General features: G+C 59.0%; 32 protein-coding genes, 1 tRNA gene and 3 pseudogenes. 10 read left to right on the top strand and 26 right to left on the bottom strand.

Annotation, left to right across the window (positions count from 1 at the left end):
• Window positions 1-70: 70 nt before the first annotated feature.
• Window positions 71-1,592 (bottom strand): annotated as a pseudogene (locus tag OU26_RS09490) (C69 family dipeptidase).
• A 55-nt stretch (window positions 1,593-1,647) separates the two neighbouring features.
• Here OU26_RS09490 and OU26_RS06405 point away from each other — a divergent pair.
• A tRNA-Lys gene (locus OU26_RS06405) sits at window positions 1,648-1,720 on the top strand.
• Window positions 1,721-2,999: 1,279 nt separating this feature from the next.
• Window positions 3,000-3,236, top strand: coding sequence for a glutaredoxin family protein (locus OU26_RS06410; protein ID WP_026646613.1), 237 nt, complete (start codon window positions 3,000-3,002; stop codon window positions 3,234-3,236).
• A 165-nt stretch (window positions 3,237-3,401) separates the two neighbouring features.
• Here the strand turns inward: OU26_RS06410 and OU26_RS06415 are convergent, their stop codons facing one another.
• From OU26_RS06415 to OU26_RS06425, 3 genes are all read right to left on the bottom strand, one after another.
• On the bottom strand, window positions 3,402-4,682 hold the full coding sequence (locus OU26_RS06415) for a putative ABC transporter permease (RefSeq protein ID WP_026646614.1): 1,281 nt from the start codon (window positions 4,680-4,682) through the stop codon (window positions 3,402-3,404).
• 361 nt (window positions 4,683-5,043) lie between these two features.
• Window positions 5,044-5,661, bottom strand: coding sequence for a hypothetical protein (locus OU26_RS06420; RefSeq protein WP_051592935.1), 618 nt, complete (start codon window positions 5,659-5,661; stop codon window positions 5,044-5,046).
• A 98-nt stretch (window positions 5,662-5,759) separates the two neighbouring features.
• Window positions 5,760-7,337, bottom strand: coding sequence for a hypothetical protein (locus tag OU26_RS06425; protein WP_026646615.1), 1,578 nt, complete (start codon window positions 7,335-7,337; stop codon window positions 5,760-5,762).
• 309 nt (window positions 7,338-7,646) lie between these two features.
• Here OU26_RS06425 and OU26_RS06430 point away from each other — a divergent pair, with 309 nt between their 5' ends.
• The 3 genes from OU26_RS06430 to OU26_RS06440 are packed head-to-tail and all read left to right on the top strand — an operon-like array spanning window position 7,647 to window position 13,385.
• A complete protein-coding gene (locus tag OU26_RS06430; protein WP_026646616.1) occupies window positions 7,647-10,442 on the top strand; it encodes a YhgE/Pip domain-containing protein in 2,796 nt (931 codons plus the stop codon).
• Complete coding sequence (locus OU26_RS06435; RefSeq protein WP_026646617.1) at window positions 10,439-12,637, top strand: YhgE/Pip domain-containing protein; 2,199 nt, start codon at window positions 10,439-10,441, stop codon at window positions 12,635-12,637. The genes OU26_RS06430 and OU26_RS06435 overlap by 4 nt, the downstream gene beginning before the upstream one ends.
• 1 nt (window position 12,638) lies before the next feature.
• Window positions 12,639-13,385: a TetR/AcrR family transcriptional regulator gene (locus tag OU26_RS06440; RefSeq protein WP_420312509.1), complete on the top strand. Its 747-nt coding sequence runs from the start codon at window positions 12,639-12,641 to the stop codon at window positions 13,383-13,385.
• A 23-nt stretch (window positions 13,386-13,408) separates the two neighbouring features.
• Here OU26_RS06440 and OU26_RS06445 read toward each other — a convergent pair whose 3' ends face one another.
• The 7 genes from OU26_RS06445 to OU26_RS06475 all read right to left on the bottom strand — a co-directional run bounded on the left by OU26_RS06445 (window position 13,409) and on the right by OU26_RS06475 (window position 21,782).
• Window positions 13,409-13,966: an FMN-binding protein gene (locus OU26_RS06445; RefSeq protein ID WP_033498993.1), complete on the bottom strand. Its 558-nt coding sequence runs from the start codon at window positions 13,964-13,966 to the stop codon at window positions 13,409-13,411.
• A 69-nt stretch (window positions 13,967-14,035) separates the two neighbouring features.
• Entirely contained in the window at window positions 14,036-14,863 is an 828-nt protein-coding gene (locus OU26_RS06450; RefSeq protein ID WP_033498994.1) for an ABC transporter ATP-binding protein, read from the bottom strand.
• Between the two features lie 2 nt (window positions 14,864-14,865).
• Window positions 14,866-16,290: an ABC transporter permease gene (locus tag OU26_RS06455; protein ID WP_026646621.1), complete on the bottom strand. Its 1,425-nt coding sequence runs from the start codon at window positions 16,288-16,290 to the stop codon at window positions 14,866-14,868.
• A gap of 42 nt (window positions 16,291-16,332) precedes the next feature.
• Window positions 16,333-17,706, bottom strand: coding sequence for an ABC transporter permease (locus OU26_RS06460; protein WP_026646622.1), 1,374 nt, complete (start codon window positions 17,704-17,706; stop codon window positions 16,333-16,335).
• A 21-nt stretch (window positions 17,707-17,727) separates the two neighbouring features.
• A complete protein-coding gene (locus tag OU26_RS06465; protein ID WP_026646623.1) occupies window positions 17,728-18,999 on the bottom strand; it encodes a DUF2318 domain-containing protein in 1,272 nt (423 codons plus the stop codon).
• Between the two features lie 232 nt (window positions 19,000-19,231).
• Window positions 19,232-19,900: an iron transporter gene (locus OU26_RS06470; RefSeq protein WP_026646624.1), complete on the bottom strand. Its 669-nt coding sequence runs from the start codon at window positions 19,898-19,900 to the stop codon at window positions 19,232-19,234.
• Window positions 19,901-19,973: 73 nt separating this feature from the next.
• Window positions 19,974-21,782, bottom strand: coding sequence for an FTR1 family iron permease (locus OU26_RS06475; protein ID WP_051592936.1), 1,809 nt, complete (start codon window positions 21,780-21,782; stop codon window positions 19,974-19,976).
• Window positions 21,783-22,896: 1,114 nt separating this feature from the next.
• On the opposite strand from OU26_RS06475, the gene OU26_RS06485 reads away from it, so the two are divergent.
• The gene (locus OU26_RS06485) at window positions 22,897-23,919 is read left to right on the top strand and encodes an FAD:protein FMN transferase (RefSeq protein WP_026646626.1); all 1,023 of its coding nucleotides are present in this window, start codon (window positions 22,897-22,899) and stop codon (window positions 23,917-23,919) included.
• Between the two features lie 13 nt (window positions 23,920-23,932).
• Here OU26_RS06485 and OU26_RS06490 read toward each other — a convergent pair whose 3' ends face one another.
• From OU26_RS06490 to OU26_RS06510, 5 genes are all read right to left on the bottom strand, one after another.
• The gene (locus OU26_RS06490) at window positions 23,933-24,913 is read right to left on the bottom strand and encodes an aldo/keto reductase (RefSeq protein ID WP_026646627.1); all 981 of its coding nucleotides are present in this window, start codon (window positions 24,911-24,913) and stop codon (window positions 23,933-23,935) included.
• A 170-nt stretch (window positions 24,914-25,083) separates the two neighbouring features.
• Entirely contained in the window at window positions 25,084-26,919 is a 1,836-nt protein-coding gene (locus OU26_RS06495) for an ABC transporter ATP-binding protein (RefSeq protein WP_026646628.1), read from the bottom strand.
• Window positions 26,920-26,929: 10 nt separating this feature from the next.
• Entirely contained in the window at window positions 26,930-28,699 is a 1,770-nt protein-coding gene (locus tag OU26_RS06500) for an ABC transporter ATP-binding protein (RefSeq protein WP_026646629.1), read from the bottom strand.
• 126 nt (window positions 28,700-28,825) lie between these two features.
• A complete protein-coding gene (locus tag OU26_RS06505; RefSeq protein ID WP_026646630.1) occupies window positions 28,826-29,317 on the bottom strand; it encodes a MarR family winged helix-turn-helix transcriptional regulator in 492 nt (163 codons plus the stop codon).
• Between the two features lie 183 nt (window positions 29,318-29,500).
• Entirely contained in the window at window positions 29,501-30,469 is a 969-nt protein-coding gene (locus OU26_RS06510; protein WP_026646631.1) for an aldo/keto reductase, read from the bottom strand.
• A gap of 507 nt (window positions 30,470-30,976) precedes the next feature.
• Between OU26_RS06510 and thiS the strand changes: the two genes are divergently transcribed.
• Genes thiS through OU26_RS06525 form a run of 3 tightly spaced genes read left to right on the top strand, consistent with a single transcriptional unit; the run spans window position 30,977 to window position 32,873 of the window.
• A complete protein-coding gene (gene thiS, locus OU26_RS06515) occupies window positions 30,977-31,171 on the top strand; it encodes a sulfur carrier protein ThiS (protein ID WP_003807372.1) in 195 nt (64 codons plus the stop codon).
• Between the two features lie 52 nt (window positions 31,172-31,223).
• The gene (gene thiF, locus OU26_RS06520; RefSeq protein WP_026646632.1) at window positions 31,224-31,937 is read left to right on the top strand and encodes a sulfur carrier protein ThiS adenylyltransferase ThiF; all 714 of its coding nucleotides are present in this window, start codon (window positions 31,224-31,226) and stop codon (window positions 31,935-31,937) included.
• A 21-nt stretch (window positions 31,938-31,958) separates the two neighbouring features.
• Entirely contained in the window at window positions 31,959-32,873 is a 915-nt protein-coding gene (locus OU26_RS06525) for a thiazole synthase (RefSeq protein ID WP_021912915.1), read from the top strand.
• Window positions 32,874-33,022: 149 nt separating this feature from the next.
• On the opposite strand, the gene OU26_RS06530 is transcribed toward OU26_RS06525, so the two are convergent.
• The 5 genes from OU26_RS06530 to OU26_RS06550 all read right to left on the bottom strand — a co-directional run bounded on the left by OU26_RS06530 (window position 33,023) and on the right by OU26_RS06550 (window position 42,654).
• Window positions 33,023-34,561, bottom strand: a complete 1,539-nt coding sequence (locus tag OU26_RS06530; RefSeq protein ID WP_033498995.1) for an amino acid permease — start codon at window positions 34,559-34,561, stop codon at window positions 33,023-33,025.
• Between the two features lie 132 nt (window positions 34,562-34,693).
• Window positions 34,694-35,293 carry a hypothetical protein gene (locus tag OU26_RS10095; protein ID WP_241435491.1) on the bottom strand — a complete coding sequence of 200 codons (600 nt, stop codon included), beginning with the start codon at window positions 35,291-35,293 and terminating at the stop codon, window positions 34,694-34,696.
• A 335-nt stretch (window positions 35,294-35,628) separates the two neighbouring features.
• Window positions 35,629-37,209: an isopeptide-forming domain-containing fimbrial protein gene (locus OU26_RS06540; RefSeq protein ID WP_237743811.1), complete on the bottom strand. Its 1,581-nt coding sequence runs from the start codon at window positions 37,207-37,209 to the stop codon at window positions 35,629-35,631.
• Between the two features lie 152 nt (window positions 37,210-37,361).
• Window positions 37,362-40,727 (bottom strand): DUF7604 domain-containing protein, encoded by a 3,366-nt coding sequence (locus OU26_RS06545; protein ID WP_237743810.1) that lies wholly within the window; start codon window positions 40,725-40,727, stop codon window positions 37,362-37,364.
• 835 nt (window positions 40,728-41,562) lie between these two features.
• Entirely contained in the window at window positions 41,563-42,654 is a 1,092-nt protein-coding gene (locus OU26_RS06550) for a class C sortase (RefSeq protein WP_033498997.1), read from the bottom strand.
• Window positions 42,655-43,321: 667 nt separating this feature from the next.
• Here OU26_RS06550 and OU26_RS06555 point away from each other — a divergent pair.
• The gene (locus tag OU26_RS06555) at window positions 43,322-44,488 is read left to right on the top strand and encodes an ATP-binding protein (protein WP_033498998.1); all 1,167 of its coding nucleotides are present in this window, start codon (window positions 43,322-43,324) and stop codon (window positions 44,486-44,488) included.
• A 26-nt stretch (window positions 44,489-44,514) separates the two neighbouring features.
• Here OU26_RS06555 and OU26_RS06560 read toward each other — a convergent pair whose 3' ends face one another.
• From OU26_RS06560 to OU26_RS09500, 5 genes and pseudogenes are all read right to left on the bottom strand, one after another.
• Window positions 44,515-45,063: a hypothetical protein gene (locus tag OU26_RS06560; protein WP_026647241.1), complete on the bottom strand. Its 549-nt coding sequence runs from the start codon at window positions 45,061-45,063 to the stop codon at window positions 44,515-44,517.
• Window positions 45,064-45,270: 207 nt separating this feature from the next.
• On the bottom strand, window positions 45,271-46,839 hold the full coding sequence (locus OU26_RS06565) for a SpaH/EbpB family LPXTG-anchored major pilin (protein ID WP_237743808.1): 1,569 nt from the start codon (window positions 46,837-46,839) through the stop codon (window positions 45,271-45,273).
• A gap of 102 nt (window positions 46,840-46,941) precedes the next feature.
• On the bottom strand, window positions 46,942-50,472 hold the full coding sequence (locus OU26_RS06570) for a DUF7604 domain-containing protein (RefSeq protein WP_026647243.1): 3,531 nt from the start codon (window positions 50,470-50,472) through the stop codon (window positions 46,942-46,944).
• 367 nt (window positions 50,473-50,839) lie between these two features.
• Window positions 50,840-51,848 (bottom strand): annotated as a pseudogene (locus OU26_RS09495) (class C sortase).
• Window positions 51,848-52,355: pseudogene (locus tag OU26_RS09500) on the bottom strand (HTH domain-containing protein). Before OU26_RS09500 ends, OU26_RS09495 begins: the two co-directional pseudogenes overlap by 1 nt.
• Window positions 52,356-52,542 lie beyond the last annotated feature (187 nt).

Below are 52,542 nucleotides of genomic sequence, written 5' to 3' on the forward strand. Positions count from 1 at the left end.
CCCTGAGTGTCCGTTTCTGCAGAATCGGACAATCAGGGGTCAGAATCGGACACGTGAAGCGTCAGCGGGCTTAGTTCCAGCGATCCGACATGGCGAAACTGTTGTGCATGAGGTTGCTGGACGTATACAGCACGTCGCCGAGCAGCTTCGTATTGCGCGATCGCAAATATTCCGCCATTTCATCGTTGGCCGCCGCGAGACGGACCGAAACGGACACAGAACCAGCACTGGCGTCCGCCTCCGCACCACCAATCGCAAGCTCGCCATCCGTACGTTCCACCAAACGGTGGCCGAAGGAGCGGACGTCTTCCGAGAATCCTTCAATCGCATTGCTCGTCTCGTAGAAGTGCGCGTCAGCGAGCGCCGCGATCAGACGGTTCGTCCAATACAGGCAGTCCGTGGAGACCTCCGGCGTGGTGTCGCGCAGATAGGCGGGCGTATCGTCCACGTTTGCATAGAACGGCGCCGCCGTAGTGAACGCGCCGGAACCGTAGGAGATCCACATGATCGAGCGGCTTTCCGCAGGCGCGTACGGGCGAATCTGCATGGCGACCATGTGTCCGGTGCGGTTGATGCCGATCGGACGGTAGCGATGGCGGCTTTCCGAGGTTCCCTGCGTGCCATACGGGTCGTACGGGGTGCCCTCGAAATGCGACCCCAGCAGGAAGTCGACGTCTTCGATGGTCACCGCGTTCTCCGGCTCGACGCACCACGGAATATCGTCCGATTCGGGCGTGTGATTTTCCGCGTCGTCCAAGTCGAGATAGCGGTACATATACCAGGCGCGCGGCGTGTTGTAGATGTGGTCCTTCGCGGTGGCGGTGCCGAATACGATGCGCGGGTTGCAGTGGCCGCCGTTCATGCCGACTTGCACGCCCGACGCGCGGCCAAGATGATGCGTTTCGATGAATTCCTGCAGGTCGTCGCTGCACATGAATTCGCGCGCGTCGCCGAAGGCGTCGTCGAAATCGAAATAGTCGATGCCAAGCTGGTTGGGAATAATCGCGCATTTGTCGTCCGGCACGCGGCGGGCGATCCAATGGTGTCCACCGATGGTTTCGACGTACCAGATTTCGTCCACATCAGAAATGATGATGCCGTTCGATTCGCACGTCCCGTATGTTTCGAGCAGTTCAGCGAGGCGCTTCACACCTTCGCGCGCGGTGTTGACGTACGGCAGCACGAGGGTGATGATGTCCTCTTCGCCAATGCCGCCAGGGATTTCCGGCTTTCCTGCGATTTCGTCGGCTGGCTGCAATACGACCAGCGGGTCGGCACCGAGCACGCGTTCGTTGACGGCGATGGTTTCGGTGGCGCTCATGGCCACGTTGCATTCGCTCACGCCCGCTTCCGCAAGGATTCCGCGATTCGGCAGCACGTTCGGCACGATGCTGTAGCGGCATGGGTTATCAGGAAGGTCGATTTCGACGTGGCTGAGCACGCTGCGGTAGTGCCGCGGCTGCTCCTTTGGCGCGATAGCGACGAATTTCTTGGGATCGTAACGGCCGGAACCGGAATCGTCGTCGCGTGCGATGATGGTAGAGCCGTCGTAGCTTGCTTTTTTTACCTACAAGAATCGTGGTGCATGACATGGTTTCGATTGTAGGTGGCGATTCTTCCGAATATGCTGTATACTATGTTGCTGTTGCCCCTCTAGCTCAACGGTTAGAGCAGCGTCCTTTTAAGTCGTGGGTTGTGGGTTCGAATCCCACGGGGGGCACAGGTCAAAAGCTTTGAAAGCCAATGTTCGCAATGGTTTTCAAAGCTTTTTCGTTTGATTGAAATTGATTTTTTTGGACAAACCCATCTAAAACCCATCACAATCACATCCATAAGCCGCATATGCGAACGCGCGGTACGCCATAAATCCGCGCCCCGACCGCGTGCCCTGGCGCGCATCCCCGGCTGGCTTGACCCCCGAACATGCCAAGCCAGCCCCTTCGAGCCCAATCGGCCCAGCCATCCCGAACAAAACCAATCGACCCTATTGCAACGAATCAACCCAGGCCAAAACATCAGCAAAAGCATCAATATGGAATGAACGCACCTTTTGAATACGCCTTCCGAATACGCCTTTGCGGATTTCCAGCAACGCGTGCGGATTTCCACAGTGTCACGCGGATTCTCGACAGCATGTGCGGATTCTTATAGTGCCATGCGGTTTTCTAGCAACGCGTGCGGATTATTCACGGCGCGTGCGGATTTCGCATCGCCCCAAAAATACAATCGGGGGAGCAAGGATGGAGATCCCGTATTTTTCGGGGGCTAAATGACCAAAGCTGCCGCTTTTTAATCCGCATGCACTGTAAATAATCCGCACGGCCTTGCAAGAATCCACACGTCCTTACTAGAAATCCGCACGGCTCTGCCAGAATCCGCAAACCCCACTAGAAATCCGCACGGCCTTGCAAAAATCCGCAAAGTTTGGCAGAAATCCGCACGCGACACAGAATGATGCGCAGGATGTGCGGAACGAGGGCAAGCCGGACGCGGAATACGGACGAGCAAAACATTCGAACGCCACAAACGCCACAAACGGCATGAACAGCACGGACGACTCAGGCAATACGAACGGTACGAATAGCTCAAAAGGTACGGACAATACGAACGGTACGGACGGTTCAAAAGGTTCAAACGGTTCAGGCGGTACGAACGGCTCAGACGGCTCAGACAATTTAGGCGGTACGGATGATTCGAACGAGCAGGACGTTTAGGCGATTGGGGACGGAATACAGGCGACGATGGTCGCGTCGCCCCAGCGAAGACGGGTTCGGCGCGCCGCGATCGCATGCGATGATAGACTTGGATGATGTCGAACATTTGTTCGCATACTTCAGTATTATGGGGAATTCCCCACTATATACAGTGGATGGATATGCAAAACGACACTACGGGTAGTGTATACTGATGAACGGCTCGCACAGACGGGCGATAATCGCAGAACGTGACCGGAGGCATCCGCATAAAGCGGGAAGCCGCTTGCATAGGGAGGAAAAGTAATGACCGTAACCGTCTTCACCAATCCGAACAATCCGCAATGCGAAGCCACCGAACAGGAACTTTCCAAACTGGGCGTGCGGTATGTGGCGGTCGACCTGACGCAGAACCCATCCACCTTCGAACAAATCAAGAACGCAGGATTCAAGCAGATTCCGGTGGTCATCTCACCGAACTCCTCATGGAGCGGGCACCGCCCCGACCTCATCCGCCAACTGGCCCAAAGCATCGCGGCGTAACGCGAAACCGGCCAGCGCCCGGGAACAAAGCCCGAGACGGCCAGCCCGCCCAGTCCACATCCACGCAATCCGGCCAGCCCAAGCGCAACTGGCGCAAAGCATCGCGGCGTAAACGCGGATGCCGGCCAGTCCGGAGCGGCCCGGCCGGCATCCGACGCGCACAGCCTACATACGGCCGGCCGTGGATGGGTCGATCTTCATGGTCTGAAAACGATGCGCCATGAAATCATCATTGAAATACGTGGCGAAAAACTGCGAAACAGGAGAATTCTGCGCAACCCCAGCCATGCGGGAATACCAAGCGTCAAGCGCCATCAGCGTCATCACGCCATCAACGAAAATGAGTATGAAACAGACCAGCGTCAACGAATAGCGAATCTTCCACGGAATACGCTGGATCAATCGCAATAATCGCGGCAGAATCAACTTGACCCAAACCAAGCCGAGGACGCCCCAGAAGAACATGTATTTGCCGGATGTACGCCCGTCAATCGAAAGCCACTGCCCCGTGTAATCCCATGCGCGAATACCGAACGCGGCCTGCATGAACCAGCTGGTGAAATATTCGAACGCGCCGCCGATCACAGCGCTGGAGCAGAAGATCAGCAACCAATTCGACTGCCACAAATGGTTGAGCAACACGGTGACGATCACCACGCCGAAACCATAGATGGGCGAGAACGGCCCCCATAGGAAGCCCGCACGGTCCTGGTATTCGCCAAACAGGATGAAATGGTAGATGGTTTCGATCACCAAACCGAACACGCAACCAATCGTGAACAGCCAGAACAGATTAAAGAAATCCAGCGAAATATAGCCTTTGCCGGTCAGGTCGCGGCCGGCCATGCCTTGGGAGGCGGCGTTCTCATACGCGCTGCGGGCGTCCATGCGCCGCAACGCGAACTGCAGCCGGCGCTCCTCCCGCAGCGATGGGTCGGCGGTGATGTGCAGGGCGATCAACACGACAAGCTGGACAGCCGGGCTGACAAGGTTCAGGCCAAGCCCCTTCAACGCCAGCGACAGCAGGCCTTCGGCGAGCGTAAGCGGAATCAGCAGGTACGTCCATTGCGCGACGTGCCGGCGTTTGTTCCTGAAAAGCAGCACGCCGAACACCGTCAGGCACGCGGTGGTGACCATCAGCACGACCGCGTGAATCGCCGACAGAATCGTGGTGAGGCTCAGCGCGTCGAACGTCATATCGCCGGAAAGCACGGCCTGCACGACGTACAGGCACGACAGCACGATGATCGGCAGCGCCACCACGCCTTCGACGATCATCACGATGCCGTAGATGCGGGCGATCAACGGCAGACGACGGTCGGCGGGGCTATCGGTTCCTTCGATGGCCGCGATTTCGGTTTCGTCCGCGATCGCCTTGCTTTCCGCGATCGCCTTGCTTTTGACGGAGCCCTTGGATTGCGCTTCGGATTGCACGGTTTCACTCATGTACCGCTCCTTCCCGCGTTCAACGCTACCAAACGGCGGCAATAATCGCTGTGGGGAAAGAGGATAGGGGTATGGCGATTGGCCAGCGTGCTGAGGATTGGAGCCGGCCTGAGAAGATTCCTTGCGAAGATTCCTCGAACGGATTCCTTAGCCACCGACCATGACGCCACCATCAATGATTCGGGGACGCCATTATGGAAAGCGCGTCTGACGGCCAACGACAAGAATACCCCCGTACGCGAATGGCTGCGAAAACGAGGTCTTGCGGATGACCACTACATGTACGGGGTCTAAATACAGGGGTCTTGAATACGGGGGTCTAAGACGTCAGGGCTGCGGAGACGTCTGACGCGAACCCCGTTCAGCTGGCGATGCTGCCGGAATCACCGGAATCCAGATAGCTGCTGGAATTGTTGGATCCGGAGGACCCGGAATCGGAAGAGCCCGAACCGGAGCCACCCTGCTGACCGGACTGGCCAGAACCGGACTGCCCGGAACCGCTCTGGCCGGACTGCCCGGAATCGGAACCACCATGACCAGGCTGCCCGCTCGGCGGCTCGCCCATCTGGCCGTTAGATTGGCCGCTGCCGGAGCCGGACTGACCGCCAGGACCGCCCATCTGGCCATTGGATTGACCGCCGGGCCCCTGCTGGCTCGTCCGCTGCTGGCCCGAACCGGAAATCGCGCTCATCGCGAACGCTCCGCCGACGCCGCCTATCAGGCCGCACACCAGGCTGAGACCCGCGATGATGGCGATGGCCTTGCCGCCGAGTTTTGGCGATGGCGCGGCTTTCGCGGCCGGACCACCGAAGGTTTCCGGGTCGGCTTGCGGATTCGGCGTACGGAAGTTGCCAGGATTCCCGTCGGCAATCGCATTGCCGTAGCCGGCATTGCCGGATTGGACACCGTCGGAAACGATGTTGTCGGACGGCACGACGTTGTTGGACGGGGTTGAGGTATTGAAATCGAAGTCGGTCATGATGCACTTCCTTGCAGTGAATTGTTTGAATTGTTATGGGTTGTTGTGGATTGTGGATTATGGATTGCTGCGCGAATGGCAATGAATGGAACCGGCCGTCAGAACGACCACGCGGTATCGGCCCCGAACTGCTTGTCGAACGCGGCGCGGTCGGTCACGTCCGAGCTCAGCTTCGTGTCGGAACCGGCCGAGACCGAGGTACCGTACGAGCCGGTGACGGTCACCGTGAGATCGCTATCGCCCGAGACCACGGTCTTGCCGCCCGCCTTGATGGTCACCGTGCGACCGGAAGAATCGACCACCTTGCCGCCGGAAGCCACGTTCAGCGCGGAGATGGTGGTATCGGCCGTGACCACCCAGGTGGAGGTGCCGTCCACGTTCACGCTGATCGGCGCTTTGGAAGCCGACGACGAGCCGGAAATCGCAGCCGAATTCTCGGTGATTTCCGCAGAACCCGTCCACGAGGAGCCTTCCAGCAGGTTGAGCGTCACCGTCGAGATGGTGTCGGCGCTCACCTTGCCGGACAGGTCCTGCGAGCGCCCGGTGAAGTTCACCGTGGCCCCGTTCGAGCCGGCCGACCCCCAGTTGTTCGAATCGTTTCCGGCGGCGAAGATGAGGTCCGCGGCGGAGGAATCGAAGTCGAGTCTCGTGTTCTGCAGTACCACGTCGGCGGTGGCGTTGGTGAAGTAGAACATCGAGCCGGATTCGATGGCGGATTTCAGCGTGGAGTCCTTCGCCTGGAATGTGGCGTGTTCGCCGGTGGAGGTGTCCGCGTCGCCGGAGGTGGACTGGTAGATGATCACGCCGTTGGCCACGGGATCGGAGCCGGTGGTGCCGGTGTTGGTACTTTCCAGCGTCGACTTGTTGATGAGGATGGTGTTGAGGCCTTCCATGCCTGCGATCTGCGAGCCGCTCGCCGTGCCGGTCACGCCCGACACCTCGATATCTCCCGTGGAGTACAGCAGCGGCGATCCGATGCCGGCGGTGGAGAGCGTGGATCCGGTGACGGATACGGTCCCACCGCCGCGGTCGGTGGCCAGGGATGCGCTGTGATCGCCTTTCGTGCTGATGGTCATGCCGTTGGCGATGATCGACCCTCCGTAGGTGGCGTCAAGTCCGCGTGAATTGGCCGCAGAGGTGGCGATGTCCACGTCGTTGGCCAGCACCGTGGCCGAATCGGTGGCGAAGATGCCGTTCGATCCGGCGCTTTCGGCGTTGATGGAGGAGCCTGATATGACGGCTTTCGACTGCTTCCCCACCGCCAGCAGTACCGAGTTGGTGCCGTAGAAATTGCAGTTGTCGGAGTTGCTGCTGTCGCCCGATTTGACGAGTTTGCCGTTCGTGATGGTGAGCGTGCCGCCGTTTTGCGCGAGCGCCACGTTCTGGTCCGTCTGGGTCGCCGTGGTGGTTTCTCCGTCCGACGTGACTTCCTTGCCATCGGCGGCGAGCGCGCCGGAGTAGGTGCCCGTGTAGTCGTAGTTCATGGTGTTGGCTCCGCCGGGGCCGTTGAGCGTGGCCGCGATGCTTTGCTGCGATCCGGGGCTCGCTTTGAGCAGTGCCGTCACGCCCATGCCCGCTCCGAAGCCCGAGACCAGCGACACGGCCGCCGCGATGGCAATGGCTTTGCCGATCGGCTGCGTTCTGCGATTGACATGTTGATGGGTTGCATAAGCCATGATCGTTCCTTTCCCTTGAAGGCGGATATGTGGTTATGCGACGTCGTTAGTCGTATTAAGCACCTTGTTATTGCGACGGAACTGGATGCCGTCAGGAAGGTTTCTGGATGATTTTTGAAAGTTTTCTGAATGCGATTCCGCTGCGATTGCCCCTGCTTTCACCCCGTTTTCCGCCTTGAGCGCATGGCGCCAACGCGTTCAGCGAATAGATGGCGGCTTTGTCCCGGAGCGCGTCATACGATACGAATTGCGTAGCGCTACGTTTCCCGTATCGCTATGAGAGGAATCAATCGCCAAACCGGAGAGACAATGCACAACGTACTGCAGATTCTGCGTCGTGACTTCAAACGTCTGCTCACCGTGCCGGCGGCATGGGTGATCTTGATCGGTCTGATCTTCATCCCGCCGCTATACGCATGGTTCAACATCTACGGATTCTGGGACCCGTACGGCAACACCAACGGCATCAAGGTGGCCGTGGCCAATACGGACGAAGGCACCGACAACGCGCTGCTCGGCAAAGTCAATCTTGGCAACCAGATCGAAAGCACACTCAAAAGCAACGACCAGCTCGGCTGGGAGTTCATGAGCAGGTCCAAGGCGATAGAGGCCGTGCAGTCGGGCGATTGCTACGCGGCGATCGTCATTCCATCCGATTTCAGCGAAGACCTGGCCAACGTCGTGACCGATAGCAAGAACCGGCCCACGCTCGAATACTACGTCAACGAAAAGGCGAGCCCGATCTCGCCGAAGATCACCGACCAAGGCGCCACCACGGTCGACCGCACCGTCAATAACACCTTCGTATCCACCGTCAGCGAAACACTCGTCAAAGCCATCAACACGGCCAACGGCGCGACCAACGGCGAAGTCCATTCCATCGCCGGCGACGCCATCAGCGAACTCGACAAAACCAATCGCAATGTAGGCACGATCCGCTCCGTCATCTCGGATCTCGACAAGCAGCTCGCCAACGTTCCGCAGCAGACCCAGGCCGCACGCAATTCCATGAACGACGTGCAGCTGGCCGCGGCAAGCGCCGGCAAGGGCCTTGCCAACACGTCCAACGCGATCGGCATCGCGCAGAATCGCATCAACACCTTCTCCTCCGCCGCCGGCAGCGCGCTAGAAACCGGCTCCGGACTCGTCTCCCAGGCCGCGGCCCAATCGACAGCCAGCATCAACCAAATCTCGTCCGTGGTGGCGGCGGCAAGCGGCTCCGCGCAACAGGCGGTCACCGGCATGCAAAGCGTCACCGACAGCAACGCGAAGCTCATCGACAAGCTCAAATCCGCCAGCGACAACGCGCAATACCAGCAGATTATCAGCAAGCTGGAGGACACCAACAACGCCGCCGCCGGAACGCTCACCGACCTCAAGACCCTGAGCGCGGACACGCAGGCCACGGCCGGCAGCGTGACTGGACTTTCCACCAGTTTCAACAACAGCACACAGACCACGCTGAAAAGCGTGGACGCCGCGCGAAACGCCATCAATTCCGGAGCACTGCCACAGCTCAACTCCGGTCTGAGCTCGCTGGCCGTTACCACCGGAACGCTGTCCGGCGCGGTGACGAGCCAGACCGGACTGGTCAGCCAGACCAGCATCGTGCTCGACCAGCTCGATCAGCTGGCGTCGGACACGCGCACCACCCTCGAGCAAACCGACAGGCAGCTGGCGAAGGTGGAGACGAAGCTCACCACCGTCAGCACCGACCTGAAGGTCCTGACCACGGCGGATCTGCTCAAAACTCTGACCGGTGACAGCTCGCTCGACACGGACAAAATCGCCTCGTTCATGGAATCCCCCACCGTGATCAGCACGAAGAACGTGTACCCGATCAACTCCTACGGCTCCGGCATGGCACCGCTGATGACCAACCTGGCGCTGTGGGTGGGCGCGTTCGCCTTCGTGGTGATCTTCAAAGTGGAGGTGGATGACGAGGAGCTCGAGGATCTCGACCCGACTCCCACCGAAAAGTATCTGTCGCGCTACCTGCTGCTCGGCACCATGGGTGCCATCCAGGGCGTGCTATGCACCGTCGGCGACCTGATGCTAGGCGTGCAGACGGAGAACGCGCCGCTGTTCGTGCTCACCGGCGTGATCACGTCGCTGGTGTATCTCAGCATCACGTACGCGCTGTCCACCACGTTCATGCATATCGGCAAGGGCCTGTGCGTGGCGCTGGTCATCGTGCAGATCCCAGGCGCATCAGGCCTGTACCCGATCGAAATGATGCCGAAGTTCTTCCGCGCGATCTATCCGTTCGTGCCGTTCAGCTATTCGATCGACGCGTTCCGTGAAACCATCGCCGGCTTCTATGACGGACATTGGCCCAAGGCGATCGGCACGCTGCTGCTGTTTGCCGCCGTCGCCTTCTTCATCGGATTGGTGATCCGTCCGCTACTTACCAATCTCAACCGCCTGTTCGCCCGCGAAATCGAAGAAAGCGACATGATCATCGGCGAGGAGGTGGAGCTTCCGGAGCGTGGATACAACGTGTCCCAAGCCATCCAGGTGCTCGCCGACAAGGGCGGCTACCGCGAGGCCATCGAGGAACGGGCGAGCCGCTTCACCGAACTGTATCCGAAGCTCAAGCGCGGCGCACTGGTCCTCGGCTTCATCGTGCCGGTCATCCTGGCGGCCGTGTTCTCGTTCACCAACAGCGAGAAGGTGACCGTCCTGGCCACCTGGCTTGTCTGGATCCTGCTCATCATGGGCTTCCTCATGGTCATCGAATACATGAAGGACAGCCTGAACCGTCAGGTGGAGCTCGGCAACCTGAGCGACGAATCCATCCAATTCATGCTGATGGAGCGTCAGGCCGCGCGCATCCGCCGTAGAAAGCGCGCGCAGCAGGAGCGACGAAACCGGCTATTACACAAGACGCAACGACGCTCCGGAAAAGACGATCGCAAGACGAGCGTCGTCAGGGAAACGGCGGCGAACGTGACGGGCGCATCCCAGGACGACGGCGACGGCATCGCCATGCTCGTCCGGAAAATGAACGCGGCCGAAACCGCCGGAACCACGTCGGGAGCTTCACCCGAAACCACTGACACCACCGAAAACATCGATAACAACGCAGGAAGGAGCAACGCATGAAGAGCATCTGGAAACTGTTCGTCGGCGACATCCGACGCATCACCAGCAACGTCGTCTCCGTCATCATCGTCATCGGCCTGGTGGTGATCCCCGGCATCTTCACCTGGTTCAACGTGGCCGCCAGCTGGGACCCGTTCGCCAACACCGGCAATCTGAAATTCGCCGTGGCCAACACCGACAAGGGCTACAAGTCAGACCTCATCCCCGTGAAGATCAACATCGGCGACGAAGTGGTCAACACGTTGCGCTCCAACAGCCAGCTCGACTGGACCTTCACCACCGAAAAGGAGGCCATCGACGGCACCAAATCCGGCAAATACTATGCGGCCGTGGTGATTCCGAAGAACTTCAGCACCCGCATGATGACGTTCTTCACCTCCGATGGCGACCATGCCGAACTCACCTACTACAACAACGAGAAGAAGAACGCGCTGGCGCCGAAGATCACCGGACAGGGCGCTGACACGGTGAGCGCGCAGATCAACGAGATGTTCTCCGAGACGCTCACCGGCACCGCGCTGGAAATCGCCTCGCAGCTGGCCAGCCAGATGGACAAGCCGGCGGCGAAGAACCAACTCACGCAATTCACCGGCAACGTCAAGGAGTTCTCGGGCACGCTCACCGAAAGCGCGGACATGCTCAAATCGTTCGGCTCGCTGACCCAAAGCGCGCAGAATCTGCTGTCCAGCTCGGCCAGTCTGGTCGCGCAGGTGGATGGCAGTGCGAAGGGCGCCGGCTCGACGCTCAAGCAGGCCGGAGGCAGCGTGGATGACCTGACCGGTGCAGTGAAGACCAGCACCACGGCGCTTGGCACCGCGCTCGGCAAATCGGCCAACAGCTTCAAGTCGATGTCCGGCAGCGTGGACGACCTGTTCAACAAGGCGGGCACGCAGGCGGGCGACACCGCCACCGCACTGCGCAACCAGGCGTCGAACGTCACCAAGCAGGCGCAAAGCTACCAGCAGATCTCCGACTCGCTCGACGAACTCGGCAAGAACGACAAGCTGCCGGCAGCGGTGAAAACCGCCATCGACCATCTCAAGACCAACGTGGACGCAACTGTCACGCAGCTCAACGATCTGGCCGCGGCGCTCAATAACAGCGCCGCCAATATCGATACCAAGGTGAGCGACACCGCCACGGAACTGACGGAAATCAAAAAGCTGACACAGCAGGCGCAATCGTCCATCAAAGGCATCAAAACCGATTACGAGACCCAGCTCAAGCCGCAGCTCGACGGCATCGCCTCCTCGCTGAACGCCACGGTCGCCTCGCTGAACTCGGCCGCGACCAGCCTGAAAGGCGCGCTCGGCGATCTGAACGCCACCACCGCCGACGCGGACAAGCAGCTGACCGCCATCCACAAAGTGCTCGACTCTACCGCGGACAGCCTTTCCAAGGCCGGCACGAAGCTGGGCACATTCACCGGCACGCTGTCCGACGCGCTGGACAGCGGCGACATGAGCACCGTCAAGGACGTGCTGTCCGACAACACGGAATCGCTGGCAGCCACGCTGGCCGCACCCGTCAAGGTGAAGCGCAACGCGGTGTTCCCAGTCAAGAACTTCGGCTCGCAAATGGCGCCATTCTACACGTTCCTGCCGCTATGGGTGGGCTCGCTGCTCATGGTGGTGACGCTCAAGACCACCGTCTCGCGCAAAACCCGGAAGGAGCTCGACGACCCGAAGCCACATCAACTGTTCCTCGGACATTACGGCGTGTTCGGCGTGATCTCGCTGCTGCAAAGCACATTCTCGCTGGGCGGCAGCCTGCTGTTCCTGCACGTGCAGGCGGTGCATCCGTGGCTGTTCATGCTCTCCGGCTGGGCGAGCGGCCTGGTGTTCTCGTTCTTCACCTACACGCTCGTGGCCAGCTTCGGCAACGTGGGCAAGGCCATCGGCGTGCTGTTCCTCGTTATGCAGATCTCCGGCGCGAACGGCGCGTATCCGCTGGCCGTGCTGCCGAAGATCATCAGCGGAATCAGCCCGTTCCTGCCCGCCACCCATTCGATCGTGGCCATGCGCGCGGCGATCGGAGGCATTTATGGCAACGATTACTGGTATGCGATCGGCGCGCTGCTGCTGTTCATTCCGCCGCTGCTGCTCATCGGCCTGCTGTTGCGCATTCCGCTGATCAAATTCAACAAGTGGTATGTGGGCAAGCTGGAAAGCACGAAGGTGATCGCAAGTGCCTGACATGATGGGCGCATCCATGGGAACGCCGATGCCGGGGGCTCCGTGTACGGGCGCTCCGGAAACCGGACGCGGCAACTCGTCGGGGTCCTTGCCGGGGTCTCTGCCGGGAACCGTCAAAGGCGCCGTACAGGATGCGGTGGAAGGGGTCGTCAGCAAAGCCCGTGGACGGCGTGAGCAGCTACGGGAGCAAACCGATCGCAAAATCATGCGCGCCACATTGGAAATCCTGATTTCCGACGGCATCGGCGCGGTGACCATCGAGGAGGTCGCACGCCGTTCGGGAGTGGCGAAAACCACCATCTACCGGCGGTATCGCAATGCCGATGACCTGCTGCAGCGCATCCAGGTGGAGGTTGCGGGACTGCCGGATTTCGACGATCTTCAGCCGTCCCGCGACGGCCTGCGCGTGATGCTGCAGCGAATCCAGGGCTGCTTTGACAGCGAACTTGGTTTGAAAGCCGTCGGCGTGGTGCTGACGTCCGACAACGATTCACTCAAGGCGATCACGACGCAGGTGCTGGAACCTGCCGAACAACGTTTCATGGGATTCATGCAACGCGGAATCCGTGCCGGCGTGTTCCGGGACGGCTTGGACTGCAAGTTCCTGTTCAGCACGGTGCTGGGTTCCATGTTGGCGTGCAAGGCGCTGGCGGAGCACAAGCCCGACATGGGGCAGGAGGCCGGCTCCTGGGCTGATCGCATGGCCGCGTTGCTCTGGCCGAACGTCTGCGCCGACACGAATCGGTAGCTGCCCGGCGACAGCTCGGCACCCTACTGAACCGAAGCCTCCTGTCGCGCCACGTCAAGGGCCTTGTTGAAGGCTTCGGTGGTCCAACTGGCGCCGGCGAGCTTGTCGACTTTGAGGTCCTTCAGCGGCTTGCCGACCACCGCGTCCGGCACGGCTTTGGCGAAGTCGTTCTGATGCTTTTTGGAGATGGACGTGAACGGATGGCCGACGATGCTCACCGCCGTGACGTTCTGGTTCTTAATAGTCAGATGCACGTCGATGGTATCCTCGCCGACCGGGCCGTACTGGCCGTTGACCGAATAATCGCCGTCGGCGTAATTGCCGGTGTCCTTCTTGTCGGAGGTCGTGGAATTCTTATCGTCGGCATGGTTCTTCGTAGAGCCATCGCTGTTGGCGGTGTTGTCAGTGGCCTTGCCTTCGGTATTCGACTTGTCTTCCTGCGATTGCACGCTTTCGCCGGAATTTCCGGCATATTCGTCGTCCATCGGCGTTGCCTTCGGTTCGCCGCATGCCGACAGCAGCGCCAGACTTGCCGCCGACAGCGCGATGACCTTGACCGCGTTCGATTGAGCAGCGCTCATTATTACCCCTTCCGCCCGTCATAACGGGCAATGTGTCCATCCAGCCGCCGCAAAACGGCCTTGTGCTTGCTATTCCGCCGTACGACCGTCCGTATCGCCGGTTTTCGCGGCCTTCGTCGGATCCGCGAACGAAATCGCGACACCGCCGTTCTGCGCGCCCTCCGCGTCCGAGCCGGTGTGCGCCGGTTCGCCACCGGCTGCCTCGTACGCCCGACGCGCCTCCTCGTCGTTCCACTGTTCGCCGACGAGCACGCCATGGTTAAGCATGATCTCACGTTGTGCGCAGGAAGCGACGAGCGCGTCATGCGTGACGACGATGATCGTCGTGCCCTGCTCGTGCAGCTGGCGGAACAGGTCGAGCACGATCTTCTCGTTCTTCTCGTCCAGGTTGCCGGTCGGCTCGTCGGCGAGGATGAGCTTCGGGCAGTTGATGAGCGCGCGGGCGATGCACACGCGCTGCTGCTCACCGCCGGACAGCTGGCCGGGCAGATGGTGCGCGCGATCCTTCAATCCCACACGCTCCAACGCTTCCATGGCCTGCTTCTCGTCGACGACGGAATGGTAGTACTGCGCCACCATCACGTTCTCCACGGCCGTCAGATGCGGCACCAGGTAGAACTTCTGGAACACCAGTCCGATCATGTTTTTGCGCACGTCGGCGAGCTGCTTGGCGTTCAAATCCTCCAATCGCCGGCCTTCAAGCATGACGGAGCCCTTCGACGGCGTATCCATGCAGCCGATCATGTTCATCAGCGTGGTCTTGCCGGAGCCGGACGAGCCGACAATCGCCAGCCATTGCCCTTGCGGAACGGTCAGGCTCAGGTCGTCGACGGCGTGCAGGTCGCCGTAAATCTTGGAAATGTGGTCGAGTTCAAGCAGGGTATGTTCGGAGCTCATGATTATTCCTCCCTCAGAACGATGGCGGGGTCGATGCGGGTCGCGCGGCGGACCGGCGGAATGGAAGCGATGACGGCGATGAGCATGCTCAGCATCAGCGATGCGATGCCCAACAGCCAATTGAAGCCGAACGCGCGGTCGAATACGGTGACGCACAGGATGCGGGCGAGCGCGTAGCCGATGGCAGTGCCGAACAAGCCGCCGATCAGGCCGTAGATGGCGGATTCCACGGTGAATTCGGCGCCGATGGCCCGCGATGAGGCACCGAGCGCCTTGCGCAGGCCGATTTCGTTGCGTCGCTGGCTCACGATGGAACTGATGGTGGTGCCCACGCCGACGAGCGTCAGCACAAGCACCACGAGCGAAACGATCCAGAACAGCGTCTGCAGCATGGCGATGATGCGGGTGTCGGACGAGGTGATTCTGGTGACGGTCTGCGCCTTCACCGCGCTGTTCGAATTGCGGTTGATGCCGTCGACGATGGCATTCAGGTCATCGCCCATGGCGTTCACCGAGTATTCGACCACGTCGGCGCCGCGCTTGGAGCCGGCGAGTTTGGCCACATCCGCGGTCGTCGCGTAGATGATGGAGTCCTCGTTGCCGCCGGTGTCGACGATTCCCGATACGCGGAATTCGGTGCCGTCGGTGTCCATGATGTCAGACGAGACGCGGCCGTTTTCCGTGGCATGGGTGCCCGTTTCCGCGCTACGAGAAGCTGCGTCCGCTTCTCCTGCGCCTTGGGCACCCGTGCCCGTGTCTTCCGTATCTTCCGTACCATCCGTGCCTTCCGCACTCTGAGCGTCCGATTCTGCAGAATCGGACATCTGGGATCCGTTTTGGGCACTCTTCGTGTCCGATTCTCCAGAATCGGACATTCGCGGGTCGGATTTGGAGCTTTGTTTGTCCGATTCTGCAGAATCGGACGTTTGGGCATCGGAGGAACGGTAGGCGATGGTGACGCGACTGCCGACCTTCACGCCGAGCGCGTCGGCCACGTCCCGGCCGACCATCACGTTGCCCGCGCTGGACCAATCGCCCGTCACGTTCCAATGGCGGTTGAGCGCCCTGACGGATTTCGCATCCACGCCGGCGATGGTGTACGGCGCGGAGTTGACGCGCACGCTTTCATACCGATATGCGGCCGATTTCGCGCTGTGTCCGGCCGTTACGAGCGATGTCACGGCACGCATGGTCGTACTGTCGATGCCTTGCGATTTTCCCGAGGCGGCTGACGGCGTGACGATCAGGTTCGCGCCGTATTCGCGCATTTCCTCATTCATCTGCCGTGGCACCGCGACGCATACGGACGCGAGGCAGAACAGCGTGGCCGCGCCGACCAGCGACGCGATCACGGCCATCATCGCCCGCGAACGGCGACGGAACACCGCGCCCCACAGCATGGTGAAGAACATCCTGCGATTCGTCATCACACACCCCCTACGAAATTCGTCCCCAGCTTCAGCTTCAACTCACCGTCCATGAAGCACCTCCGCCGGCTTAAGCCCCAAAATCGCCCGGATCGACGACAGCGAGGCGACCAGGATGGTGACGGCGAGCAGCACGAACACCAGCACGAACACCATCGGCCGCATGGTGATGCCGGAGCCGAACACCACGTGTCCCACGATCTGCGCCACACCGGAGCCAAGCAACGCGCCCACGATCGCGCCAGCCAGCGCAACCACCGCCGTTTCGGCGAGCATCAGACGCGAAACCGCACCGTCCGTAGCGCCGATCGCCTTCAGCAACGCCAATTCCGAGCCACGCTCGCCAATCGAGGCGGCCATGAGGTTGGCCACGGCGATAGCGGCCGCGACCAGCGACAGCACGGTCATAAGTACCATCACCGCCTGCGTCTTGTTCAGCACGTCGCCCTGCAACGCGGCCACCTGGCGCACCTGCTTGGCCACCGCCCCCGGCAGCACCTCCTCGATCTGGTAGGCGATCGACGAGGGATACGCCGTGCAGTACCAGGTCTCCCACTCGTCCTGCGTGAGCGCGGCCGGGTTCTTCGACGCCTTGCGCGCGAGGTCGTTGTCGGGCGTGGTGAGCGCCTTGACCTCGATCTTGTCGACGGAATCAGGCAGGTTCGCGAGCGTCTGCGCCATGATAGACGGCATGTAGATGGCGTTGTCGTCCGAATCGCCGGAATCGAATATGCCGACGATCTTCACTTTCACGCGATTCCGCTCGGTGCCATTTCCGTCGGATGCGGCGATCGTTTTGTCAAGCGTGACGCTGTCGCCGATCTTCAGGCCGAGTTTCGCGGCGACCGCGCTGCCGGCCATCGCCTGCTCGCCGCCGTCCTTCGGCCATGTTCCGCTGACCTTCCACCACGATCGCATGCCATCCACGCCGACCACAGTGGATTCGCCGGAATCCATGTGCAGGGTTTTGGCGAACCAAGTGCCCACAACCGGCACATTCGCGGCCTTACAGCTGCCTTGCGACGTGCCGGAGCAGCCAGCGTCGGCGTGGATGTTCAGCTCGGGCGCGAAGTTGGTGATGTTGAACGCCCAGAAGATGGTCTTGATCTTCTTCGCGTCAGATTCCTTCAAAAACGACGTCGGGTCGGAGGAGGACCCGGAAGCCGTGGAGGTCGCCGAAGACGTTCCGGAATCGCCCGAACCGTACAGATCGCTCACCACCGCGTCGGATTTCGGCTGAACGATGATGTTCGAGCCGTACGTGGACAGTTCCGCGTTGAGTTTGTCGCCCACGTCGAACACCACGCCGAGCATGGCCACGCTGACGGTGGCGGACAGGCATACGGTGACGGCGATGAGCAGCCGTCGCTTGAACTGCCGGCTGAACGAACGGAAGATCATATTCAGGAAGAACATGGGATTCGGCTCTCCTTTCGCTCACTGGAAGTGGCTCGACAGCGCGTCGAGCGCGGACGTTTGGATGACGATTTTGCCAGGTTTAATCTGGTAGTCGAAGGGGATGGGGTTGCAGCCGCCTTTGAAGCCGATGGTGGCGAGGTTGATGGCCACATCGCACTTCTTGCAGATGATTTTGCCGTCCTTCTCGTAGTAGCCGGCGTCGCCGCAGTTGTCGCACGCGTCAAGGCCGACGCCGTACGCGCCGCCGTTCTTCTTGATGATGATGAAGCGCATGACGGTGCCGTCCTTCGCCTTGTATTGGAAGCGATGCAGATGGCCGTCGGAAACCTGGCTGAATTTGATGGTGGCCACGCCGTCGGCGAGCGAATACTCCTCCGGCGGGGAAAGGGTGACGACTTTCTGCGTCTGTGCGACGCCGTACGTCAGGGCCACGGTGACGCCGATCATGGCAACGAGGCTGAACGCTCCGGCCGCTTTCGCACGGCGGCGGAAGGCGATGTGCGTGCGCGCGATGGCTTCGTTGGCGCCGGTGGGCTTGACTTTGAAGCCCATGACGATGCTGGCGATTGCGGGGATGACGAACACCAGCGCCATGGCGATGGTCATGTCCCGCTGATGGTTGATGCCCCATACAAGCGCCAGGAAGGCGGCGGTCGGGAAGCTGACGATGCGTTTGGATTGGAGGATCTGCGCAAGGTCGGTGAAATGCTGTGCGAACAACAGAGCGACCAGCAGCAGCACCGCCGTGGTGAACGACCAGCGTACGGCGGTGGAACGCATTGTACGGAATATCAGCGCCGCGATGATCGCGACGGCGGCGCCCAGCGCGAAGCCGAGCGCGCGCAGCAGCATGTCGGAAGTGAAGATCGGATCGCCGGGCTCGACGAAAATCGTCAATCGCAGAATCACGTCGGGCAGCGCGCGGAAGGTGGTGGCGGCGATCGCCAGCGCGGCCACGAGATTCGCAACGTCCAGCAATGCGCGGTGGCGATGCCAGTCGGTAGTGATGCGACGGGCGAGGATGACGACGACGAACACGGCCACGTCGAAGACGACGCAGCACCACAAGGTCGGATAGTTGACGAACGTGCGCTGCGTGATGACGGCCGTGGCACGCAAGGCGGCGAAGACGATGGCACCGGCGAATCCGACAACGAAGCCGGCCAGTCTCCAATACGCGCTCAACGGCTTATCCCGTCCCTCACCGACGGTGAGCATGACGTTCAGTGCCATGACGAGCAGAGCGGGCGCCAACACGCCCTGCAACACCGTCACAAACTGCAGCAGCATCCCAAAATCCTTTCGTCCCTCCCCAACCCGAGGAGTTCCCAATCATCCCTCCCCCAAAATCGAGGAGTTCCCAGCCTTTCCACCCTGCAATCGCAAGGAATAAGTCGCTCCCTTAAAACGCGAGAGAGCGGCCGCGCCGTATGTTGCTCGACCGTAAGCTTGGCCGAACGGCCTTGAGTGTGTCGAGCAACATATGGCGCGGCCGCGAACGGCAACCATTACAAGGAGCGAATCACCATTCCTGCGGCGTGTAGTTCCAGTCCGGGAAGGTGACCTCGATCGGTTCCGTCCAGAAGCGTCCCTTCACACCCGTCTCCGGATCGACGTGCAGCATCCAGCCCTTCTTCTCCGGGGATTCGATCTTCAGCACGAGCTTGTAGGCACCGGCCTTGTCGAGCTTGACGTTGGCACCGTAGTGCGGGCCGTCGGAAGCGTTCATCTGCATGAAAGTGCCGGAGCCGACGGACTTGTTGGAGGTCTTGTCGATGATGTCGTAGTTGACGGTGAGGTCCGGCACGAAGTCGCCCTTGCCGTAGCCGAGTTCGGTGCCCTTCTTGTTGGCGTGGATGTCGGCTTCGAGGTGGAAGCTCGCATCGGCGGCCTTGAGGCCCATGCCGGACGGTTCCATGTCGATGGGCTGGAAGTACACGGCGTTGACGGTCAGCGGGCCGACTTCCTGGTCGGAATGCTTCTCGTCGACCTGGATCTCCTCGAATCCGGCGCCGGAATCGTCGGAACTGGAATCGTCGGCGGCCTTGGTGTCCTTCGCCGTGTCCGACGTGGACGTGCTGGACTTGTCCGACGAGGCGGCGTTGTCGGAGCCGCCGCATGCGGACAGGGAGAAGGCCATGGAGCCGGCCAGCAGGACGCCGAGCAGAGCGGCGATCTTCTTATTCTTCATTTCTCTTTCCTTCTGTGTTGTCGGATGGTGAGGAAAAATTTTGGAAATATGTTGCGATTGCGAATCGCCATTGTCAGGCGTGCGCCGCGCCCGTATCGCCCGTATCGGCCGCCGTACGCAGTCTGCGTTTGCGCGCGAAGCCGACGATGAACAGCGCTATCACTGCGATGGCGGCGATGGCTTGGGCGGCAAGGCATTCGACGTACGGATACAGGCCGATCCAGTCGTTCGTCGGTACGCTCGACAGATAGTGGCCGTCGATGAGGTCGCCTTCGATGAGCGCATGGATGCCGCCACCGGCGAAGATGACCACGAGCACGGCCATCAGGATCGAGGTGACGAGGAAGAACAGGCCGATGGGGATCTTCACGGAGGTGAAGCGCAGCACGAGGAAGATGATCAGCAGCACTACGGCCGCGGCGATGCCGCCGATCCACATGCCTTGCGAATCCTGGCTCATGGAGTAGATGGATTCGTAGAAGATCACGGTTTCGGCGCCTTCACGGAATACTGCGAGGAAGCTCAGCATGGCGAGCGAGACGACCATGCCCAGGCTCACGCCTTCGCCAGCCGCCACCTTGCCTTGCGCGTCGGCCACGGCGGACTCGGTTTTGGTGCGGATGTAGCGGTTCCAGGCTTCCACGGAGCTCTTGTTGAGCATCCAGTTGCTGGTCCACAGCAGCATGAGCATGGCGATGAGCGCGCATACGCCTTCGGAGATTTCCTGGATCGGACCGGAGCCGCCGAACAGGAAGGTGAAGAGCACGGCAATCAGTCCGGAGCCGGCGAGTCCGGCGAGCACGCCGAGATAAATCCACTTGGTGAAACGCTGGTTGCCGGATTTGACGAGGTAGGCCACGACGGCGGCCACGACCAGCAGCGCTTCGAGACCTTCGCGGATGAGGATGAGGAACGCCTGCCCGGCAGAGCTGGTGACGGCTTTGGTGAAGCCGTTGACGTTGCCGGACGCGCCACCGTCGAGGGTGGCGGCGTCTTCGACGAGCCAGCTCTTAAGGTCGTCGACGAGTTTCTTAATCTGCTTCTGGGATCCGCCGTCACGCATGGTCTTGCGGGTCATTTTGAACTGGTATTCGACTTGAGAGACGCGGTTGCCGGAGATGGCGTTCATGACGTTCTTTTCGAAGCCGAGCTTTTCGTAGTACTGGTAGTACGCGTTGTTGACGAGGCTGGAGCCTTCTGCACCCTTGCCGGAGACGGCGGCCTTGTACGCCTTGTCGAGGATGACGTTCATTTCCTTGGCCACGTCGCTCCACGTGCGGTCGCCTTTGCCTTTGGAGGAGTTCTTCTTGGCGGCGTCGAGCTTCTTGCGCTCGGCAGCGGTCTGCTCGGCGCGCTGCTTCGCGTACGTTTTCGGATTGGCGAGGTTCGCGTTGCCGTCGAGCGTCTGCGCAGTCGAGGCGAGGTCGGCGTTCAGCGTGGCGATTTTGCCGGAGATGGCGTCACCCTGCCCCTGCTGGTAGGCGATCCCTTCCAAGTCGGTGAACTGCTTGAGCAGTTCGGCCTGTTTGTCGGCGGAGATGGTGTCGTTGACGGCCTTCGAGAAGTTGGACGCGTCGTAGCCGATCCAATGCGCGGTCTGGAAGTCGGTGCCGGCCTGGCCGTAGTTGCCGTCACGGTAATCCCGTTCGGCGGTGTCGAGCTGTTCGGCGATGTTGTCCGCCACGGCGGTCCAGGAATCGAAATCCGTCTGGCTGTCATCGGCGGCGGACGCCTGCCGCGGCATCGCGGTGCCGGCGAACAGCGTGGCGAGCGCGATCATCAGCGCGGCGACGAGCGTGACGAGACGGCCGGAAGCCGAGACGCGCGAATCGCACGAATCGTAGGAACCGGCTGCGTGGCGCTGCGCGACGCGAGATGACATGGGTCGAACCTTTCTTCCGCAAATCTTTTCGGCGCGCTTTTCCCCGACGTGCCCGACGTACGAAGCGCGCATCGGAAGCCAAGATAGAACGAAACTTTTTTGAATCACAGTCTTGATTTTTGATTGGTCTTGTTGTATCGCGCATGGAAAAACGTCGGAATTCCGCCGTTTTTATTTTTCCCGTCTTCCGCGTGTCGTCTCACATTGTGACGCTCACCGCCGTTCCGCAACACCCCCGTCCGCCCGAAACGTGAAGCGAACTCCATGCCAAAGCGTCGGTTTGTATAATCGCGACTTGTATAGTCACGATTAGTATAATCGTAACTATACAAAGCTACGGGGGTATCAAAATAAGGCGATGCCTCATGCCACACCCACGAAAAAACATCTCGCTTATGAGTGGCGGATTTGGCAGGGTGACAGTTGGTATCTCACTTATAGATGGCGGCCCCTTTGCGAGATACAAGGGTTAGAGGGGCGAAAAGATGCCCCCTAGGTTCGTTTCTCCGCCGAGACCCGCCATCTATAAGCGAGATAGCACCGGGCGAGCCCCGGAATCCGCCATCTATAAGCGAGATACACGTCTCAATTGGCTCAACCGTTTCAATCACCCAACAGCCAATCAATGGCATTGACAATGCGGATACCATCCTCGGTGACGCCCGCGCTGAACTGGTCAAGCGTGATGACCATGCGGGGAAATGCGTCGGACAGCTCCCGTCTGCGCGTCTGCTCCTCCAGAAAATGTGAAGTATACTTTACATTTTCTGAATTTTAAGGCCGAATGTGAAGTATACTTTACGTTTTTCGTCAACAGTAAGCTCACTGCTCCAGCATGGCGAGCACCTTACGCTCGTTGTAGAAGGCGAAACCCGCTATGTGTGGCAGATTCCCGCATGTGCGGAAAGTGATATGCGCTATGTGTGGCAGATTCCCTTGGGCGAACGCGCTTAGAGGGTATCATTCCCACCCCCTAAGCATGAGCTTCGCCGAGACAAATGCCACATATAGCGCAAATCATTTTCGCGGACACCAGGAATCTGCCACATATAGCGCATATCAGGTTGCCCAGGCACGAACTCCGCCAAGCCGGGCACGCGCTAGCATCGTGGGTATGGATTCCCTCGCACCGCTCGCGCATCGCATGCCGTACACCGCCGCGTTCCCCAAGGCGCTCGGCACGGGGCTGCTGATTTCGACGCCTCGCCCAATCGCCCTGGAACTGTGCGCCGAAATAGGACGATTCATCGACGAATACGAGCATGTGCTTTCGCGATTCCGCGCCGATTCACTGGTTGCGCGCATTGGCAACGCCGAGCACGGCGGGCATTTCGATTTTCCCGATTGGGCCGGTCCGCTGTTCGATTTGTACGACGCGCTGCACACCGCCACGCGCGGCGCGATCGACCCGTGCGTGGGCGAGGATCTGATTCTCCTCGGCTACGATCCCGCGTTGAGTTTCACCGTTGAAGCCGGCGCCGGCGAGTGCCTGGGCGCGCTGCACGGTCGGGCCGTATGGGGTCGGGATGTGGTTCGTTCGGGTGGTACGACGTTGGTCACGCGCGGCCCGGTTCATATGGATTTCGGCGCGTGCGGCAAAGGCTATCTGGTTGATTCGCTGGGCGGATTGCTCACCGATTCGGCCAAGGCGCCCGGCTCCGCGCATCAGCCCGCCACCTCGGGCGGCAAGCGCAAAAGCGCCGGCCCGGAATTTGTGATCGATGCGGGCGGCGATCTGCTGGTGCGCACGAACAAGCCGATTCGTGTGGCGCTTGAGGATCCGGACGATCCGTCCCGCGCGGTTGGCGTCGCGCGGATCAGCGATGGCGCGTTCTGCGCGAGCGCGCCCAGCCGTCGCCATTGGGAGGTGGCGGTCAGCGAGCAAACGCATCTGGCGATCCACCACCTGCTCAACGCCATCGACGGCCTGCCCGTGCAGCAGACGGAGGCCACCTGGGTTGCGGTGCGATCCGCGTCGTTTGGCGGCTATCCGACTGCGGTGGCGGACGGGTTGGCTACGGCGCTGTTCGTTGCGGATCCGAACGAGCTGAGCAGCACTTTCGCTTTCGATTGCGCCACGTTGGACGTCGACCGTCACGCCACCATCAGTGCCGGTTTCCCCGGCCGCTTCTTCTGATTTCCAACAGAACTCACGGAATGAGGTTGCCGGCGGCCACGTACAGGTCCCACCAATCCTGCTTGTCGAGGTCGATGTCCGCGCCGTCGAGCATTTCGCCCAGTCGGGTGGGGTTCATCGAGCCGAGCACGATCTGAATCTTCGCCGGATGCCTGAGCACCCATGCGGTGGCGATGGCGTTGGCGCTCACACCGTACTTGGCGGCCTTTTCGTCCAGCGCCTTGTTCAACTCCGGGAAGTGCTCGTTGCCTACGAACGGGACGTATTCCGTGCCGGACTGGAACGGGCTCCATGCCTGGATGGTCATGTGGCGCAGTCGCGAGTAGGACAGCAGTCCGTCCGAATGGTTGACCACGACCATGCCTTCGGCGCCGGAATTGGTCATCAGCTCGTCGCTGACCATCTGCGCGTGCATCAGACCGAACTGCAGCTGGTTCGCCTCGAGCCTCATGGCCGGGTCGTCTCCGAGCCAGGATTGCAGCAGTTCCGCCTGCCACGGGTTCACGTTGCTCACGCCGAAGTGACGCACTTTGCCCGCCTTGTGCAGGGTAGTGAACGCTTCGACGATCTCCTCGGCCTCCATCAGAGTGTCAGGCCTGTGCAGGAGCGCGAAGTCCACGTAATCGGTGCCGAGCGCCTCCAGTTCCTCGTCGAGTCGCGTGATGAGGTGCTTCGCGGAGAAGTCGTAGCGGGTGGCGTGCACGTTGTTCGAGTCGCTGAAGTCGATGTTGATGCCGAACTTCGTCTGCAGGAAGATGTCCTCGCGCTTGAGCCCGGCGTCCTTCCACGCGCGGCCGAGCACACGCGAGCTGGCATGGTCGCGGTTGACGTTGAATCCGTAGATGTCCGCCGTGTCGAAGAAATTGACTCCATGCTCGGCGGCCGTGCGCACGACTTCCGCCGCCGCGTCCGCGTCCAGCGCGTCCATGCGCATCACGCCTAACGCCGCTTGCGATGCGACCACTGCCGATTTGCCGATTTCGATGCTTTTCATGACCGCCCACTTTCTTTGTGATTTTCAAATACGTCAATCGATTGACGTCAGTCACCTCAATGGTAAATCCGCCGTCCCGTCAGCGCAACACAATAAAAATGCCGAAGCCAAAACGCAAAAATCCGGAGGGGTGGTCCCTCCGGATTTTTTAGCGAGTCAGTACGCCAACCTCACTCGGCCAGCGTGAACTGGCTGTTGTAGATGTCGGCGTAGAAGCCGGACTTCGCGAGCAGCTCCTCATGGGTGCCGCGCTCGACGATATCGCCGCCGTTCATCACCAGAATCATGTCGGCGTCGCGGACGGTGGACAGGCGGTGCGCGATCACGAAGCTCGTGCGCCCCACGGTCAGCGCGTCCATGGCCTTCTGAATCAGTTCTTCGGTACGCGTATCGACCGAGGAGGTGGCTTCGTCAAGGATCAGGATCGGCGCGTCCTCCACCATGGCGCGAGCGATGGTGAGCAGCTGCTTCTGCCCCTGCGACAGCGAGGTCTTGTCGTCCAGCACGGTGTCATAACCGTCCGGCAGCGACATGATGTAATGGTGCAGGCCAACGGCCTTGCAAGCGGCCACAATCTGCTCGTCGGTGACGCCGGACTTCGAATACGCGATGTTTTCACGCACTGTTCCACGGAACACCCACGTGTCCTGCAGCACCATGGAGAACTGGTCGTGCACGTTCCAGCGCGGCACGGACTTGGTATCCACGCCGTCGATCGAAATCGAACCGCCGGAAATCTCGTAGAAGCGCATCAGCAGGTTCACCATCGTGGTCTTGCCGGCACCGGTCGGGCCGACGATGGCGATCTTCTGGCCGGACTTCACAGAGGCCGAGAAGTCGTTGATGATCGTCTTGTCCGGATCGTAGCCGAAACGCACATGGCTGAATTCCACGTCGCCGCGCACCGGCTGCGGCTTGCCGTCCGCGTCAACGCCGAGCAACGCCCGCTTGCCGGATTCGTCGGCCAGTTCCGGCTCGTCAAGGAAGCCGAACACGCGCTCGGAGGCAGCCGCGCAACGCTGCAGGTTCTGGAAGGCCTGCGCGAACTGGGAGAGCGGCTGGGTAAACAGGCGGATGTACATCATGAACGCCACGATCACGCCGAATTCGATCTTGCCATCCATGGCGAGCGCCGCGCCCACCACGCACACGACCACGTAGCCGAAATTGCCGATGAAGTTCATCAGCGGCATCATCAGGCCGGACAGGAACTGGCTCTTCCAGCCGGAAACGTACAGGTCGTTGTTGTACTTTTCGAAGCGCTTGATGGAGTCCTCTTCGCCGCAATATGCCTTGACCACGGTGTGGCCGGAGTACATCTCCTCCACGTGCCCGTTCACGTCGCCGAGCGCGATCTGCTGCTGGGCGAAGTATTTCTGCGAGACCTTCATGATCAGGCCCATCACGATCAGGCCGAGCAGTGCGGAACCGATGGCGCACAGCGTCATGATCACGTTGTTGTAGAACATCATGATCAGTGCGCCGAAGAACAGCGTGACGGACGTGATCAGCGAGCCGAGCGACTGGCCGAGCGTCTGGCCGATCGCGTCGACATCGTTGGTGATACGGCTCAGCACGTCGCCGTAGCTGGTTTTGTCGAAGTACTTGAGCGGCAGCCTGTTGATCTTCACGTTGATCGCCTCGCGCAGCTGCTGCGCGGTGCGCTGTGTCACGCTCGCCATCAGCCAGCTTTGCACGTAGCACAGCACCGCATAGCCCACGTACAGTGCGACCAGCAGCCAGGCGATACGGTTCACCGCGTCGAAATCGATCGAGCGCATCACCGGCTTGCCGTGCACGATGGCCGGCAGGCCCTTGGTGATCTCGTTGGTCATGTCTTTGAGCTTGTCCGGGCCGATGATCTGGCAGACGGTACCCGCCGCGCCCAGAATCAGCGAGAGGACAATCACCGGAATGTACCGGCGGCAGAAGCGCATCAGCTTCTTCATCGCACCGCCGAAATCCTGCGGTTTTTCAACGGGTCCGCGCCTGCGGCCATGCCCCATGCCTGCCATGTCAGCGGCCTCCCTTCAGTTCGTTTTCGCTCAGCTGCGACTGCGCGATCTGGCGGTACACTTCGCAGTTGTCCATAAGTTCCTTGTGCGTGCCCTGGCCGACCACCTTGCCGTCGTCCAGCACGATGATGCGATCGGCGTTCATGATCGTGCCGATGCGCTGGGCGACGATCAGCTTGGTGGAGTCCTTCGCTTCCCGTTCGAGCGCGTCGCGCACGGCACGGTCGGTTTTGAAGTCGAGCGCGGAGAAGGAGTCGTCGAAGATCAGGATTTCCGGGTGGCGGTAGACGGCGCGCGCGATGGACAGGCGCTGCTTCTGGCCGCCGGACACGTTGGAGCCGCCTTGCGCGATGGAGGATTCGTAGGCGTTATCCTTCTTGGCGATGAACTCGGTGGCCTGGGCCACCTCGCATGCCTGGCGCACGTCGGCCATATCGGCATCCGCCCCGCCCGACTTATCGCCGTAGCTCACGTTGCTGGCTATCGTGCCCTTGAACAGGAACGATTGCTGCGGCACGTAGCCGATCTTGTCGCGCAACGCCTTGAGCGTGTAGTCGCGCACATCCACGCCGTCGACCAGCACCTCGCCCTGCGTGGCGTCGTAGAATCGCGGCACGAGGTTGATCAGCGAGGATTTGCCGGAACCGGTGGAACCGATGAATGCCACGGTCTGGCCCTTCTTGGCGCTGAAGCTGATGCCTTCGAGCATGGCCTCGCGCGAATCCGGATAAGTGAAGCTCACATTGCGGAATTCGATTTCGCCGCTTCTGCCCGGCTTGCCTTCGGTGTGAGTGCCATCGGTGACGAGCGGTTCGGTATCGATCACTTCGAGCACACGCTGTGCGGACACGTCGGCACGCGGCCAGAGCACGAACACCATGCTCAGCAGCAGAAAGCTCATGATCACTTGCACGGAGTAGCTGGAGAACACCACCATGTTGGAGAAGGTGGTGAGCTTGTCGGTCAGGTCGGCGGCGTCGATCAGGTAGGCGCCGATCCAGTAGACGGCCAGCATCAGGCCGTTCATGACGGTGTTCATCAACGGCATCATGATGGCCATGGAACGGTTGGTGAACAGCTGTGTGTCGGTAAGTTCCTTGTTGGCCTTGGTGAACTTGGCTTCCTGGTAGCCCTCGGCGTTGTAGGCGCGGACCACGCGCAGGCCGGTGAGGTTCTCGCGCGCCACCAGGTTGATGTTGTCGGTCAGGCGCTGCATGGCCTTGAACTTCGGCATGACGAAGTGCATGATCACGGCGATGACCGCCAGCAGTACGACCACGGCGACGCCGGTGGCGAACGTCCATTCGAAGCCCTTGCCGGCGATCTTGCACACGGCCCACACGGCCATGATCGGCGCCTTGACGATCATCATCAGACCCATGGTGATGAACATCTGGATCTGCGTGATGTCGTTGGTGGAGCGGGTGATCAGCGATGCGGTGGAGAATCGGCTCATTTCGGCCGGGCCGAAGCTTTCCACCTTCTTGAATTCGAGCGAGCGCAGGCGCTGGCTGAACGAGGCACCCACGCGTGCGGCGATGTAGCCGGTGACGACGGCGCACGCCGCGGAGCCGAGCGAGACGAGCAGCATCTTGCCGCCCGCCACCCAGATGTCGTGCATCTTGCTGCCGGGGGTTTCGACGAGCTGCGTGATGTCGGCCATATAATCCGGCAGGGTCAGGTCAAGCCAGATCTGACCGACGATGCTGACCAGCGCGACGAGCATCTGACCGATCTCCGCTTTGGAGAGGTATCGTACGATGCGAAGCATGCTTGGTTCCTTCTCTTGTTTTGTGTTTTGCTTGTTTTCTTACGATTAGTTTTCGCGATTTTTCGCGGTTTTTGCGATTACTGGATTGCGATTACTTACACTGTGAATTATTTACAGCGTAAGATACTACGCGTCTTCCTGTGCGTTTCCTGAGAACGCGGCTTTGACCTCGTCCGCCGTGGGGCGCGGTTTGCCGGGCATGCACAGCGACATGTACGTGGTGAATTCCTCGGTGAGCTCAACGAATTCGCGCGCGCGGCGCTCCCCCATCTGCGAGAAGATCCAGCAGATCGCCTCGCGCATGCTTTCGCGCTGCCGTTCGGCGCGTTCCCTGCCGGCTTTGGTGAGGTTCACGTGCACCACACGGCGATCGTCGGGGTCGGATTCGCGTGTGATCTGGCCTTTTTTCTCCAACGCGGACAGCAGTGTGGACACGCGTCCGGTGGTGGTTTTCATTGAAGAGGCGAGCTGCGATGGCGTCAGCGGGCCTTTCCTATAGAGTTCCTGCACGGCGAAGGGTTCGCCCTTCGCGCCTTTCACCATCTCCTGCTGCATGCGCGAGCGTTTGTCCCATGTGTTGGTCGCCAATTCGTGGAACAGTTCCTCTTCAAAGCCCACGCGGCACCTCCTTCCGTCGCAATCGCCGTCATAATATTTTACAGTGTAAACATTTTACAGTGTAAGTTATTCCCAGGGCGATTTTGCAGCGAGCAAGCTACAGAAGGCACGAAAAAGGCCGCGGCCCGAATCGCGATTATTGTGCGGAATCGGGCGCGGCCAATCGTACGTATTGCGCGGAATTCAGCCGCGACGGGCGTCGACGGAGGCGTTCAGCATCGCCATCTCATCCTGCGTGAGCGTCAGTTCGGTGGCGGCGAAGGAATCGTTGATTTCCTGCGGATTGCGGGCGCTGGGGATGGTGAACAACCGCTCGTAGCGGCTCAGTTCCCAGGCGAGCACCACGCGCTGGTAGGAGCAGCCGTGGTTGCCGGCGACCGTACGGAACGGGTCGTACGCGCGCTGGTCGAACACGTCGAGGAAGCCGCCGAGGGGGCTCCAGCACACGAACGCGAGTCCAAGTTCCGCGCAGTGCTCCATCGTATGCTCAGGGTCGGGGTGCGAGGGCGAGAACTGGTTCTGCACGGCGATCAGCTTGTCGCCGAGAATCTCGCGGGCGATGTCGATCTGCGCGTTGTCCACGCGGGAAATGCCCGCGTACCGGATCACGCCCTCGTCAAGCAGCTGCTTCAGCGCGCCGACCTGGTCCTCATAAGCCACTTCCGGGTCCGGTCCGTGCGAGTACAGCAGGTCCAGCGCGTCCACGCCGAGGTGCGCGGCCGACTCCTTTGCGTCGCAGATCATCGTTTCCGGACGCGAATCCGCCATCCACCCGTACTGGCTGCCCACAGCCTGCAAATGCTGGCGTTCCGGCTCGTTTTCGGCAACGTTCGGCGCCTCCATGGTGCGGCGATAGCCGGTTTTGGTTGCAATCAGCACTTCGTCGCGCGGACCGTCCCAGCTGGCGAGCGCGTCGCGCACCATTTTTTCGCCGTAGCCCAGGTCTTCGGCGGTGCCGGTGCCGGGTTGGCTTGGCAGGTAATACGACCAGGCGGTGTCCAGATATCGCACGCCCGCGTCCAAGCCGGCGTGAATCGTGCGGATCGCCGTATCGCGGTCCGGGCGGCCCTCAATCGCCAACGCCATCGTGCCCATGCCGAGCCGTGGAATCGCAAATCCCGCCAATTCGCCCATGTTTCGTGCGGTCGTCATAACCGTCTCCCTTCCGTCGCCACATCCGTCGCTACAAAATCCGCCACCCATTCTTGCACAAAACAGCGCGGAGCGGGTTGTCGGGCGGGTGCGGGAAGATGAGGGCACAACCGAACGGGAGCCGAAAGGCTGAGAGGGAGCTCGACGAGCTTCGACCGAGGACTTGATGCGGGTAATGCCGCCGTAAGGAGACGGGTTGTTCGCGCCGCCAAGGCGCATCTCAATCTTCCGTTCGCGATAACCGAATATCGCGTGATTAGGGTCACGGAGGGGCGCACCACCTCATAGGGTACGGTTCCTTCGGCGACCCTTTTTTCGTACCGACCCCGAGTGTCCGATTCTGGAAAAACGGACATATGGAAGCCGCAAACAGATGCCTGGATGTCCGATTCTGCAGAATCGGACATCCGCGCATCCCGGAAGGCACTTTGTGTGTCCGATTCTGCAGAATCGGACACTCAAGGGGCCACAAGACCAGTGCCGCAGGCACAGAAGGGAACACCGCACATGATCATCAACGGCAAGGAAGAGGACGTCGCCACGCCGATCACCGTGGCCGAACTAGTGGAGCAGCGCGGTCTGCGCGCCGACCGCGTGGCCGTGGAGCTCAACGGCGAGATCGTGCCGCGCGCCCAGCGTGCGCAGACGCAGCTCAAGGGCACCGACACGTTGGAAATCGTCACCTTCGTGCAGGGCGGCTGAGCACAGCAGCGAAACAAACCATACGAACGGAAACGAGAATACGAGAACAACCATGACTTTTGAACCATCCGCATCGCAGGCGCAGATCGACGCCCGCCAGCACGCTTTCGACAACCAGCCCGACCCAGCCACCCTGGTCAGCCGCGAGGAGATCCGCGCTGCCCTGCTCGACCGCCACACCGCCGCCACGCAGGACAAGCTCGACGCGGCGCACGTGGCCATTTGCGGCTGCGGCGGCCTTGGCTCCACCATCGCGGTGGCGCTGACCCGCATCGGTGTCGGCCACCTGCACCTGATCGACTTCGACCGCGTGGACATGACGAATCTGAATCGCCAGCAGTATTTCCTGAAGGACCTCGGCCAGTACAAGACGGAGGCGCTGCGCAGTAATCTGCGCCAGATCAACCCGTTCATCGAGATCACCATCGACACTGTGAAGGTGACCGACGAGAACGTGCCGACGCTGTTCGAAAACGAGGACATCATCTGCGAGGCGTTCGACGTGCCGGAAAACAAGACGATGCTCGTCAACGCGGTGCTGGAGAATCTGCCGGGCAAGAAGCTCGTCAGCGCGTCCGGCATGGCCGGCTTCCGCAGCTCCAACCTGGTGAGCACGCGTCGCGTTTCGAAGAACTTCTACTTCTGTGGCGATGGCGAGACGGCTCCGGTACCGGGTGCCGGCCTGATGGCGCCGCGCGTAGGCGTGGTTGCATGCCACGAAGCCAATATGATCACGCGACTAATCCTCGGCGAGGAAGACGCGTAACACCAACGAAAGGAACCGACGATGAGCACCGAAAACACCATCACCACCGCAGCAGCCGATGTTGCGGCCGCACCGAACGCCACGCTTGACGAGCTGGTCGGCACCACCACGAACACGGCGATTCTGCCAGAGCCGGACGCGCACGCGTACGACGAGATCGCCACAGGAGACGCCGATCCGTTGATTCTCGGCGGCCACAAGTTCACCAGCCGCTTCATCCTCGGTTCCGGTCGTTACGACCTGAACCTCATCAAGGCCACCATCGAGAACGCCGGCACGCAAATCGTCACCATGGCCTTGCGCCGCTGCCGTACCACCGAAAACAACCTGCTCGACTACATTCCGAAGGGCATCACCATGCTGCCGAACACGTCCGGCGCGCGCAACGCCGAGGAGGCGGTGCGCATCGCACGTCTGGCCCGCGAGGTGTGCCAGACGGACTTCGTGAAGGTGGAGATCGAGCACGAGGCGAAGTATCTACTGCCAGACAACGAGGAGACCATCAAGGCCACGGAAAAGCTGGCCAAGGAGGGCTTCGTGGTCATGCCGTACATGTTCCCGGACCCGATCGCAGCGAAGCGTCTTGAGGACGCGGGCGCAGCTTGCGTGATGCCGCTTGGCGCGATGATCGGCTCGAACAAGGGCCTGCGCGCACGTGACTTCATCGAGGTGATCATCAAGAACTCCAACGTTCCGGTGATCATCGACGCGGGCATCGGCCGCCCGAGCCAGGCTGCGGAAGCCATGGAAATGGGTGCGGACGCGGTGATGGCATACACAGCGATCGCTTCCGCCGGCAACATTCCGCTGATGGCGCGCGCTTTCAAGAACGCGATTGAGGCCGGCCGTGAAGCCTATCTGTCCGGCTTGGGCAAGGTGACCGAGGACCACGCCGTGCCGTCCAGCCCGACGAACGAGGCCGACTACATCGGCTGAATCGCACTAATCTATTGCGATTATGCAACGAGGGCCAGCGGAAAACGTACCGTTTCGTACGTTCCCGCCGGTCCTCTTTCGTTACCTACGCACGTCGTGCGTTGCGCCACGCAGCGCACGCACAGCGCAGCGCAACGCCCGCAGCACGTCTACTTCTCCAGCGCCGCTTTCAGGTCGCGGTTCTGGAATCGCTCGTGCAGCAGGCAGTAGCCGCCGAACGCAACGAGCCAAACCAGACCGGCGATCGCGGAACCAAGCGTGTCGGTGGACAGGAACAGCGTGACGTACACGAGCACGTAGAACGCGACAGCAACCCAGTCGAGTACCTGCCAGGCCGGCATAACAAAGCCGTCCGGCAGGAAGTCGGCGCTCTGGCGGTAGCGGCGGTGCGCAAGCATCGTCAGGATGTAGATGAAGATCACGACGGCGCTGGCGGCCGAAGCGAACAGCACGAACGCACCGGAAACGCCCGGAATCGCGTTAACCAGCGGGGAGAACAGAATCATGCAGCCGGACACGATAATCGCCTTCGCCGGCACCTTGTGATCCGACACCTCACCGAGGCGCTGCATAGCGGGCGATTCGGAGTCCTGCGCAAGCTGGTATAGGTGGCGGCCCGCCGAGTAGATCAGCGAATTGAGTGCCGACGCGGCTGCGGTGATCACCACGAAGAACACGAGCGCGGCAGCCCAGTCGAGCCCAGCGTATTTGAACACCATGATAAACGGCGAACCGAACGAGCCGTCCGCGTTCTGATGGAAGTTGCGCCACGGCACGATGGCCATGATGGCCACGAGTGCGCCCACGTAGAAGATGAGGATGCGCATGATCAGCTCGTTGACGGCCTTCGGTAACACCTTGCGTGGGTTCTGCGTTTCGGATACGGTCACACCTACGAATTCGATGAGCTGGTAGGCGAAGAACACCATCTGGAAGCTCATGAAGAAGTTCATCCAGCCGTTCGGCGCAAGCTGGAAGCCGTCGGTAATGTTCGTAAGGCTCACAGTGGCACCGGAAACCGTGCCGTCCACGCCTTCGATATGCGTGGCCGGGTAGCTGAAACCGAGGAACAGCATCACCACGGCGGTGACAATCAGACCCACAATCAGCGTGATTTTGATCATGGAGAACCAGAATTCCGCCTCGCCGAACACTTTCACGGCAATGAGATTGATGCCGGTGAGCGCCACAAGGAAGCACAGTTCGATAAGCCATTTCCACGCGTTGAGGTCTATGCCGAACGTACCGAAGAACGTGACGAAATACGTGCTGACGGCTGTGATTTCGGTCATGCCGGTCAGAATGAGCACGATCCAATACGTCCAGCCGGCGAACTTGCCCCACCCGCGGCCGAGATAGCGCGTGATGAAGTTGATGAACGTGTGCTGGCTGGGGTCGCTGTACATCATTTCGCCGATGGCACGCGTCAGCAGGAACATGATCAGGCCGACGCCGATGTACACGAAGATGATGCTCGGGCCAGTCAGTGCAATCGACTTGCCGGAGCCTAGGAACAGGCCGGTGCCGATGGTGCCGCCGATGGCGATGAACTGGACGTGGCGGTTTTTCAGGCCGCGTTCCATGTCGTTGTCTTTGTCGAGGCTTTCGATGGATTTGATTTGCGCGGTTTCCGTCGCTTCGGACGTGCTTGTACCAGTTTTTCCGGTTTTCGTATTCCCAAAAGTCATAATGTTCACACCCTACCGCGTCAACCGCACAATCTCTGCCGTTGTTCGTACCGCGAAATGCGCTATATGTGGCAGATTCGCATCTCTTCCAAAAAACGCTTTGCGACGGGTGGCGTCAGCTTGCCAAGGTTTTCAGCTTGCCACGGAGCGATTCGTTTTCGCGTTCCAGCTCGTCGATACGCCGAGCCTGTTGTTTGATGATGACAAGCGCCGTCTCGCTGTCAAGGCCGCTGCTCGCGCTGAGAGGTGCAAACGGCACGGCGATGGCAGCCGCATCGGATGGGACGGGCACGTCAGCGGATATACACCCCCCCCCGACACGTTCGCCCCGTCCAGCGAATTCGGAGCATTTTCAATATTTGCCTTATCGGGATTGGCGATTCCTGCGATGCCGTCGAGTTTCTCCTTGCGCGTCACCGCATGAACATACAGGTTGACGAGCTCCGTAATGATTTCGCCGTTACTCATGTTACTGCTACCACTCACGGATTTGAGGACGGCAGCCTTCCAACGGGCCACACTGCGTTCGATGCGCCTGTACCCGACCAGATCCGGCGGCAATCCCGCCTCACGGAAGATTTTGGTCGGAGATTCCCCCGCAAGATACCGGATGGTGCACACCTGCTTGAAAGTGTCGGAATAGGTGATACGATCACGCGTCACATTCGCCACCGCCGGCAATCCCCGCAACAACTGAATCTCCTCGTCGTTGAACGCTCCGCCACCACGCACGGCAATACCTCCCGTCCTGTGCCTCCATTGCCCACTTCTCGTGGATATGCTTTGCGATTCTATGGCCCGCTTGCCGTACGATACCCTCGTTTTTTCCCTCTCTTCGGAGACCGTCTGCGACTGCCTTGCGCCCACGGTTCAGCTTGTTGCAACACGTCGCACCAACCCGCACTATCCCCTCGAAAAACATCCTCATCCGATGCGGATGACACCCCACAGAAGTTCCCGCTGGGCCGGGGCGGACCGTAGGACAGTCGGGTCGCGGGCGCACGCAAAAGGGGCCAACCCGGTTGGATTGGCCCCTGCATGATTTTTGGCGTTACCGCCTTATGTGTTTAGTGCGTACGCTGACGGCTCTTAACCGCAACGGTTACACCGGCACCGGCCACGAGCAGCGCCACGACGGTGAACAGCGTGGTGCCCGCAGCACCGGTGAGCGGCAACTGAGTGATGGACTTCACGTTCTTCACGGTGGCGATCTGGCCGCCGGTCGGCGGAGTGACCTGATGGAGAGCATCCTGCGTGAAGGTAACCGTGCCGTCCTTCTCTGCAATGTTCACGTCGAAGGTGACCTTGAAGTTCTGGGCGTAGCCGTTCGGAGCAGCGGTTTCCATGACCGTGTAGTCTCCGGCTGCGAGGCCCTTGATCTGCACCAAGCCGGTCTTATTGGCGGAGGTGAACGTCGTGGCGGCCTCCTGGGTGTCAACGAGCGACCATGCGCCGTCATTGTCCTGCTTGAGGTACTTGTCGCCCTTCTTGACGACGAACTGTGCGTCAGCCAAAGCGTTGGTGTCGTCGCCGACGCCGATCTTCTTGAACTGGAAGCCGTAGGTCTTTGCGTTGGTCTCGCCTGCCTCGCTGGTACCGCCGTTGGTGGTGACCGTGGCCTTGTTGTTCACGCTGCCGCCCAGGCCAGTCAGCGCATCCTTGGTGACGGTGCCGGTGTACGACACGACGATGGTCTGGCCGGCCAGAGTCTTCGCGTTGGCGAACTTGATGGTCGTGGTGGTGCCGTCCTTCTCAGTAGCAGCACCAGTCTGTGTCACCGTGTACAGGGTGCTGTCCACATTCTTGCCGTCGACCTGCACCTTGAAAGCGGTCTTATTGGCGACCTGCAGGCCCTTGGACGCGGTATCGGTGATGGTGAAGGGGTAGGAGTCGTAGTTGGCTGCGGAAGCAGGAACGGTTGCGGACACGGTGAAGTTCACGGTGTCGCCGACGTTCACGGTCTTGCCATTCACATCCACTGCACCGACCTTGGCGGTCTTGACCGGCGGAGTGAGCGGGTTCTCGTTCTTCGCGTTGAACTGGCCCACGGACTTGATGTTGCCCTGGCCGGTCACCTTATCTGCCGCGATCGTCAAGTTGGTCAGGCCGTTGACGGTGGTGGCCACAATGGCCGGAGTGCCGGTCGTGGCTTCGGTATCACCGGTCTTGGTGTACGTGTCGGTCACCAGGTACCAGCCTTCGCCATTCACCGTGACCGGCTGGGTCGTGCCCGCCTTGTCCGCGGTCACGGTCAGGCCCGCGCCATCGACGGTAGGCAGCGGGTTGGTCTTGGCCAGTTCCGTGGCGAACTTGCGGATCTGCTCCGCATTGAACGTCGCCACGTATGCGGCCGGATTGTTGGCGTATTCCGCCGGAACGCTGTTCTTAGTATCGTTGTCGGCGGCGTCGGCGGCCGTGGTCACCGCGGTCTTCCACGCATCGACCGTGTTCACTTCGACGGAACCATTGTCGGCGTTCGCGAAGGTGGCGAACTTGTACGGCGTGTACGTGTGGCCTTCCTGCGCGTTGTTGACCTGCAGCAACGGCGTAGTCGCCTGCGGTCCATCAGCCTGCGCGCTGGCTGCGCCCAGAGCCATGCCGCCCAGCAGCGTCGCAGTAGCGGCGATGCCGGCGAAAAGTTTCCTCATCTTCATGAGAATCCTCTCTTCCTTTTTTGTTTGATTACTTGTTTCTGCAATCGCGGGAGGCGGGAGCCCAACTTGCTCCCACGATCCGCAAATCCTGGATTATCGGCCGGAACGCCTTCAAGTTGGCAGACGTTCCAACCTCGCACAGCGATTCAGACGAGTCGCTTCTTGCCGTTCCACACACCGGCCGCGCCGATGAGCAGCACCGCAAGCCCGCCGACCACACCGCCGACGAACAGCCACTGACGATCCGTCATCCCGCCCGTCAACGGCAGCGCCGACACCACGATGTAATTGGTGAAAACAACCGGGTTATCAATGTCGCTCTGCGATTCGGAAACCGTCTTGCCGTTGTCGTCCAGCATCTTGGTCACGGACGTCACGGCAGCACTCCACGTGCCGGCAGTGTTTTTGCTCACGGTCACCACGACCTTGTACTTCGCCTGCGAATAGTGCATTGCAGACGCTGAACCGGCGTTCTCCGTCACGGTATACGTGTACGTTGCCTCGCCAGCGTCGTACGTAATGTCGCCGAAGAATGCGGCGTGATCGGACGAGCTCTTTTTCACCGTCACCGTGCAGGGCAGCTTGTCCTTGCAGTCGGACGGCATCGGCGCGTCTGGATTGGAATCGTCTGCCTTCAGCTTGAAAGTGAACTCGTCGGAATCCTTCCAATCGCGGCCGACCAGCTTCTTCTTCACGCCAATCGCGTTCTCCAACGTGGCCGTCTTCAACGTGTTGGTGATGACTACTGTGGCGTTCTGCGATGCCGTGGATTCCGGCACCGTCACCACATTGCCGTCAGCAAGATCCTTATCGCCGACCTTGTGCTGGTAGGAAGCCTTCCACAAGTGGCTGTCCGGTTCGGCTTCCGTCACCGTGTACGTCTTTTGGGCGCCTGCCGGAATAATCACGTCGGTGGACCATTTGCCGCTATCGTCACGCTTCAGCGTGACCGTCTTATAGGTATCGTTGCCCTGTTTGATATCCACCGTGATGCTTTCCGGCTTCTGGCCGTTACCGCTCCACTGCTTGTCGATGTGCAGTGTGGAATGCACCACCTGGATCACCGGATGCGGATACGGATTGCCGCCGCATGCATGATCCACGCCATCGGCCGTGTATGACAGGCATGCGGAATCGTTCGAACGGAAACCAGACTGATTCGAGGACGTGGTGTTCCCGTCCAGATCGGTATCCGCGTCACCCTTCACGCCGGCATATCCATCCTTACCGGCGTTCAGGTTGGCGGCATACTCGTCATACGCTTTCTGCGTGGGTTTCACGTTGTATTCCAGCGTGTATGTCACGTTGTTGACCAGAGGCTTCAGGAATGCGACCGTGAATTTCTTCGTGCTCGCGTCATACGTCAAGGTGTAATCGACATTCTTAGTCAAGGAGACCACCTTGCCGGAAGCATCCTTGGCAACGACCTTGTAGTTGCTATCCGCAAGCTCGACATAGCCGGAAAGTGTATCCTCCATGACCACATTGGTGTATGCGGACGTGGTGGTCTCGCTCTTCTCAATCTCGTCGAAGATGGCGTTCAGTTCCGACGCGTTCGTGGCGGCCTTGTAATACCCGGCGTCTTTATCTCCGTCACCACGATTGTTGTAGCTCGTTGCCTTCGGAAAATTGCTGGACACCGCATGCATGAACTGGTTCTCGTTGCTGGAGAGCGAGGACGGGTCGGCCTTGTCGAAGATGCCGATGGAATACACGGCGGCACCGCCATCCTTCAACTTCTTGGCAGCGGTAACGGCATTGTTCGCCACTTCTTTTTCAAACCCATTAGACGATGTAGGCGAGCCATCCGTGAAGAAGATAACGACCTTCTTCGCATCGGTTCGAGCACTAGCACTGCCCATCACCTTGACCGCAAGATTGAATCCATTGTCGGCTTGGGTGGCGCCAGCGGCTTTGAGTTTGCTGACTTTGTTCTTCAGACCGTTCATATTCGCAGTCAGATCGCTAACGATTTGGGAGTAGTTGTAGGTGTACCTACCACTTCGGTACATGTCATCCCCGATTTCGTCCGTTTTATCGCCGGCGAACTTCACCAGTCCAACGTGAACCAGTTCGGAACCGGCCTCCGTATTAGTATTCGCAGCTTCATCAAGAAATGCTTTAACCGCTTCTTTCAGTGCGTCTAACCGCTTGGTCCGATCCGTCTCACTCATCGGATCGGCCATCGAACCGGACACATCCAGCACCAGCGTGAAGTCGATCGGCTGGGTGGTGGTGACCGTGGTGCTGCTGGCAGCGCCCTTCACATCCACGTTCAGCGTGTAGGTGCCATCACCGTTCTTCTTGATGCGCTTATGCTTCTCGGGAGCGCCCAACGGCTTGTTCACATGAATCGTCGCCTGCGCCTGCGGCGAGGTGATGGTCTTGTTATCCGCATCCGTCGCCGTGGCGGTGGCGGTGTTCGTGAAGGTGCCATTCTCACCCACCAAGCTCTCGGTGATGATCAACGTCCCGGAACACTGCGTCTGGGCGCCCGGCGCGAGGTTCCGCGCGTCGCAGGCGACGTTTGCGATGTTCGGATCGTTCACCGTGATGTTGTCCAGCTGGGCGTTGCCACTATTGCGCACGACGAACTTGTACGGGACTTTATCCCCCACTTGGAACACATGCGTGTCCGCATTCGGATACTTATCCTTGTCCACGGACTTCACCAAATCGAGCTGGCTCAGCTTCATCATCGAATACACGCTCAGACCACGAATCAACTGCACCTGGTGGGCCGCGCCCGTGGACGCGCTGAAACCGAACTTCACCGTGTCCGGCAGGCGATCGATGTCATGTTCGAGTACACTAACACCCGCGACCTTGACGGTCAGACGCTGGGTCGTGGCACTCTCATTGGCAAGAGGCGCGATGGTGATGTCGACTCGCTTGCCGTTGGCGTCGGTAGCCGAATTGGTCGCATTCCCCGTACCCAAGCTGCTGACCTGCTTCGATGTGACAATGCAGTATCCCTTGGTCCACTTACCGCTGTCGTCCATGATGCCCTTGCCACGAAGCGTGATCGAATTGGATCCAGTCGAGTTGGTCCATTTACCGCAATCATCGCCACCGGTGACACGGTCCTGCGTTCCGGATGCATGCTGGATGCTGAAATTGCCGAAACGATCCAATCCAATGCCCAAAATACCTTGGGCGACGCCTTCTTCACGAGCTTTGCTACCAGTACCATCTTCATCATTGGTCGCATATCCCAGACCCGCACCCGCAGCACCAGCCTGACTCAACGTGGCGGCACCGTCCGTAAGAAAGAAGCTGATGCCATCAGCTGGAGTATTGAGCCCTACGTCAGTTTTGTGGTACATGTAATAGTCAAACGACACATGCAGTCCGTTCTTGCTGATGACAGGCTGGTTGTACAACACCGCGCTGCTCTTGCTTCCGCTGTTATCCGTCAGCTGCAGATAACCGTTACCGTCATGCTTCTGAATATCGGCACTGTCCTGGGTGCTTGCACAACCCTTGGCCGTCAGGCAGGCGTTTCCTTTCATCGACCAGCTTCCCGGATCGGTGAAACTGGAATTCTTAAACGACTCTTCCAATAACTGAGAACCAGTCTCGTTCTGAGCAATCGGCTGCGCCCGATTTGCTCGCGCAATCGGTTGAGCGGACAACGTAACTGGCTGCTCATCAGGTTGTTCAGATTGTTGTTCAGATTGTTGTTCAACCTCCTGCTCAACCCACTGCTCAACCCACTGCTCAGTCTCTTCTTTCGTTTCTTGTTCCGTTTCTTGTTCGACTTGCTGGTAAGCCTCTTGATCTGACGGCTGCTCTTCTCCCACCATCAAATTTTGTTCCACCGGCTGTGAATCCTCTTGCCCAGATTCTTGCAATACCGGCTGCTCGATTTGTTGTTCCAAGACTCCCGTGGCATCTTCCGCCGCCGCTGACGAAGCAGTGACGCACCCCACGCCGGCGAGCATTGCGACCGTCGCGACGGCCGCAATGACACGACGCGTGAACAGACCTGTGTCCCTCGCCCTGTTTCGCTCAAAGACGTGTCTCATACGTCTACCCCCTTGTACCGTTAAGCGATTGGGGGCTTTCCCCTCGACCGGTATATTTGATGCGTCTTCGCTTCACATACCGTCCAGCAATCGCTTCGTTGCCTAAACCATAAGGAGAAAAAAGAGGGATATATACCCTCCTAAAGAGGTATCAAGGGGATATATTTTCCTTGAAATCGTACATATTATCGCGATTTCAGAGTATTCTTACCCCCCATAAATCGCAATGAAAAACTATAAGCAAACGTTGTCATGTTTCTTTCAAAGTTTTCCCCGACAAAGAAGCATCTGTCAAGTGCAACATTAATGCCATTAGTCCCTAGTTGCGCTTTGGCCACCAAGCGGCGTGCCTACGGACATGCCACGGACAGCGGCGCAGCCAAACCAACAACAAACCGACCAACAACGTGGCAACTGACACCACGCCCGCAGTCACACGCACATCTTTCGCCGCATCATCCTCTGCGGGAATCTCTTCGGGAATGGCGGAACGCAGCGCAGAAACCAGCAAACGATGCGTGTTCACACCGTACGGAGTGCATGTCATCAACGTGACCCGATCCTCGCCAGAGGCAATCTTCAATTGTGATGTGTCGTTAGGGTCGATTTCGGTAATACGATCCACCTTGTAGCCAAGCGTATGGCCCATCACATCGATATAGAAGTAATCACCAACCCGCATTTCATCCAAACGCGTAAACATTGAGGCTTCAACCAAACCCCGATGTCCGGTAATCACCGCATGCGTATTCTTGCCACCCACCGGCAGACTACTGCCATATAAATGTCCCGCGCCGGACGCAAGCGTTCGTTCCGACGTGCCATGGTAGATCGGCAAATCCACAGAAATCTTTGGAATGCGAATGGAACCCATCACGCCATCGCCAGTATCCAGCAAACGCTGGTATTCCGCGTCTTTGGAGCTAGCGGAATCCTTGTTACCATCGCCGGTGGCGACTGTGTCCGTCGAGCTGGAACCGGAACCGTCGCTGGAGCCGGATTGATCGTTGTAATACAGCTCGGCGAGCGGATCCTCGGCCTCGCCAATCACCGGCTGACCTGATTCGGCGAGACGCTTGTTGTACGCCCCAGCTGCGGCGAATGCCTCGTCGGCCTGCGGATACGGCCAGCCCGCGACGCTCTGCTCGGAACGGGCGGACGTGCTCGCCAGCTTTTGCGCGGACTGGTATTGCAGCACTTTCGGGAAAAGACCAATGCCGATTGCGGAGAAAATCAGCACCGCCGCAAGCACACGCAGGGCAATGGATCTACCCGCGTCGGCGCGACGCTCGCGAATCTCTTCGGATACATCGGTCGCCTCGGCGAACGTCGGCGGAACGTAGGTGCGCGTATCTTGCGACTCGTTGCTCCCCGACCCGTCGCACGTGCCCCCTCGCAAAATGCCTGCCATCAGTTCAGGACCCCCTTAAACCGCCTAATACAGGGACATTATATGGCGTTTCGGACGGACTCCGCACCCTACCTAGTGCGTTTATAAGGCAACGAATCGCCAGTAAGCCTCGAACCTTCGGCAACTTCGGCGGCATTGTCGTCAGACAGCGAGCCGAACCGTTATACAAGTCACCAGGCAAGAACTCGTAGCGCGCCCGCATCTGGCAAGCGACGGCTTCAGCAAACCGAGCAGCCGTACGGAGATGTTTTTATGCAAATCGTGGGTTAGACTTTATGCAAATCGTGGGTTAGACTTTATGCAAATCGTGGGTTAGACTTTATGCAAATCGTGGGTTAGACTTTATGCAAATCGTGGGTTAGACTTTATGCAAATCGTGGGTTAGACTTTATGCAAATCGTGGGTTAGACTTTATGCAAATCGTGGGTTAGACTTTATGCAAATCGTGGGTTAGACTTTATGCAAATCGTGGGTTAGACTTTATGCAAATCGTGGGTTAGACTTTATGCAAATCGTGGGTTAGACTTTATGCAAATCGTGGGTTAGACTTTATGCAAATCGTGGGTTAGACTTTATGCAAATCGTGGGTTAGACTTTATGCAAATCGTGGGTTAGACTTTATGCAAATCGTGGGTTAGACCGCCAACAACCCTTACAGGAGACCAAAATGCTACATCGAACGTTAAGCGGCAAACTACTGTCTCTCACCAAACAGTTTCCCGTCATTTCCATCACCGGTCCGAGGCAAAGCGGCAAATCCACTCTCGTGCGAGACGCTTTCCCCGATTATCGCTACGTGTCCCTTGAAGATACGGACATGCGAGCAGTCGCCCAAGACGACCCCCGTTCTTTCCTCGCACGCTTCGACAACAAGGTAATTTTGGACGAAGTGCAACGCGTGCCCGAGCTTTTCTCATACATGCAGGGAGTTATCGATAACACGAATGCGCCCGGCCAATACATCCTGTCCGGCTCACAGAACTTCCTGTTGCTGAAAAGCATCTCTCAATCACTTGCCGGCCGTGTGGCAATTCTCCACCTGCTGCCGTTCTCCTATGATGAGCTTGCCAGCACAGATCACGAACCGACAAACATGAGCGATTTTCTATTCCGAGGCGGATATCCCCGGTTGAACGTCATGGGCATCAGTCCAAACGATTTCTTTCCGAATTACATCAGCACCTATATCGATCGAGACGTGCGTGCCGAATTAGGAGTGCGGAAAGTGGCGGAATTCAACACATTCCTCACATTGTGCGCCACCCGTGTCGGAGAAGTGCTCAACATCGAGAGTCTTGCCAATGACTGCAATATCAACGTCGATACGGTCCGTAGCTGGCTATCCATCCTCGAATCGAGTTTCATCGCATTCCGACTACACCCGTACCACAAAAATTTCGGGAAACGACTTATCAAAGCGTCAAAACTATACTTCTATGACACTGGCTTGGCGGCCAATCTGCTGGGCATCGAAAGCACAGAACAACTTGCGGCGAGCCAGTACCGAGGCAACCTGTATGAGAATGCCGTCGCGGTCGAAATCATCAAACGCTACCAAGCACTCGGCAAAGAGCCGAAACTATTCTTCTGGAGGGACAGCAACAAAAAGGAGATCGATTTCATCATCGAAAAGGGTGGCAAGCCACTATACGCGATCGAGGTCAAATCGTCCGCCACGTACCGGCCAAGCGCCTTCGAGAATTTGGAGGATCTCGCACCAATCATGGGCGTGGATGCGGATCATCGTTTCGTGGTCTATGGCGGAGACGAATCCTTCCCCACACGCCACGGCAGAGTGTTGGATTTCAGTAGTCTTGGGGATTTCGTCGCGTGAGACGCATGCGAGCGCCTCGAAAGACGTCAGTCCACATTGGGAGCTGCTGGCACTTCCTTGTTCAGCTTGTTACGCAACGCTACGAGGGCACGTTCCAGCTCGTCGATGCGGCGGGCCTGCTGCTTGATGATGATGCCGGCGGTATCACCGTCGAGCGCACCGATCGAAGCATGCGCGCCGACAGCACCTTCGGACATAACGGGAACGCTCAAATCCGGAACACCGGACGCCATATTGTCAAGATTCCGCCTCGTCGCCAAAGCACGCTTGTACCGTTCAACGAGCTGTGCGATGATTTCGCTGTCATCCAGATGATCGCTGCCGCTCACTGATTTGATGGCGGCGGCCTTCCAACGCGCCACACTTCGTTCTATACGTTTATACCCAATCAGTTCCGGCGGCAATCCCGCCTCGCGGAAGATTTTGGTCGGCGATTCCCCCGCAAGATACCGTATGACACACACCTGTTTGAAGGCGTTGGAGTACGTGATGCGGTCTTTCGACACGTTAGCCACCGCCGGCAGATCCCGCAACATTTGGAGCTCGTCCATGCTGAATGATCCTCCACCGCGCATCGTTTTACCCCCTTTGCTATACCCCGTGATGAAGCAAGTGTATATCCGACTTCTCACAAGCAGCTTTTCAAATATTGCTGACCGTATATTGCTTCAACCGATCGGCCACACGTCAATGCGGGCGATTATGGAATACCCACAACCGCCCGCATTGACTTTTATTGTGAGTGAGTCAATTCACAACTCACTCACACCGAACGCATGCGCTCAGTACGTGCGGCGACGACTCTTGACCGCCACAGCCACGCCAGCGCCACCCACCAGCAGCGCCACGACGGTGAACAACACGGTTCCCGCGGCACCGGTCAGCGGCAGCTGAGTGACAGACTTGACGTTCTTGATTTGGGTATCGTTACCATCAGGAATCACCAGATGCAGAGTGTCCTGCTCCACGCTGACGGTACCATTCTGCATGATGGTCGCATCGAAGGTAACCTTGAAGTTCTGCGCATAGCCGGTCGGGGCTTCGGTTTCCACAACGGTGTACTTGCCGGAAGACAAGCCCTCAAGCTTGACCATGCCGTCAGGACCAGAAGTGAACACCGTGGCTTCAGCCCGATCGTCGACAAGGGACCACGCCTTGCTTGTGGTATTCAACTTGAGATACTTGTCATCCTTCTTCACCACAAACTTCGCACCGGCAAGACCATTCCTGTCGGTATCACCCACACCGACCTTCTTGAACTGGAAGTCATGCGTGTCGACCGTGGTAGTTCCGGTACCGGACTCTCCACCGTTGGTGTATGCCTTGGCTGTGTTGGTGGCCGACTGATCGGTGTTCTCGAGGATGTCGCTGTTGACAGTGGCTCGATACGTCACCGTCACTTCCTTACCGGCGTACGCTTTGGCGGTGGCGTAGGTCAGAGTGATTTTGGTGAGCGTTGCCTTGGTATTCGAGTTCACCGTCGGTCCTTCCACCCGGTAATCGGTATTCGGTGTTAGCGGAGCCGCAACGCCCTCGATCTTCACTGCAATGGAGGCAGCATCAACCGTCAAACCTTTGGAAGCCGTATCATAGATGGCGTATTGGTAGTTATCATAACCGGCTGCGGCCGCTGGAATCGTGTGCTTGATGGTATATTCCACCGTATCGCCGACATTCACAGTGTTGTCGTTGACCTTAGTGGTCACATTCTCAACAGTCTTGTCAGGTGCATCCGGCGCATTCTCGCTTTTTGCGTTGAACTCGCCAAGCGCTTCGATGTTTTGCTGGCCGTTTTCCTTGTTCAGCCTGAACTTCGTATATGTCTTGTCTCCATTCGTAATCTTGGTGGCGACCAATGCGGTCGTGCTTGCTTTCTGAGCTCCGTTCACCGTATTGATGACCACATACCAGCCTTCAGGTACCGTAGCGGTTTTACTCGTGCCATTAAGCGTATTCAATTCGATGCCTTGAGCACCGGAAGGAATAGTCAACTCGTCCACGACCTTACGTGCATGGTCAGCACTGAGCACAGCCAATGCCGCGGCCGGATTGTTCTGGTACTCGTTAGGCAGAGGAACATCATTATTGGCGTTGAACGCATCCCGCAGGACCTTCACCCAATCCGGATTGGTCACGGTGTTGATTTCGACGGATGCCAGCGTGCTGTCTTCTTCGGCAGCCTGCGGATTGTCGAATGTGGCGATGCGGTACGCGGTATAGGTGTGGCCTTCCTGCGCATGATTCACCGTAAGCGTTGCCTCATCGGTTGATGCCGCATTGGCAGTGGCTCCTAGGGCGACACCACCGAGCAGCGTTGCCGCGGCGGCCAACCCTGCGAAAAGTTTCCTCATCTTCATGAGAATCTCCTCTTCCTTGATTGTTGGTTACTGTTTTCTGCAATCGCGGGAGGCGGGAACCCAACATACCCCCGCGATCCGCAAATCCTGTGTTATTCAGCTGAGCCGCTTCTTACGTCTCCACTGGTCGGCCGCAACGACGGCTAGCAATGCCAGCACGCCGATCCCGCTTGCTGCCAGTTGCCACCATCGTTCCGCACCCATGCGGCCCGTCAATGGCAGTGACGATGCCGAAATGTATTGGTTGGTGAAAGTCATCGGCTGGGTTTTGTCTTCACTCCAAGCGCCCTCGACACCGGAATCGGTCTTCGTCTTGGTCACGGATTCGACGACGGCTTCCCAATCGTTGGTCGTGCCTTTCTTACACACGGCCACAACCACCTGGTATTCCGCCTGCGAGTAGTGCAGTGCAGCGATGTTTCCCGAGTTTTCCGTCACGTAGTATGTGTAGGTGTCGGCACCGGCGTTGTAGGTGATATCGCCGAAGGACTTGGTATGGTCGGTCGAATCATGATTCACCGTCACCGTGCATGGCTGCTGATCCTTACAGCTGGCCGGCAACGGAGCATTGTTTTTCGCCTCCAACGTGAAGCTGAACTGGTCGGAATCCTTCCACTCACGATCGGTCAGATTCTTCTTCACCGAGATTGCGTTGCTTAGTGACACCGTCTTCCGCGTGTTGGTGATGGTCGCATTCAATGTTCCCGCATCGGCCTTGGAAGACCACACCATCTCCTTGGTCAATTTGGTATTGTTGCCCTCATAGGAGACGTCATATCGGTCATCACCGGAGGTTTCCACCACGGAATACGTGTAGCCGGGCAGTAGATTGCCAACCGTCGCAGTCCACTGGTTGTCGGCGTTCAGCGTGATCGTATCAACGTTCTCCGCATCAGTAGACGCATCGATCGCCTTGCGCTGCAATTGCACCGTCACGGAATCGGCATGCTCACCGCTGCCCTTCCATTGCTTGGTAATCTTAATCTTGCCAAGCTTCACCTGCACCACAGGATGCGGATATTCGGCTTCGGTCGGTTCGCAGGATGTCACGTTGTTGACCTCGGTGAGCACGCAATAGTTCAGCTTCGCATCCGCGTTGGAATAGTAGCCTCGCTGCCCAGCGGATACGTCTCCGGTATTCGCGTCTCCCGTATCCGGATAGTTGTTGCCGTTCGCATAGTCGGCATATGCAGCATCGCTTGGCTTGACTTTAAAGGAAACGTCGATGACATCAGTCTTTTCTACGACGATGCCGTCAGTACCGTTGAACGTCACCGTCACGGTGCGTTTGCCGGAATCGTCGACGCTGTATGTGGCCGTGTATTCGCTCGTCGGCGTGGTAGTACTGCCGTTCTTCACCGTCACATATTGTGTGATGTCGGCACCGTTGGCGGCACCTGCGAACTTGACCGGATCCACCCACTGGGACAAGGTGTCGGTGATGGAGAAGACCTTGATCTTCGCAGAAGAAGTAATGCTGGAATAGATCTGATCGAATGCTTTCGTCAGATTCGCCGGATTCGTGCCGTCAAATTCCTTGCCGTCCACTGCATCGGCTTGAGCGGCGAAATCAGCCATCTTCTTCGCCTCAGTGGAAGTCTTCACCACATAGAGTGCGGCATCGCCACGCTTGTTAGCCACAGCCAGGGCGGCAGCATAGTTGAAACCGTATGGATCGCTATCTCCTGCACCGTACACGCCATTGGAACTACCATCAGGATTTTCATCCCACGTGTACCGTTGTGCTCGGCAGGACTCCGGGGTCGTATATTCCGGATGAGCAGTCCGCACACCCTTCCGCTTAGAATAACATCCGCTATATGAGGACGTTTGGTACGTCGGATCGCCATCCGAGAGGAAGATGATGTGCTTCTTCACACCAGAGCGATCTGGCAGAGAGTTTGCCTGCTCGAGCGCGGCCTCCCAGTTGGTGCCGCCACTCGGAGCCCGGGAAACAGCACTTTCGATACTGCTCGCAGACGTGGTAAAGCCCTGTTCCAGCGTAGCGTTCTTGTTGAATGTCACCACCGCCATTTGGACCTGCTGTTCAGTCGGCAACTCCAAATTTTTGTCAGTCAGCAGTTTCTTGGCGAGAGCATTGGCCGCGTTCTGTGCGTTAGTATCGCGATTATCTTTATTCATGCTGCCGGACTTGTCCATGACCAGCACAATGTCGGCCGGTGTGACAGTGGTGACCGTGGAGGAGGTGCTATCGCCGGATGCGGTCAGATTCAACGTGTACTCATCGCCTTTGCCGCCATTGGTTTTCACGATGCTTTTGTTGTTCGATGGTTTCACATTGGAATTCACGATGGTTACGTGGCTCGTCTTTCCCACGGTAAACGAGTCGGTTTCGGCGTATGCATTATCGCCGCCGCCCTGTTGCGTCATTGGGGAACCGTTCGCGGACACGGTGTAGCCGCTGGAATTCAACTCACGCACCGTATACTTGGTGTCGTCAGTGAACGTGTCGGATTGCACGCGGGCGAATTGACCCTTGGTCAGCGTTATCACACCGTTGTCTCCGGTCTGCTTATCGGACTCGACCTGATTGGTGTACGCATCGTACACGCTGTATTTGCCCTGGTACGGGGTCGAGGAACCGTCGACGAACAGCTGGAATTGGAACTGTTTGTCCGCTTCGATGGTGCCTAGGGTTTGCTTCTCGATGTCGATGGCCTTGGACGGCTTCACCGGCAGATTGAACCTGATCTTGCAGTTGGATCCGCCGTCGCCGCGTTCCAGATAGAAGAAGCTCAGATGATGAGTCTTATATGGCGTGGAATCCCACGTCTTTCCCGCATTGTCAAACGCCTGGGAGATTGTTCCGGCAGGTTGGCCATGATACGGAGTCGTATCGTAGGTGATAGCGCCGGTGGCGAAATCGATGCTGCCATGCGACGCGTCATGGATACCACCCAAATCAAGCACCAGCACGCCATCGATGAACACCCACACATCATCGTCGCCGGTGAAGTCGAACACCATGTCCCGATTGTTGACCTTGCCGTCTTTCGGCATGTAGAAATCGGCGCCAAGATTCATACCGAAGGAATATCTATTATCGGCAGTATCGTTTCCAAATGGAGTGAAACAAGGCGCATTGCCTCCGCATTGCTTATCAGTCAACGTGAATCTATTCGATGCTTTGTCGTATGAGGCGTAATGGGAAGCGGCGTCAAAACCGTAATACCCATCATTATCCAATGTCAGCAGTCCGCCAGTCGGCTTGTAGCTGGTGACGGCGATATCAGGCTTCCCGCCAAAGAGATAGTCCAATGATTCTGATCCCTTATCAGCCGCCATGGTCGGATAGCCATTTCTCAGGGTTGTATTCACAATACCGGTGTATGCGCCCTTGCCAGAGCCGACATATCTGTTATATTGAGAACCACTGTTCTTGAACCGCAGCGCATGACCATCATTAATGGTGTTGCGATTGTAATCATGCAATCCCATACTGATGCCGGCCTGCTGCTCCAAGGTCGGTTCGGCATCATCCGCCATTGCGGCGGAAGTGGTGGCGTAGCCCATGCCGCCGAGCATGGCGATCGCAACGATGACGGCGACTATTCGTTCAGCAAAGCTCCTCTCAGGCTTTGCCTGTTGTATTCGCGCATGCCTCATCCGCCACCTCCCCTTACACGCCGTGCGCATGCGCACGATCCACGTATTGGCCAAAAGTTATTGTGTCTTTCATTTTACACGCCGTGCGCATGCGCACGATCCACATCTTCGCCACCGGTCACGCATCCAGCCGACGCGGATACACTTCCGGCGCTCCACTTCTGGACAATAGAAGAAAAGGGGAATGGATACATACACCCTAATCGCGGGAGATTCGGGGTATGAAATCACCTAGAAACCAAGCGATAGCAACGCTTTCAACCACCCGTACCGCCCGAAATTCGCATAAGCCGGTCGCCCGACGGGGCAATATCATTCATACGCCCGCAAACAGCACGGACGCCGACACAGCATGTCACTGCAATGACTAGCCACGTTTCGGCCACCAAGCCGCATGTCTGCGAATATGCCGCGGCCGTCTACGCAACCAAACCAGCAACAGACCAAACAGCAACGTGGCCACCGCGGCCGTGATCGCAATCGTCCGCGCGTCCTTCGCCGCATCATGCTCCGCCGGAACCACTCCAGGAATCGGCGCACGCACCGCCGAAACCAGCAATCGGTGAGTGTTCACACCGTACGGCGTGCAGGTCATCAACGTCACCCGGTCCTCACCGGGCACGATCTTCAACTTAGAAGTGTCATTCGGTTCGATCACCGAAATGCGATCCACCTTATAACCGAGCGTACGACCCATCACTTCGATGTAGAAGTAGTCGCCGACACGCATCTCATCCAAGCGCGTGAACATCATCGCCTCAACCAGCCCACGGTGGCCGGTGATCACCGCATGCGCGCTCCGCCCGCCCACTGGCAGGCTGCTGCCATACAGGTGGCCCGCGCCGGAAGCGAGCGCCGACTGCGACGTGCCATGGTAGATCGGCAGACGTACGGAGATCTTCGGAATGCGGATGGCGCCCATCACGCCACTGCCGGAATCGAGCAGACTTTGATATTCCGCATCCTTCGCACTGGCGCTATTTGATTCCGCGGCACCGGATTCACTGGACTGCGATCCGCCCTGCACTTGGGAGAACGGGTCTTGAGCCTCGCCGAGAATCGGCTGCCCCGAAGCCGCAAGCCGCCTGTTATATGCTTTGGCCGCGGCAAACGCCTCATCAGCCTGGGGGGTAAGGCCAGCCAGCGACCGCCTGCGCGGACCGGTCCGACGTATTCCGCGACTCCCTCGCCGACCGATACTGCAGAAACGTAGGAAACCCGCCGATGCCTATCGCAAGAATGATCAGCAGCGCCGCAACCACCCGCATGGCAATGACTTTCCTACGATCCCTGCGCCGCTGCCGCACCTCATCGGCAATGTCGACCGCTTCTTCGAAAGACGGCTTCCGTCCGCGCCCCTGCCGCCGCATGTCCATCACTGGATGAACTTCCGCAGCACGCGTTCAAGCTCGTCGATGCGCAACGCCTGCTTGGCGATGAGCATGTCGCATTTGCTGATGGTCAGTTGCGCCTGGGCGAGCTTCGCCACCATATTCTGCGATTCGTCGGCCTCAGTTGGGTCATTCGTCTCCCTTTCGCGCGTAGCCCCTTGCAGTTCGGCGATCGGCAAATCGTCTTCGACATCCCGCAGTTCGACATCCTGCAAGATAATGGCTCGCGGACCCTTTTCCCTTTCGACGCTCATCACGTTCCTGCTGCTTCCAGCGCGCAATGCACCGCTCCACACGTTTGTAGCCGATCAGTTTCGGATCAAGCCCCGCTTCACGGAAAATGGCTGACGGTGATTCGCCGGCGTTATAACGGCACATCACTTCCACTCGGAAACGGTCCGAATATCGGATATGCGATGCACTCACGCTTTTGACCGCTGGCAGGCTGGCCAGATGCGCGCGCCCCTTTGCGGTAAATTTGCCATCGATCATCATGCGCCCTTTCGAACTACTTAGGTCGTACTATATCGTCATTTTCCCCTTACTACCCCTCGTAAATTCCCTCATTAATGACATCGAACCCTCCATTCATTATAAAAAATCATCGCATAAAACCCATCAATTCCAGTATTACAGACGTTTGTTTTATTGCATTTACCCCCCCCCCCCCCCCCCCCCC

The organism is Bifidobacterium ruminantium DSM 6489 (assembly GCF_000770925.1).
Taxonomy (GTDB): Bacteria; Actinomycetota; Actinomycetes; order Actinomycetales; family Bifidobacteriaceae; genus Bifidobacterium; species Bifidobacterium ruminantium.

Excerpts from the sequence above, each read along its gene's own strand:
- OU26_RS06410 (WP_026646613.1), top strand. The coding sequence starts at position 3,000 with ATGACCGTAACCGTCTTCACCAATCCGAACAATCCGCAATGCGAAGCC.
- OU26_RS06415 (WP_026646614.1), bottom strand. The coding sequence starts at position 4,682 with ATGAGTGAAACCGTGCAATCCGAAGCGCAATCCAAGGGCTCCGTCAAA.
- OU26_RS06420 (WP_051592935.1), bottom strand. The coding sequence starts at position 5,661 with ATGACCGACTTCGATTTCAATACCTCAACCCCGTCCAACAACGTCGTG.
- OU26_RS06425 (WP_026646615.1), bottom strand. The coding sequence starts at position 7,337 with ATGGCTTATGCAACCCATCAACATGTCAATCGCAGAACGCAGCCGATC.
- OU26_RS06430 (WP_026646616.1), top strand. The coding sequence starts at position 7,647 with ATGCACAACGTACTGCAGATTCTGCGTCGTGACTTCAAACGTCTGCTC.
- OU26_RS06435 (WP_026646617.1), top strand. The coding sequence starts at position 10,439 with ATGAAGAGCATCTGGAAACTGTTCGTCGGCGACATCCGACGCATCACC.
- OU26_RS06440 (WP_420312509.1), top strand. The coding sequence starts at position 12,639 with ATGATGGGCGCATCCATGGGAACGCCGATGCCGGGGGCTCCGTGTACG.
- OU26_RS06445 (WP_033498993.1), bottom strand. The coding sequence starts at position 13,966 with ATGAGCGCTGCTCAATCGAACGCGGTCAAGGTCATCGCGCTGTCGGCG.
- OU26_RS06450 (WP_033498994.1), bottom strand. The coding sequence starts at position 14,863 with ATGAGCTCCGAACATACCCTGCTTGAACTCGACCACATTTCCAAGATT.
- OU26_RS06455 (WP_026646621.1), bottom strand. The coding sequence starts at position 16,290 with ATGACGAATCGCAGGATGTTCTTCACCATGCTGTGGGGCGCGGTGTTC.
- OU26_RS06460 (WP_026646622.1), bottom strand. The coding sequence starts at position 17,706 with ATGTTCTTCCTGAATATGATCTTCCGTTCGTTCAGCCGGCAGTTCAAG.
- OU26_RS06465 (WP_026646623.1), bottom strand. The coding sequence starts at position 18,999 with ATGCTGCTGCAGTTTGTGACGGTGTTGCAGGGCGTGTTGGCGCCCGCT.
- OU26_RS06470 (WP_026646624.1), bottom strand. The coding sequence starts at position 19,900 with ATGAAGAATAAGAAGATCGCCGCTCTGCTCGGCGTCCTGCTGGCCGGC.
- OU26_RS06475 (WP_051592936.1), bottom strand. The coding sequence starts at position 21,782 with ATGTCATCTCGCGTCGCGCAGCGCCACGCAGCCGGTTCCTACGATTCG.
- OU26_RS06485 (WP_026646626.1), top strand. The coding sequence starts at position 22,897 with ATGGATTCCCTCGCACCGCTCGCGCATCGCATGCCGTACACCGCCGCG.
- OU26_RS06490 (WP_026646627.1), bottom strand. The coding sequence starts at position 24,913 with ATGAAAAGCATCGAAATCGGCAAATCGGCAGTGGTCGCATCGCAAGCG.
- OU26_RS06495 (WP_026646628.1), bottom strand. The coding sequence starts at position 26,919 with ATGGGGCATGGCCGCAGGCGCGGACCCGTTGAAAAACCGCAGGATTTC.
- OU26_RS06500 (WP_026646629.1), bottom strand. The coding sequence starts at position 28,699 with ATGCTTCGCATCGTACGATACCTCTCCAAAGCGGAGATCGGTCAGATG.
- OU26_RS06510 (WP_026646631.1), bottom strand. The coding sequence starts at position 30,469 with ATGACGACCGCACGAAACATGGGCGAATTGGCGGGATTTGCGATTCCA.
- thiS (WP_003807372.1), top strand. The coding sequence starts at position 30,977 with ATGATCATCAACGGCAAGGAAGAGGACGTCGCCACGCCGATCACCGTG.
- thiF (WP_026646632.1), top strand. The coding sequence starts at position 31,224 with ATGACTTTTGAACCATCCGCATCGCAGGCGCAGATCGACGCCCGCCAG.
- OU26_RS06525 (WP_021912915.1), top strand. The coding sequence starts at position 31,959 with ATGAGCACCGAAAACACCATCACCACCGCAGCAGCCGATGTTGCGGCC.
- OU26_RS06530 (WP_033498995.1), bottom strand. The coding sequence starts at position 34,561 with ATGACTTTTGGGAATACGAAAACCGGAAAAACTGGTACAAGCACGTCC.
- OU26_RS06540 (WP_237743811.1), bottom strand. The coding sequence starts at position 37,209 with ATGAGGAAACTTTTCGCCGGCATCGCCGCTACTGCGACGCTGCTGGGC.
- OU26_RS06545 (WP_237743810.1), bottom strand. The coding sequence starts at position 40,727 with ATGAAAGGAAACGCCTGCCTGACGGCCAAGGGTTGTGCAAGCACCCAG.
- OU26_RS06550 (WP_033498997.1), bottom strand. The coding sequence starts at position 42,654 with ATGGCAGGCATTTTGCGAGGGGGCACGTGCGACGGGTCGGGGAGCAAC.
- OU26_RS06555 (WP_033498998.1), top strand. The coding sequence starts at position 43,322 with ATGCTACATCGAACGTTAAGCGGCAAACTACTGTCTCTCACCAAACAG.
- OU26_RS06560 (WP_026647241.1), bottom strand. The coding sequence starts at position 45,063 with ATGCGCGGTGGAGGATCATTCAGCATGGACGAGCTCCAAATGTTGCGG.
- OU26_RS06565 (WP_237743808.1), bottom strand. The coding sequence starts at position 46,839 with ATGAGGAAACTTTTCGCAGGGTTGGCCGCCGCGGCAACGCTGCTCGGT.
- OU26_RS06570 (WP_026647243.1), bottom strand. The coding sequence starts at position 50,472 with ATGAGGCATGCGCGAATACAACAGGCAAAGCCTGAGAGGAGCTTTGCT.